The sequence below is a fragment of the Rhizobium cauense genome (assembly GCF_019511525.1).
Taxonomy (GTDB): domain Bacteria; phylum Pseudomonadota; class Alphaproteobacteria; order Rhizobiales; family Rhizobiaceae; genus Rhizobium; species Rhizobium cauense.
Genome location: NZ_JAEUAT010000016.1, coordinates 111,823 through 160,659, shown reverse-complemented (window position 1 = coordinate 160,659; position 48,837 = coordinate 111,823). Strand labels below are relative to the sequence as shown.

The window sequence follows — 48,837 nt, the reverse complement described above, 5'->3', positions numbered from 1 at the left end:
CCTTGAAGGCCGGGCTATGGTTCCGGCGCGGTCGTCTCGTCATGGTATCTCCTGTTCCCGGCATCTAAGCCGAAGTCAGGCAGAAATTCCACTTATCCGTCCTGTCCAAATTTCCCGAGCCAGCTCTCTCCATTCCTTCAGCATGTCGCAGCGCTTCGCACTCCGCTTCCGTGAAGGTCCAAGAAATCGCTCCGCCGTGGGTCGACGGGATCTCATCAAGAGGGGCGGCGATCCGCGTGCAATGCCTCCGGACGTTTTGTGAAGGAGGCTATGGACAAGCTCTAGCCGACAACGAAGACATCTACGTTGATGCCATTCAGATGTTGCGCGACAATCCAGGCTTGAAAGAGCACGAGGCGATGGTCAAGGAACGATCCCGGTCTGAGCTCGATTGGCGGCGGCCGTTCAACGGCCGCCGCATATGCTGGCCCAACGGCTCAAACACAAGACCCTCGAAGCGCGGCGTTTCCCAGAGGACATACGATGAGCTACGGACTACTGCGGGCACTATCGATCCAAGAGCGCAAGCGCCATTTCAACGTCCGCTATCGGGTCGCTGCAGACAAATTTCGCGAGTACAGATTCGAGCTTGCGTCGGGCCGCGAGCACATCGTTCGGCGGAGCGAGTCTGAAAAGGCATAGGGCGCACCTGAGCTCCCAAAAGATCGCTCCCATCGAGCGGGCAAGCTGCAATCCCTCGTTGAGAAATTGAAGCGCCGTGACGCGATCCTGCTTGATCAACGAAACCGCCTTTAGTCTAAGCAATTCGGGTCTACACCAGCCAGCGTTGCCAGAAAGTGCTCGGTCCAATGCGGCCGGAGACGCCCTGCACCCCGCAAGTATTGTCATGTATTCCAGCCTCATCCCGACCCCCTCGAGAAGAGCCCGCTGTAGCTGCGATTGAACCTCATCGGTTTGAGTTTCTTGGGGGATGATCAGTTCATACCCGTCAACCCATTCCCGCCAACGGACCAACATATCCTTGGTCGCGATCCGCCTAACATCGTTCAGCCTCGATCTGGCAGCCGTAGTGTCACCTGCGAGATATGCAATCGGTACAGCACTCAGCGTGAGCATCAGGCAGGTCGAAATCGAATGCCCGAGGATCTCTGAATCCGCGAGCAGGCCCCGGATGCCCTCGAGGCTCCGATCGATCTTTCCTTCGAGGAAGTCGATCATGGAGACAACGGATCGCGCTATCGTGCCTTGGTCGTAACCCGTGCCGTAGTTTTGAGTCGTCCTGACTGCGCGACTGGCTTCCATTATCGAAATCTCTGCCTGCTGGCGGGAAGCAGAAAGATCTCCGTGAAAAAGATAATTGTGCTCGAGCAGCCTGCTGAAGCTCAGTGCACCTGGAAATCTCGCCTGTAGATCTTTTGCGATGGCGATAGAGTCATGGTAACGACCGTTTGAACTCGCTACGGATGCTTTGCCTCCGAATGCTCTCATTATTCGTGCCGGGTTACCGAGACGTTCAGCAAGAGCAATAGCCCGTTCGAATTCCGCGATGGCCTCGTCGTCGCTTTTGAAGCCGCGGGTGTGGTACAGCGCGCTACCTCTTGCGATGCGCAACTGGACCTCGATATCGGTACCGACATGCCCGGTTGATGGGAGAAGCTTGAGCGCTCTTTCTATTGCGATAGACTGCTCGCTCATCGCTCCCGATTGAACCCAGATCACGTTGGAAATGGCGACAAGCTCGACGGCGAGGTCAAAGTCGCCGTCGGACGAGCGCGCCCATTCGGCAGCCGCACGAAGATCGTTTATCAGGGATCCATAGCGGCGCATCCAGTCGCCCGTCGTAAGCGACCTCCAGTCGTACTCTGCTCTCAAGAGTTCGTCGCGGCAGTAGTGCGCGTGCGACAGGCGATAGTTCTTGTCCAAAGTGCTATCGGCTAGCTTCTCGGCTGCATACCCTTTTGTGGTATCCAGCAGACGATACCTACCGTCGGCACTCGATACGGCAATCAGTGATTTGAGGAGCAATCCATCGAAGGCGCGGTCGAAACGCTCGCCAGAAAGCCATACGTCCGCGATGGTTTCTGCGCCTTGATCCGAAAAGGTTCCGGGAAACACCGCGATCATCGCGAAAAGTTCCTTCTCGTCATCGCTTAGACTGTTGTAACTCCAGTCGAGGGTTGCCCTCAATGTTTGCTGTCTGGGAGGTGCGGTTCGTCGTCCTCTGCGTAGGATGGACAACGGGTCGTCCAAAGAGCCGAGAACGCTTTTCAGGCCGAGGCTGCTGACACGCGACGCAGCCAGCTCTATCGCCAGAGGGATGCCGTCCAAGCTTCGAACGATCGCCGCTGCCGCCCGAAGGCTTTCCTCGTCGGCGAAGTCTTCGATGTCCGAAGCCAGCTTCACCGCTTCCACGAACAGTTCAACGGATGGAATGGAAAGAAGATCCTGGCACGAGATCTCCAGATCGGGGACGGGGAGGGACGGCAACTGCCTCACCTTCTCGCCAGCGACCAAAAGGGGTTCGCGACTGGTAGTTAGGATCGATACGCTCGCGGTTGCCCTGAGTATCTGATCTACCTCCAGCGCGACAGCATCGATCAGATGCTCGCAGTTGTCGAACAGAAGGAGGATGTCGTTTCCTTCAAGAGAATTGAGAACAGCCTGTCGGTAATCACTGGTGTACAAAACCAGGCCAAGGGATGATGCCAAAGTAGGCATCAAGAGATTACCGTCGTTCAAGACCGCTAGATCGAGGAAGATCACCCTCTTCGATGACTGAATCCTCATCGCGGTCTCAAGGGCGACGGCGGTTTTCCCGATCCCGCCAGCACCCACGATCGTCAGAAGCCTGGTAGACGCTAACGCGGCCAAAGTCGTCTGGATGAAGTCCTCGCGTCCAATGAGTCGGCTCGCGAACCGCGGGAGGTTCGTGTCGAGAGCAGCGTTGCTCATCGGCGTAATCGAAGCTGAGAGCGATAGCTCCGTAGGCGCGACGAACATATATCCACGCCCAGGGATGTTTTCGATGTAGCGCTGATCACTGTGTTCCCCTAGCGCCTTCCTGAGCGTTACGAGATGAACACGTAGCGCGCCTTCGTCGACAGTAGTTGTGGGCCACCCAGCACGGAGCAACTCGTCCTTTGAAACAATTTCTCCAGCTTTACTTACTAATGCTATCAGTAACTCCAACGCCTTCTTGCCGAGTTGGTATGGTCGACCTGTTTCGGTCAGCTTCTTGTTGAGAATATCGAGCTCAAAGGTGCCGAACTTGATAACAGCCATCGCTAAACCGCTGATTCCGCCAGAATTAATCTTCCAAACGGATATCACATCTGTGTGGATTTAAGGCAACGGCAAATAGGTTCCGACTGTTCGGCTATCCGGATTTCAGTGTGTCGTCAGCACTTGCGGCCGATGAGTTCTCGTTCCATCATTTTATCAGATAGGGCATCAAAACTCGCTCTGCCATTCCGTAGATGTCACCGTGCCAGCCCCTGTGGATATTGTCGGACAGTGTCGCGGAGACTTGAAGCGGCGGTTCGAGGCTCGATCGTGGAGGCACGTGTAGTGTCTGTGCTTTTGGGGCGAGGAACGCTCCGATCCTGGCTCACGAAGGGGACGGCGACGGGCGACCGGGCCACGGCATACTGGCGAAGGGAGGACGTTTCACCCGGATGGCACCTTCGTCGCAACGCCAGAGCTGGCCTTGTGCCTGAAGCGAACGCTTTCGAAAATGCAGCGGGCACAAGCGGTTCCAACCGTTGTGACGAATAGCCGAGTTAGACTAATTCAAACTGCCGGGAAGGCTTCGATAAACTGAAGTGTTGAGTTGGGAATAGAGAATTCCGCAACAGCTCCTCCGTCCACCCTGTTATTTAGTCTAAGGCTCCCACCAAAGCCTTCGACTACGCTTTGGCACACGGTGAGACCAAACCCGAGTCGGTTAGGCTTGGTCGAAAAGAATGGATCAAAGACGAGGGCTAGGTGCTCCTGCTTCACTCCGGCGCCACGGTCCGCAATCTTACTCTGATATCCGCCGATCGCGTGGGGCGCGAAATCTCTATCGACACAGGAGTTGCTTCGTCCCGCGAGGACACTGACTCCAGTGCGTTCTGTAAGAGCGCGCAAATGACTTGCTTCAAGGCCACGGGATCACCCACGATCAACGGCAAGTCGCCATCGACCGCAATTGATACCGTCATTTCGCTACTTAGCGGATCAATCAGGAGATCGCGGCATCGAGCTACTAATTCCGGGAGATCTATCGGCTCTCGATTGTGTAGGTCGGGTCTCAGGTTATCGCGGGTTCGTGTTCCGATATCGGTAAGACGCTGTGTATTCCAGCGAAGTCGCTCCATCACCCTTGCGAGTGCGTCAGTATCGGTCGGGCCCATTGCGGCAAGACGCGTCGCCGTGGCTAAGTCAAGAGAGATCGCGGTGATCGGCTGGCTGATCTCATGAACGAGGGAGGCGGAAAGCGCCGTCGCGGATGCAATCCTGTTCGCCTTGGCCAGTTGCTGCCGCGCGGCTCCGAACCTTTCAGTCTGCTGGGCGGTTTCGGTTGCATCAAAGAAGGCAGCTTTAGCGACACCGTTGTCCGTAATCCATAGCGAGAAAGGATAGCACCGCGTCTTGCCTTCGGCGTCCCATAGTTCAGCGATGCCACACGAGGTTGGCGTGTGGTTGTTGAGCGCGGTAAGAATGGCAATCTCGACATCGAGGATGGGAGCGCCGGCGATCCCCGTCCATCCAGAGATCATTTCCGAAACGTCAGCGTACCCAAGCGCCGCTATTGTTAGGTCACTGGCACGGGAGATCGATATAAAAACGTCTTAATTCATGAGCGGTTGAGGGGTGCTTCTCAAGGTACTCTCGAATGTCGGTCGCGGCATGGGCGTTCAAGGCGTCTGATGTTGGTGAGTCCAGTCCAATTTTATACTCGATCCAACCAATTTCTCCAGCCTTGAAGGTCGCCCGAAGTCGTTCATCAGCGCGACCGAGCGCCATTTCACACTCGTCGGCGATAGTTTGTACTTCGAACTGCAGCCGGGCGATAGCCTCCTGCGACTCGACCTGGCTCTGAACGTCGACAAGGCTGCCAAACCATTTGACCACCTCGCCGCTCTGGGGTGACCTGACTGATTGGCCACGAGATTCCATCCAACGGTATGAGCCATCGTTCATGCGCACGCGTGCGCGAGCCGAATAGGACGAGCTACCATTCTCCACCGCACCTCGCCAAGCTTGGTACATCTTGGGACGATCGGCGGGATGAATGGGGTCGCCCCAGCTTTGGTCCCGGATTGCTTGGAGTCGTGGGATTCCGAACATCTCCGTATAACGCTCGTTGAGAAATGCGCACCGCCCGTCAGCGGTCGTTCCCCATAGTACATGGGGCAGGGCGTCAGCAAACTCTTGGCGTTCGTTGGCTCGCGAAGATGACTGACCCGGGAGCCTGTTCCCGCCTCTGCGGCAAGCGAAAACGCCGACCGCAGTTACGACAGCCGTCAGCGCGATCAGATCGTAGGCGCCGATCCGCCCGGCGCTCAAAACGGCCGATATCGATCCGTTCGACTCGATAAGACACGAGCAGCCTACCGCCCAACACGCTATGGCGAGAGGTCGCGCCCTAACAGACCCGAGCATGTCGATATACAACCCCCACCATCACCAGAGTTATTCCGCTCGGCAGCCAGCCCGTATCCGGCCGCACTTCCAAGTGCATAACCGTCCAAAAGACAAACCAACCATTCGTCGCAAAGGCCATTCCTCGTGTGGCAACCTCGCGTCGTCTTACCCAAGATTTTAATATTCATGGAGCTAACACCGTTACTTTCGCGTCCGATACCTATCTATTGTGGTAGGTCATTTCGGAGCTCTCCAGCTGGCTTGGCGCGGAACAGCCGCCTCGAGCGGTAAGAGCGGCTTTTCGTCACAATCGTGATGAGTTCTCGGTCCATCATTTTATCGAATAGGGCATCAAAACTCGCTCTGCCATTCCGTAGATGTCACCCTGCCAGCGCCTGTGGATATGTAGGGCAGTGTCGCGGAGACGCGGCGGTTCGAGGCTCGATCGTGGAGGCACTTGTAGTGGCTGTACTGTCGGACGAGGAACGCCCCGATCCTACGGCGACGGGAGACCGGGCCACGGCATACTGGCGAAGGGAGGACGTTTCAGGGATGCCAACCCAGTCGCAACGCCAAGGCTGGCAATGTGCCTGAAGCGACAGCATTTCGAGAATGCAATCGGCGCAGGCGATTTCCACCGTTTGTGACGAATAGCCAGGAGCCAACTAGGCGCTGTAACCGCCATCTACGTTCAATGTACTACCCGTGATGAACGTAGCGCCAGGACCAACCAGAAAGATGATCGCTTCGGCCACCTCGGATGGCGTCCCAAGCCTCTTTAGGACATTTGCCTCACGCTCGGCAGCAAGTGTTTCCCTGGAAATGCTTTGATCGGCCCTGGACGCAATCGCTCCGATCTGTACGACATTCACCGTGATGCCCCGGGGGCCGAGATCGTGTGCAGCCCCCTTGCAGAAGGCAGCGATCGCGGCGCGCGCCGCAGCGAAGTCGGCAAGGCCAGGAGTGCCTATGCGGTCTGCCACGCTGGACCCCAGTGCGACCACTCGCCCACCACTCTCCATGACTTTGGAAACTGCCTTGATCAGAGCAATGACACTTCGCGTGTCCATGTCCAATTGCACGTCGAGTGCGTCGTCGTCGACATCCTCGTCGTCGATCTGACCTTCGACGCGATGAACCGTATTCGCCACAAGCACATCGAGACGACCGAAAGCCGTGACAACGGCGCGTGCGAGCTGTGAAGCCTGAATGCCAGTCGTGGGCTGATCCATCGGGAACCACACGACTCGGCCGCCATAGGATCGCAGAGACTCCATAAAATGAGGGTCAGGTTCTGTCGCCGTCGCTAGGGCCAAATCTGCTCCAGCCCGAGCGAGGGCTTGAACGGTGGCTACACCAATCTCGCTAGCCGCGTGTGTGATCAGAGCCACCTGCGGGCTGACGGTGCGGTCCGAGTTCTGTCCCACCATGCTCAATGGATGCCTCAAAGAGTTTGCAACAATCGATGGGCCGCGCGAACGACAGGCGCCACATTAAGCGGTTATCGAGCCATCTTCAGCGAATATTGTAAAATTCGGTTCCCGCGGTTGTTAAGGACGAGGCCTTAACGCCATAACATTTTTTCACAACCTATAACTCGATTTCACACGTCCCAACACGGCACCCTCCCTGCATCGAAATAGCGAGGATATCGCGATGGAAACGTCCCTTTCTTTTAGAGCCACCTTGAATGGTGGCAGCGCCTCACAGATCTCGCACGCTGAAATGGACTACGCAACGATCGATGGCTGGCTTGATCGGCAAAGCCTTGTGGACCGGAAGATTCCGGCGGCTGCGGTAGCTAAGGAAAAGGTTCCCTCCGGACTCAGCGAATGGCAGAGGAAGAAGATCATCCGCTATGTCGATGAGAACTTCGACACTAAGCTCCGGGTCAGCGACCTAAGCGAACAGGTCCGGCTGAGCGTTAGTAGATTTTCCAAAGGCTTTAACGTCACGTTCGGGCGGCCGCCGTATGACTACGTCCTGTCGAGGCGCATTGAAGCGGCAAAATATCTGATAGCCTCGACAGACGAGCCACTCAGCCAGATTGCCCATGCTTGCGGCCTTAGTGATCAGGCGCACCTTTCCAAGGTTTTCAAACGTCTCGTGGGAACCACACCGCTCAAATGGCGTAGAAACGCCCCGGTTTCGGCAACCAGACGGTGGGACTGTCTTCGCGACATCCACACGTCTCTCGCCTACTGAAAGCGTGGTTCGAATATTGGACTTGGAGGCGAAGACGACCACAGAGCGACGGACGACGCATCGCTGGTGCAGGATCGTTCAATTTTCGAGCCTCGAAAGCTGTCACCATGATCGACGACGATTTGAGCGACCGTGCCTAGCCGAAACGCGGCATGCAGGCCGGGTAGGTACGGAGAAGAGGCGACGATGAGAAAGCTGACCATCAATGGCATGGTCCACGAGGTAGATGTGCCGGACGACATGCCACTCCTATGGGTGCTGCGCGACGTGCTCGGGATGACGGGCACGAAATACGGGTGCGGAATCGCTCAGTGCGGAGCGTGTACAGTTCATCTGGGTGGTGTCGCGGTGCGATCCTGTCAGACGACGTTGGACTCCATCGAGGACATGCCGATCACGACTATCGAAGGCGTCGGCGACACTCCGGTCGGCGCGAAGGTCCAAGCGGCATGGCTGGAAAGAGAAGTCGTGCAATGCGGATACTGTCAGTCCGGGCAAATCATGTCCGCGACGGCTCTCCTAACAGACAATCCCCGCCCAACGGACGCGGACATTGACGACGCCATGTCGGGAAACATCTGTCGTTGCGGGACCTACGTGAGGATCCGTGAAGCCATCCACTCAATTAACGTGTGAGGGCCGCAATATGATCGAGAACCTCGTATCCCGCAGGAGTTTCCTTAAAGGAACCGCGCTCGCTACCGTCGGCCTGGTATTGGCGGTTCAGCTTCCTGGAAACGCCCGTCGAGCAGCCGCCGCGATGGGCGAGCGGCCTCAGTTCATACCTAACGCCTTCGTCAAAATTGACTCCGACGGGATCACCTTGATCATGCCTCATACGGAAGTGGGGCAGGGTATCTACACGTCGAGTGCCATGCTTATGGCGGAGGAACTAGAAGTCGATCTTGATCAGGTTCATGTAGAGGCCGCGCCGCCTGACCTCAAGAAATACATGGACCCAATTCTCTTCGACCAAGCGACAGGTGGCTCGACTTCCACTCAGTCCGACTGGGTACGTTTGCGAGAGGCAGGCGCGTCCGCGCGCATCATGCTGGTCGGTGCCGCCGCGGAACGTTGGGGAGTTGCCGCTGCTGAATGCACGGTTGAGAGAGGCATCATACACCACGGACCTTCCGGACGTTCGGTAAGCTATCTTGAGGTCGCGCCGGAGGCGGCTGCCCAGGAGGTGCCCAAGCAGGTGGCGCTCAAGGATCCGTCACAATTCAGGCTTATCGGTACGAAGGCGAAACGCCTCGACACGCCCGCGAAAGTCAACGGTTCTCTAGTTTACGGGATCGACATCAGGCTTCCGGGCATGGCGTTCGCCACCTTGGCGGTCGCGCCTGTAAAAGGTGGCAGGATCGCCACCATGAACGAGGACGCCGCTCGTGCGGTCAAGGGCGTACGTGACATCGTCCGCACCGAAGACGCAGTAGCGGTTATCGGCGAACACATGTGGGCAGCCAAACTAGGTGTGGAGGCCCTCGAGCTTTCTTGGGAGAGCGGGCCGAACGGTTCTGTCTCGACGGAATCCATTGTCAACGACATGCATGAAGCTTCCATGAAGCAGGGTGTAGTCGTACGTGACGACAACGGTGCGGCCGAAGCAATCCAGAGGGCAAAGACAAAGCTCGATGCGGTGTACCGTTCGCCCTTCCTCTCTCATTCGCCTCTCGAGCCTATGAACTGCACGCTGCACATTGAGGACGACCGCGCCGAACTGTGGGTCGGGACACAGGTTCCCGTCCGGGCGCAAAAGGCCGTGGCGGATGCGACAGGGCTCGCTCCCGAGAAGGTAATAGTGAGAAATCAGCTGATGGGAGGCGCTTTCGGGCGGCGGCTCGATATCGACACGATCGAGCAGGCGGCCAAGCTCCTGCGTGACATAAGATATCCGGTTAAACTGGTCTGGACGCGGGAGCAGGACCTGACTCACGATTTCTTCCGTCCGTACTATTACGACAGAGTGTCTGCCGGGCTGGACGAAGCCGGCCGCCTTGTCGGACGGACTCATAGAGTGACGGGCTCTTCTGTCATGGCACGCTGGGCACCTCCGGCTTTCGTCAACGGGATCGATCCTGACTCTCTCGATTGCGCGGCGGAAACGCCGTACGATGAAGCCGCGGTATTCGCAGACTATGTCCGGCATGAGCCGGAAGGATTGACGACAGCCTGGTGGAGGGGGGTTGGTGCGACCCACAATCTTTTCGTCATAGAAAGCTTCGTGGACGAAATGGCTCATGCGACCGGGCAGGATCCTGTAGACTTCAGGAGAAGGATGCTGACCAAGAACCCGCGGGCGCTGGCAGTACTGGAACTCGCGGCCGCAAAAGCCGGGTGGAAGGAACCGTTACCCAAAGGCCGCGGGCGCGGGGTCAACCTGCAATTCGCCTTCAACACTTACCTCGCGCATTTCCTCGAGGTCGAGGTGGTGCCCGGCAAACAGGTGAAGCTGCTGCGTTCGGTGTTGGCAGTCGATTGCGGGATCGTGATCAACCCGGACACGGTCCGGGCTCAGATGGAAGGGGGGGTCTTGTTCGGGCTCGGTACTGCGATGTTCAACGAAGTGACCTTCAGCGATGGCGCCGTTGACCAGAGCAATTTCGACACCTATCGGATTCTGCGGATCAACGAGGCACCCAGGGTCGAAGTGTATCAGGTGAAAAGCAACGAGAACCCCGGCGGGGTCGGTGAGGCCGGAACTGCCGCCGCTGCTGGCGCGTTGGCAAACGCGATATTCTCGGCAACGGGAAAGCGCATAAGATCGCTCCCCTTGTCGCAAGTCGCCGTTTAGTGCTGCGACCTAATAGCGACGTAATCCGAGGGGGGTAAATGATATCGCTACGGGTATTCGTCGCAAACGGTTGAAACGCGAGCTTTCGACCGTTCGACGGTTCCCATTTCAGGAAAATCCTCCTGGCAAGTGACCAACCCCTGGGTCACGTGACTGAAGCGGCATCCGGAACGTCCCACCTCCGCCGAAAGACCATGAAGCGGATGCCGCTTCGCCCGTGCGGCGTCTTAGGTCGCCATCCGGATCGGGATTTCCCCGACGATCTTCGCGTTTCAAGCGCCTTCTTGTGGTACTCCTTGTTCAGCTCATTCCACTCTGTCCATACATGCCTCGCGTCGACGTTGTTGCCAACGGTGCCATCGGAGGAACGGGGCAGTCTCTCGAAGAATCCCTCGCCCGCCGGGATCGGCGACAAGTTCTTAGCTAGGAAAATCTTCAGCGAGTTGCGGAAGCGCTTTCAACCGTTTGTGACTTACCCCGTTACCGTAGGTCGTCAAGGATCTCTACAATGCGAGCAAGCAGGCCATCGGTTCCCCCGACAGCCGTGTGTACCAGAGTGAGAGCACCGTCGAACGTTGCGGCCGCCACGACGTCTTGGCCAGGAACGGAGCGCAGTGCGGGCGCCCAAATCTTCTCAATCACGAGATCACCATAGCGTTCTTGCAAGCGCAATACGCCAAGGTTTGTCATCACGGTATCGAAGGGTATGTGCTTGACCACGCGCTCCCGGGTCGCCTCGTAGCTCGGGTCTTCGATAAACCGCTTCGCGAGATCGGCGACCATCCAGAGAGCCATTTTTCTTTCGCGGAACTTCGCGATCTGGGCTTGTACTCGGCGAGCGTCGTCCAGGAATGCTAGCCCCTTCCTCTCGAACGGAGTAATCGCGATGGACAGCGATAGGCCAACATGTTCCGGGATCGCGAATTCTGGCTTAAGGTCGATCGGCGACATCACCCGCAACGGCTGAGCTGACCAGCGGTCATTGAGGTCGAGCAGCGCCCTTCCGTGTGCTGCGGTCAGGATCGAGTTCAGCGTCAACCCTCGTGATTTCGCATTTAGATATAGCCTTGCGAGATGGTCTCTGTCGAGTTCGAGTGCATCGACCGACGCAGTTCCGAGCAAACCCGAGGCTTGAGCGGGCTTGCTATCGACGAAAGCTTCGGAGCGGGCGCGCCGCCTGAAGAAGGGAACCTCCAATGCCATGCGATCCTCTAACCTTGAATCCGCGATCGGACGGGAAAGTTCGCCACCGCTCAACGCGAGGAGTATTTCGCGCAGCACGAAGACGGCGGCGAGACCATCCACCACGGAGTGGTTGAAAGTCAGCACCAGGATACTCGAATGGGTGTCGGGGGCGATGATCGCGCGAACAAGTGGTGCCTCTGCGGAAACGAGTGGCTTGTTCATCTCGTCTTCTGCAATCCGATGCCATGTAGTCGTCGATCCTGCAATCACCGAAACGGGAATCGGACGTTCCGAAGGCACGAAGCAGTGGGCGTCACGCTCGTCCCAAGACAATGACACCCTGAGGAGAGGGTGCCGTTCTTGCACCTTGGCGAGTGCCGATATGACATCCGGTTCTGCCAGCGTTCCGGAGACACGCGCCGCGATGGTGAAGTTCATCGTGCCGTCTTCGCCGTAGGCCGCGAACAGGTGTTCGAATGCGCCCAAATGTCTTGCTCCTGCGGATGTCGCGATTGTCATGCCATACCCTGTCGTCGATGTTGTCATGACTTGGCATTATCTGAGGCGGCTGCCACGCGATTGGCGAATCCGGTCGTGGGCGAAGTGAAAAAAGCGGAGCGAACTTCGGCCACCCCGGGGATGAATCGTCCTATTCCGCTCGGGGGCGAGGGAATAGCCATGTTGCTATCCACAGCCCATGCGGCGACCCGTGAAGAATTGGTGCCGAAGATGCCTCAGCCCTATCCCATTCTCGTAGAAGCGCTTGCCCAGATCGCGGCTTCCAACGACAGTAGTCAGATCTCGGAAATCGCCCGTGAGGCAGCACGAAGGATTCTATCTGCAGACGCCATAGCCCTTATCGGGTCGCAAGGTCTGGAGGTAGTAGCGTCACAATCAACGCCCCTGGTGGCAGTTTCCGCCATTCCTTTTGTTTCCGACACGGACAATCTGACGAGCTTAACGGTGATAGCCGAGGGGAATCATCCGGCAGTTTGCGGGCGGTCAGGGGTAGTCGCAAACACCCAAGAGTTTTCGCGATCCCTGCTATCAAGCGTCGAGGAACTTCGAACGGAGCAGGGCGATGGCGATGTTGCAAGAGTGATCGCCGAGATAATTGCCGCGCAAACACTCGCTCGTGCCGCTTCGGCAGCGATTTCCAGATGCAGCCTCTTCGCTGAACTGGTGACCGCGAGCACCCGTCTCAAACTGGAGTGTGACGAGGTGCGGCACCGCCTGAAAAACGTATACGCGTCGGCGATCGGGCTAGCCAATCTGTCGCTACCGAGAGAGCATTCTACGGACTTCGCGTATCGCTTGAGAGCGTTGGCGAAGGTACATCATTTCCTCGACGACGATGGCGAGAGAAGGCTAAATGTCCCTCTGCACGAACTCCTGGCCGCCGTACTATTACCATACCAAGATCCCGGTGCTTCGAGGATTGTCGTTGAAGGACCCGGTATCGAGGTCGCCACCAATATTGCGGCCGCATTGGGTTTACTTATTAATGAACTCGCGACCAACGCTCTCAAGCACGGAGCGCTTTCGGTTGGCTCCGGTCAGATTATGGTCCAATGGACCTGTTGCGATGGTGAGATGGGACTCTGGTGGCGAGAGATTGGGGGGCCGAAACCGGATGGCTCAACAGAACCCAATGAAGGGTCGAAGCTGATGCGATTGATAGTCGAACGTCAGTTGCGTGGGAAGATGGTACATAGCCTTACAGGATCAGGGCTCCACTTCGCCGTTCTGTTTCCTGTGGCGTGACCAGAGTGCAGTGCGTATGATCCGAAAAATCAGGCCGATATGGGTGACGGGCACGATTCTACAATCACTTGCGAACGCCAGCTGATTTTCTTCAACGGGATAACAAACCCAAAGGAGAGACGACAATGGCTCAAGTAGAATCCTATGACATACTGGTCTTCGGAGGTGGCAAGGCGGGTAAGACACTCGCCATGGAGCAGGCAAAAGCAGGCAAACGCGTAGCTGTGGTGGAAGCTGGCCTCATCGGTGGGTCGTGCATCAACATAGCCTGTATTCCCAGCAAGGCGCTGATCCGCAGCGCCGAAGTGGCCTATGCGACCCGCAAGGCCTCAGAATACGGCACAGAGGCAGATAATGTTCGCACCAGCCTCGATCTCGTGCGCAACCGTACCGCCAGTGTTGTTGCGGAAATGGTCGCTTTCAATCAGTCTATTTTCGATGCGAGCGGCTTTGAGCTAGTGATTGGCTGGGGACGTTTTGTATCGCCTAAGACGCTCTCCGTTGAAACCGGAAATGGCGTCAGAACCTTGACTGGCGACAAGGTCTACATAAATCTCGGGACAACTGCCACTATACCAGACGTTCCCGGGCTTGTGGCTGCCGACCCTATCACTCACGTCGAGGCACTTCAGCTTGGCGACATGCCGACGCACCTGCTTGTTCTCGGCGGCGGCTACATCGGTATGGAACTCGGCCAGGCCTTTCGCCGTCTCGGCGCGGAGGTCACAATTCTCGAAAGGGGCGCCCGTCTTGCGCCTAGAGAAGACGAGGACGTCGGTAACGCGCTGCTCGAAGTGCTTCAAGGGGAAGGTGTCAATGTCGCGTTGAACTGCAGCGCCACCACAGTGACTGGAAAGTCTGGACAGTCGGTAAGCATCACAGCTGCCGACGGGCGCGTTTTCAAGGGTTCGCATCTCCTTGTCGCCGCAGGCCGACGTCCGCGAACGGACCGGATCGGCCTTGATCTTGCAGGTGTGGAATTGGACGCACGCGGATTCGTGGAGGTCGATGACAAGCTTAGAACGACAGCGGAAGGCGTCTGGGCAATGGGGGAGGTTGCGGGCACGCCGATGTTCACCCATGCGTCTCTCGACGACTACCGGGTCGTATCGAGCCAGCTCAAGGGCGGCGAGCGGACTACAGACGGGCGACTGATCCCATACTGCGTTTTCGTCGATCCAGAATACGCCCGGGTCGGCTTGAACGAAAGCGAAGCCCGCTCTAAAGGCGTGGAATACCGTATTGCCCGTCTCCCGATGGATGTTGTACCCCGCGCTCGCACGCTCTCCCAGCGAAAGGGCTTCATGAAAGCGCTGGTGGAGAAGGATACCGATCAGATCCTTGGCTTCAGCATGTTGGGGGTTAATGCAGGAGAAGTCATGAGTGTCGTGCAGATGGCGATGCTCGGAAAACTGCCGTTCACCGCACTCCGGGACGGAATCTTTGCCCATCCGACAATCACCGAGGGGCTGAATATGCTTTTTGGCAACGTGAAGTGATCTGATTTGGGGCGCCGAACTGCTGGCGCCCCCGACAGCAACTCGGTCTCCCTCGGTATTTCGAAGAGCTTGAGGACCTCAGCAGAAGGATAACGCCACTGGTGCATCGCGTGCGCTTCAACCAGCCTATCGTGACCGAGGCGGCTTGGCCTGGGTCGCCGTAGTGAGGAAGACAGCAGGAGCCAATCAACGGAAAGGCCGACCGCATCGCGGACGTCCGTTGGTCGGCAAACTGTGCCACTGTTTGGAGGAGAGTGTTCTAAGAAACCGCTGCGATGGCAGCTTATTTGGTTTCAAAGTCGGTGGAAGGGGAGGACGCTACGGTCTGCTCGACTGGGAAAGGAAGATCGAAGCTGAAGCATGCCCCGCCCTCGGCCAGATTTGTAGCCGTCAACTGGCCACCCATCGCCGCCACGGCAGAGCGGCAGATTTCCAGCCCCATACCTATTCCAGTAGACTTGGTCGTGAAGAACGGCTCGAATAGCTTCTGGATATGCTCTTCGGGTATGCCGGGCCCCGTGTCAGAGACCCGAACACCCACAGACATTTCCCTGGCGATCAATTCTATTGTGATGCGACGCGATTCCGCTTGGCCACGCATCGCGTCGATCGCGTTACTGACGAGGTTCACGAAGACCTGTTGCAGTTCAATCGGGTCGGCCTTGATTCCGGGCACAGGCGTAGCGCAGATGACGTCAAGTTGGACATGCGATCTTTGGAGATCGTGCTGGATGAGATAGCGTGTTTCGATGGCGAGACTATAGAGGTCGATCCATCCGAGCTCCCTTCGTCTGCCGACGAGGTTTTCACGTGTCCGCTGGACAATGCCCGCCACGCGCAGCGCATTCTTTTCCATTCGCTGCAATATGCGATCGATTCCCTCCATGTCGGGCTTCTCGCGGGACATCATACGAATGCCCGTTTTGGCGTCGAACACCATCGAGGTTATGGGCTGATTAAGTTCATGCGCGATCGAAGCCGAGAACGCGCCGACCGTCGCGATCCGGTTCGCGCGGGCCATTTCCGCCTGGGCTGCCTGCCGCATCTCCTCTATACGAGCGCGCTCGGAGAGATCGACATGGCTCGATAGATGAAGACCGTCTGCAAGGCGCGTGACGGTGAAGTATACCGGAATCCGCCTCCCTCCTTTGCCGACCAATACGGTATGCCCATCGATGTGATTGACGCCGTAGAAGTGCATTTCAAGTTGGCGCAGAAGAACTTCAGGACCGTCGTCAGCGTTCTGTGCGGGAGGATTGGATATGAGATCGGCGACACTATCGTATCCCATGAGCCGCGCCAGCGCTTCATTGACCCTGGTCGTCCGGATAGCGCCCAGCGTGCGCGCCAGTTCATCCGGGTGAGCCGACATATACGCTCGCAGATCGGTGACCCCCGCTTCCTTGATCGCGTCCAGTATCTCGTCTGCGGCGCTGAAGTCCATTTCCGCGAAGGTCATATTGCTTACGTCGAATAGGCCCGCGTAGCGTTGCTCTGTACGCATAAGCTCGGAAGTCCGTTCGGCGACCCGATGCTCGAGGGTTTCGTTGAGTTCCTTGACCTTCTGATGCGATGCGACCTCGTCATGAATGTCGGAGATGCCCCCGTAGTACCTGACTTCCTCCGATCCTTCTCCGAACTGAACCGGCCGTCCAACTAACGACATCCATCGGTAATCGCCATTCGCATGACGCAGCCGGAAGGTGGCGCGCACCTCGGTATGGTTTAAGACGTCAGCCTCAAAGAGAAGCTCGAACTGCTCTCGGTCATCCGGGTGGATGTCGTCCGCATGGTTCTGTTGCTCTATAGTCGCCTGGACATCTCTGCCAGTGATCTCGGTATAGCGGCGATTAAAGAAGTCAATGTCACCTCGTGAATCGGCGCGCCACAGGATTTGTGGAACCGAGTCCGTGAAGTTTACGAGTTCAGCCCTGCTGATCTCCAGCTCGTCCCGGACCTGCTGAAGCTCCTGCTTCGCGACCACCTCGTCGTGGACGTCGGATAGACCGCCGAAGCGTTCGACTTGGTCAGTTAGGGGAGAGTAGGCGGGGTTGTCATAGATTTGCATCCAGCGGTATGACCCATCGGCCTGTCGGATTCTTACCTTGAGGTTCGTAACGGTCCTGTTCGCGACGGCGGCGGAGACCGTCTCACTGAGTATTGGGATGTCGTCGGGATGAACGACGTCATTATACCGTTGGCCTTCCAGCACCGTCCATCGATCCAAACCAGTTACGGCGGTCCAACTAGCGTTTAGATACTCGATCTCGCCACGCGGATTGGACCTCCAAAGGACATAGGGGACTGAATTTGCAAACAGATCGACTTCTGCGCGGCTTCGTTCCAAATCCTGTTTGGTCGCCTCGAGCCGTTTTCTGCTAATGAGCAAAGCGGCCGTCACACCGATGGCAATGCATGCAAACAAGCAACGCAGCACGCTCGATGCAGTCGGTTCCTGCACATGGACGATGATCCATGACAAAAAGGTCAACCCAGCACATGCCTGCGCCGCGCGCGCGACCTCTTTTGCATTGCCTACGGCTGACACGAGTACAAGTGCGGCAAGGTATAGTATTGCCACCGAGGACTCGTACTCCGCTATGCTGTCGACCCAGAACACCGCGGCCGACAAGCCAATGGCTAAGCTCAGAAACAGGGGTCTTCGCAGCCGCTCAGTCATACACACGTGCCCTCGTCCAGTCAGCCTCCCAAACGGCCGCCCCCTGCAATGTCGGATACATCTTTATCCATTCTTTGTCGCTCATCATCAAGATGTCCGAAGAGCGGCTTAAGCACGCTGTTGGCGAGGCCATTTTGACGCAGGCTTGACTAGGGCTCCACCGACAGAAAGGCGCGATTGTCCAATAACTAGAGCTCTCCGACCTGCACACTCCACCGGTCCTGAATAGGTCGCGCTACCGCGCGTCTTTATCACGCAGCACCCAATGGAGAACACTATGGACCAAGCGCTTCACAAAGCTTCCTTGAAGACCCCGACCGACCTCGGTGAGAACGCACGATCAGATATCGCTGGAGCGCTCACTGCCTTGCTTGCAGACGTGTTCGCGCTATACCTCAAGACGAAGAATTTCCATTGGCATCTCTCTGGCCCGCATTTCCGGGAATACCACTTGATGCTCGATGAACAGGCGGGACAGTTGATGGCAATGACCGACACGATTGCCGAGCGCGCTAGGAAGATCGGTGGTACGACGCTCCGTTCCGTTGGCCACGCGACACGCCTTCAGCGGCTGCTCGACAACGATGCCGATTTTGTCACCGCCGATGACATGCTCGCCGAACTCAAAAGCGACAACGAGCAGCTCATCGGTATTATGCGAGAAGTCCACGATCTCACCTCCGAGCACCGGGATGTCGCCACGACGAGCCTGCTTGAAGGTTGGGTGGACGAGGCCGAGGGCCGCGTATGGTTCCTGTTCGAAGCAAATCGGAAGGGATGACGCTGCAAGGGCCGTGGTCAGAGCACGGATCTGGCGTCCGCCACGTCGGCGACGTCCTCTCGATATTCCACGGCCTCTATGACAGCCTCGTAAGCTTTCCGGTGGCTGTGGGGGGTCTCTCAAGGCAATATGCCGAATGCGCTTGCCTGCAGGACATTGAAAACGATGATTCATCAAGTTTCTCGCGGGCGTAGTCGCGTGTCGTCAACAGCAGCCGGAAACTTCCTCCCCGCTGTGTTGCCACTAGGAAAGACTTAAGGAAAAGTCCATCGAAAGCGTCGTGGAAAGAATCGACCCGGTCCGTGCTTTCCCAAACGGACAGGGCTGCATCCGTTGTAAATGTGCCCGCGAAGATAGATAGCCTTAAAAGCAATTCCTTTTCGTCACCTGAGAGTGTGGAATAGCTCCAGTCGAGGGTGGCCCGCATTGTTTGCTGACGTGGCGGAGCCGTTCGTCGCCCGCGTCTCAGAAAGGCTATAGGGTCGGCCACCGAACGGTGAAGCGTGGGCAGGTCCATCTCGAACACGCGGGCCGCGGCCAGTTCTATCGCCAAGGGGATGCCGTCAAGGCTGCCAACTATGTCGCCAACAATTTGGAGGTCTTGCCGTCGGGAGATGTCCACCCCGTCGCCTGCCAAGGCTGCCAGGGATAGGAAAAGCTCAACCGCCGGGTAAGCTTCGATATCGGAGCAGTTTTCTGTGTCGGAAGGAAACTCCAAAGGTGGAATTTGCCTCACCTTTTCCATCGGAGTTCTCAGCAGCTCGCGCGTGGTCGTCACGATCTGGGTCGTCGTCGATTCCCGTAAGATCGTCTCCGCCGCGTGCGCGGCAGCGTCCACAACCCTTTCGCAACCATCGAGGAACAACACTGTATCCGTTCGCGAGAGCTCGGCGAGAACCCCGGGGAGGACGACATCGCCGAAGGTGTTGAGCCCAAGGTGTGTGGCGAGCGAAGAAAGAAGAGCGTCTCCATCGGCTAGTGTTGCCAAGTCCAAGAACACGACGCGTTTGCTTTCGGCGAGGACGTTGGCACAGACCACGGCCACGGCGGTTTTGCCGACACCTCCAGGTCCCACCAGAGTCAGGAGGCGGGCGCTCTCCAGCAGTTCGAGAGTAGATCGGACGCATTCTTCTCTACCGACTAGCCTCTTCGGAATTCTTGGTAGATTGCCAGCAAGAGGAGAGGATGCGAGTTGTGGCATTACAACGATGTCATTTTCTCTCGGGATCTGCCGAACATCCCCAGCGAACAGGTAGCCGCGACCCGGGATTGTTTCGACATAACGTCTAGCACGGTCCCCCAGCGTTTTCCTAAGAGCGACGAGGTGAACACGTAGAGATCCTTCATCAACGATGGTTGTCGGCCAGACGTGACTGATCAGCTCCTCTTTCGTCACGACTTCCCCCGCTCTCGAGACAAGGGTCGACAGGATGTCAAAGGCCCGACCGCCAAGTCGCAACGGTTGCCCATGCTCGGTCAGTCGGCGTTGTTCGATGTCAATTTCGTAATTGTCGAACTGCAGCAGCGACATAGCGGATGCCTTTCGGATTAGTCGCAAGATAGATGCATTCTGACCGCAGCGATTATTTTAGCCGGGTCCACACACTTTCCGGCGTCGCCCCAACGCGATCCATCTGATGTTAGCGCGGCTGTCCATCAGGTGCGTCGCCGGAAAATGCGGCGCTACGCGTGAGCGTTTGAAACCATTTAGGCGCGAAACGCGGCCGATTGGCTCACAGTCAGACAGGACGGGGAAAACAGTCCGAGCCTCGCTGCAACGATAAGCCGCAATCTTCCGACGATCACAGAGTGGACCGACCAATGTCGTACCCGAGCGTCGGCGCGGGCGCGTTGAGGCAGGCGCTTTGTCCAGGCCATGACGCCGCAGTACTGTGCATTCTCGATGTTGAGTGCCTGTGTCTTCGTGCCGAGGCAGAAAGAGCGGATTTGGATTCATTATTGCCTCATCTCGCCATACGATACGATAAATGCCAAAAATTATATGACTGCCATCATAAGGCTTCGGTTTTGCGCAAGTTATGTCATCCGCCTTTCCACCAGCTTCTGATAGCTCGGTCGGCGAGCGGTGCGAGCGGAGGGCGGACACCCGGGCGCAGCCTTTTCCCACCTTCACCGAAAATGTGAGCTAGAGCATGTGAAATGTTGTTAAGTTTGAGTTTCCTGGAAGTTATTCGGAGCCAGATCAGTGGTGCCGCGGAGCGCCCCTGATACCGGCGCATAGGAGCATTATTCCGAAGCAATTCCAACGCATGAAAGCGCGTTACTGAATTGCAACGGCGAACGTCCCGAGCTAAATCTTAGTGCACACGGTTCAAGTTTCGGCGAAGTCCGTATAGGGCTAAGCGAACCAATGAGGGTCAAGGGTCTCGCAGTGCAAGAGAAGTCGTTATCATCCCCGCTTATTCGTATCGTCGATGACGACAATTCCGTACGTGTGTCCCTCATCGACCTATTCAGCTCAATGGATTTGAACGCTGTAGCATACGATTCGCCCAAAGCGCTGCTTGAAGCCGACAATCTCGATACGCCGGGCTGCATCGTGCTCGACGTACGTTTCTCTGGAGCAAGTGGTCTCGATTTCCAGTCCGACCTGCAGAAGGCTGGAAATAGGATGCCCATAGTAGTCGTGACGGGGCATGGGGACATTCCCATGACGGTCAGGGCAATGAAAGCCGGGGCAATCGACTTCCTCACCAAACCCTTCAGAGAGCAGGATTTGATTGACGCGGTAACAGGCGCGATCAAACGCGACGAGACGATAAGGGCGCAGTCGCAATCGCGAGCGAACATCGAAAAGCTTTGGGAGAGCCTCACTCCAAGGGAGGTCGAGGTAATGAACGCCGTCGTCAACGGTTACATGAACAAGCAGATTGCGGGTCAGCTTGGGATTAGCATGGTGACCGTAAAGCTCCACCGCTCGAACCTGATGAAGAAGATGCGAGCGCGGTCGGTCGCTGATTTGGTCAAGAAGGCGGAGCTGCTTGCTCAGCAGCCCGTAAATCAATTGAAAAATTAGGCGGCCTGGCCAACTAGCTGGAGTGCGAGAAGGTTGGATTGCGGCGCGATATTTCGAGCCGGATAGGGAGGACGATATGCGGATTCCGCAGCCACGTGCTCCATCTTCTCCGCGGGGTAGCCGACAGCACTCATCCGCTGCTTTTCCAACGCGTATTCCCTGATCAACCTAGGGAGTGAATAGCTGCCGCCCCGCTGTTGAGAATCGACGAGCGATTTGACGACAAGGCCATCAAATGCCTCTTCGAAGTCGGACGGTCCGAAGTAACATCCGTATCGTTCGCGTGCGAGTTCCCTGGTGAACTCGCCCCCGAAGCTGGAAAGTAGGCCTAGAAGCGCCTGCATCTTACTGTCGAGCAAGTCATAGCTCCAGTCGATGCTTGCCCGGAGAGTTTGTTGGCGTGGATGGGCTGTCCGGTTGCCCCGCCGTAGCGTTCTGAGAGGACGATCAAGCGAAGCGACCAGATATTCTAGGCCGAGGTCCGCGACGCGGGAGGCGGCGAGCTCGATAGCCAGTGGATTGCCATCGGTCATGCGCACCACGTCCGCAGCGAGCTTAATGTTACCGGGACCGTCGATAGCGAACTCTTCCGCAACCATGGAAACACGTTCGGCGAAGAGCTGAATTCCACTGAATGCCGCCAGATCGTCGATTTCCTGTTCCGCTTCCGGAACGGCAAGGCCAGGGAGGTAAAGAACGTTTTCGCCGATGATTCCAAGAGGCTCCCGGCTAGTGGCAAGAATTGCGGCGTCGGAGTTCCTGTCGGCGATGGACTCGGCAATCAAAGCGACGCGATCGATCGACCAGTCGCATCCATCGATAATGAGGAGTACGGATTCCCCGCTAAAGCTTTCTATGGCTTGGCTGAGCATACCGGAGGTCAGGGTACGCGCTTTCAATGCCAAAGCCAGTGGGCACGGCGAGTCATTTGCCCGATCGGCGACGTCTACAAATTGGACTCTCTCGTACGCATTTTGGACGCAGCGCGCGATCTGGATCGCCATGGAGGTCTTTCCAATCCCTCCTTGTCCAACGATGGTCGTAATGCCAGCACCAATGTTATCCGACCACCTCGCGATCAAGTCCTCCCGTCCGACGAGGCGAGCGCAAGCGTTTGGCAGCACGTCGGGCTGATGCATACGAGAGGCGGAACCGAGGTTTTCGTGGCCATCTAGTTTTGTAACAGGCGGAGTGAATGTGTAGCCGCGCCCGGCGACATTCTCGATCATGCTACCAGGATTGACGCCATCCAACACTTTGCGAAGGGCGACGATGTTGACGCGAAGGGAGCTCTCTTCAACATGCGTGTCGGGCCACGCGGCCTCCATCAACTCGGCCTTGGAAAGGATCTGCCCCTGTTTCGAGGTCAGAGCTGTCAAGATATCGAAAGCTCGCGATCCGATGCGAACTTCTCTATCCCGACGCTTGAGGCTTCGGCTTTGAGTATCCATTTCGAAATCGTCAAACAGCAAGATCGTCATTGTCCACCTGTGCCCACTTTCGCATCGATCCGGGATTTTGTCCGATCGATCCTTGGGTAGAAGCCTGAAACAGCGCTGTTCTACGCTGCCTCATGCAATCGATATACGACTGCGGGCGGGGAACAATTGTACTGTGGTTTGGCACGACCTATTCCTAGAGACAGGTTAGGCATGCGGAGGAAGATGTTCTTTATGGGTGGAGCGACTTAGGAGAGACTGAGCGAGTTACTGAACCCGTGCCGGGATAGACAAATCGAGATAACGTTGAGCCGGGTAGCCGTTAGACACTTTGCGCGTTTCAGCGGTGTTCGCAGCATTCTTTGCGGTGAGGCGCTCCGCCTGTCTTCGGGCGGCTGCCTCAAGAAACTCGGCGAAGCAGCGCCTATCAATCCCGTCGGCGGCGTTGACAAGCCCAATCATGTTGTCGGCGATGGCCTCTTGGAGCGTGAAACTCTCGGTCATAGGTAAACTCCGGTGTGTCTGTTGATCCCGCTCACCGCCGCAGTTGCCGGGTATCGGCGATGCCGTTGACGAGAAACACCGGGCGCGGTGAGTTACCGCCGCCCGGTGACGCTTGTCTCAAGAAAGCTGGATGTCGTGAAGGTCGATAGAAACCACGAGCGGCTCGGCCATTGACTGGCCGTCCGGCTGTCTCGGAAAAATGCGACGGCTCGTCGGAATCTTGATGCCCTGAACTTCCGTGTAGGCGTCGATGTAGTGAGCCCCTGGGGTATTGCCAGCGATCTCGACGTCGTAGTCGTGACGCTTCAGGAGGCCGTCGTCACCGAAGTAGATCGTCTGGACAGTGCTGTGCGTCGCGATGTCGTCCGGAAACGTGATCTTGAGTCTGTGCCAGATTTCGCCCTTCTCGGACCAATCCGGCAGCTCTTCGACCACCACGCCGTCGCGGACAAGCAGAAACGGCATATTGAGATACGTCCACATCGCGATGCCCGCAAAATAGGCGAGCTGGAGCTCGCTCCACGGCGTCTCCAGGGTATGCCCCGCGAAAGACAAACGTGGATCGCGAAGTTCTTCGAGAATTTTGCCTTGAGCGTTGCTCAGAGCAACCCTGCCGGGCTCGAAACTCGACGCCTTTGCCTCGGCCCCAAAGGGCGAATGGGACGCCCACTCTCTAACCAGGTCAACGGTGACGCTGGTCTCGGAAAGAGTCGTCGGCTGCCCCTTTAGGGTCCACAGTGCGCCGCCCTGTACAAGGCGAGCCTTGAGAAAGGAGAACTTTTTCCATTGTTCGAGGCCGCCATGGGCGTCGAGGATGTTGCTTACAAGCGAGTTCATTGCATTGTCCTTTTAGTTTCTGTGTTAGAGTTCGAGGAAGGTTTTGACATGCGCCACGAATGTTTCTGGTTGCTGGAAAAGCGCGCCATGTCCTGAATCCGGATAGAGAACCAGCGTCGCGTCCGGTATGTTTTTGAACATCGCGTAGGCGTTGTCCGACGGGAACATTGTGTCGTCGCTACCATGCACAATGAGCGTGGGGGTCTTGATGGCCTTCATTGCTTGGTGGTCAGGATCCGGTTGGGCGCACCAGCTGATGATTGCCTTTGCTTGTGGGACACTAACAGAATCTCCCTTGTCAGGATCGCGGTCATGCGTGCGTGCCAGCGCTCTCTCAACAAAGGCTTTGCCCGCAGATTGGCTCCTGTCCGATGGTGTAAAAAACAATGGTAAGCGAACGTCGGAAGCCTTCCTCTCGAAGGCTTCAGCCACGACCTTGAGGAGGTGCTCCTCGCCTCCCATTGGCGCACTGCCTGCTACCACCATCCTGCCGATCGCGACGTGTCGCCGAGCCGCCATCACTTGCGCGAGGAAACCTCCCAGGGAGAAACCCAGAAGATCGACCTCACCTAAGCCGAGCGCGGTAATGAAACCTTCCGCAAATCCTGCCATGTCCTCGACGTTGTCGGGCGTGGTGCCGCCGGAAGCGCCGACCCCAGCATTGTCTAACACGAACACTTCGCTAACCTCTGCGAGAGCGTTGACAACGGCGGGATCCCAGTCGTCAATGGTTCCGGTAAAATGCTGCAGAAGTACCAGTTTTCTTGCGTATCGATGCCCGATCCGGCGGTAAGCAAGCCTGGCACCTTGCACGTCCACAAATTCGGTTACTGCGGTTTCGAGAGTGGCGGTCATTTCAGGTCCTCATAGTTTTTTACAGGGCGGCAGCGCGGGGAGACGGTTTCAGGCAACGGTGAGCCCGCAGCAGAACGAAGGGAGTTTGTGTGAGACGGCCGCGTCGTTCACGGCCAGCAGCTTGAACGCTACGCTTCCTTCAGCGGACGCTTTGGTCCAGTTCCCGGAATTCGTCGTCGGAAAGCTGGAGACGGGCCGCTGCCACGTTCTGCTCGAGGTGGTCGACCTTTGAGGTTCCTGGGATCGGTAGCATGACCGGGCTGCGCTTGAGCATCCATGCAAGCGCGATCTGACCCGGTGTCGCGAAATGTTGCTTCGCGAGCGCATCGAGAACGCCCCCCGGGCGAACGAGATCGCCCGCGGCAAGGGGAAACCAGGGAATGAAGCCGATACCATTGCTTTCGCAGTAGCTGAGAACGTCCTTGCTTCCGCGGTCGACGAGATTGTAGCGGTTCTGGACCGTGGCGACCTTGAAGTAGCGTGAGGCGATCTCGATCTCGGAGACCGAAACCTCGCTTAGACCCGCGATGGCAATCACGCCTTCGTTGAGGAGCTGTTGGATGGCGCCGAATTGATCCTGCATGGGGACGCGCGGATCGATCCGGTGCAGCTGCCACAGTCCGATCTGTTCGACCCGGAGCTTCTTGAGACTGCTCTTTGCACGCTCGACAAGATATTCGGGCCGACCGTGCGGCATCCACTGATCGGGGCCCGGCCGCCGAAGTCCTGCCTTGGTAGCAACCAGGATATCGCGGCGACCTGCCAGAGCTTCTCCGATCAGTTCTTCCGCGACGTCCGGACCATACGAATCCGCGGTGTCTATGAAGTTCACGCCTAGTTCAGGCGCTCGGCGAAGGGTAGCCAGCGCCTGTTGACGGTCTGCCGGAGGACCCCAGACCCCGCGACCTGTGAGGCGCATGGAACCAAACCCCAGCCTGTTTACAACAAACTCGCCGATTTTGAAGCTCCCAGAGAAGCTCCCGATTGTCTTGGTATCATCCATTTTTCATGCTCCCATTTCCGGCGGCCCTATTGGCGCGGGCTTTCGGTCGTTTCTTGGTCATGCCAATTGGCTCGATGGAAGCAGAGTACGACGCCGACGCCGATCTTTATTGTACCATCGCGCACGTCGGATTTTCCTCTCTCCTCTCTCCTCTCTCCTCTCTCCTCTCTCGTCGTCTCTCGTCTCTCCTCTCTCCTCTCTCCTCTATACCTAGAGCTAGGTGGACTGGGATATCGGTTCTGATAGAATAGCCCGAACAATCGGGTCAGGCGGATGGAACTCGTGTGGGTTGAGTTCCAGAAATCGGGTCCGTGCGTTCACCTCTAAGCTCGTAGGCTCCAAAGCATTATGTGTCAGGTTCGACCGCCGTTATCTTGGGTAGTTTTAGTTGAACGGCTGAGCCCGGACTGCGCTGCGCTATAACAATGCCGGAAAGCCTTTGCGGCTTTTCCTAGAAGGGCTATCGGAGCCAAATGAATTGCTGACGATCGCCATAGTTGAGGACGATGACGGAATCCGGATCGCGTATGCGGACTTGATGTCGTCCTATGGATACGAGGTCAGGGCTTTCGCTTCTGCCGAGGAGTTCATCGCCTCAAACTGCCAGAGCGAAGTCGAGTGTCTTATTCTCGACCAACGGCTTCCGGGATTGAGCGGCCTGGAGCTTCAGGCACTGCTCAAGCGAGAAAAGTGTACTCTGCCGATTATTTTCGTGACCTCGCATGACGATGATGTCACGAGAGCCAGAGCGCTTGAGAATGGAGCAGTGCATTTCCTCAATAAGCCAATTGATCCGGACGAACTCGTGAGGTGTGTGGCGGAAGTGCCTGGTCGCGATCAGACATAGCGATATGGAATGCGGCGGAGCCTCGGATTTGCGCTGGTCGACGCTCGCTTCATCATCCCCTCATTCTTGCCTAAACCACGTGGTCCTATCCTGTTCCGGGGCAAGGTGAAGGCGGGCGAGGCGATCACTGATGGAAAAGGTTTCCGCGCCGTAGTCGCTGTGGGCAGCGTTGGCTGGCTACTGGCCATCTGTGCCGCGAGCGTCTTGGTTCTCGGTGTCGCCGCATTGGCGTTTAGGTGGCGCTGGCGGGGATGACGGACTGATTTGCTTCCCGGTTGCTACGAGCATTTTCCTCTTAGGATCAAACAAGCACGGTTCCCAATCGCAAGCATCGGTGCCAAAACAATATCAGCTTCGGCTTGAAAGTATGGTCATAGAGCGAACGGATGTCATCCCAAGTCAAAATTTCCAGTCAACCGGGCGATCGTAATGCGGTTACCACCGACGCCAAAGGTCATGGGAGCTTTTACACGGCGTTGAACGCGGCTAAACGCCGCCTGGCTGCCGCTGATCTCACGGCATCCGAGCGACATATTCTGCGTGCGTCGGCATTGGCCGAGACAAAGGTTGAAAAGGCCGAGATTTGCTGTCTGAAGATAGATTGGCATCTTCGTAGATCGGAGGTTCCCGAAAGTGTCGCCGCAGGTCTGACGTGCTTGAAAGAGTTAGGCCTCGACATCCCGCTCCGGCCAGACCAAATCGATCTTGAGACCGCCACCATCAGCGTGTGGGAGCGACTATATGGAAGGCCTGTAGAAGAACTCGTCTATCTCCCTAAGATGGAAAACCCAGAGGTGGAGGCGGTGATCAGTGTCCTCTCTGCCATGACGAATTCCGCGCAGTTGACAGACGAAAGGCTGCTGGGCGTCACGCTCAGCCATATGGTCAACCTGACCCTCGACCACGGCATCACAAAAGCGGCCGTACTCGCTTTCGGTCTGTTCGGTTTTTTTCTCAGCAATCACTTCGGTCGCTATCAAGACGGTCTGAAGTTCTGCGAGGCCGCGCGAAACCTGGTGAACGTTCACAGCTTCTGGGAGCACGAAGTCAAGGCAATTAGCTACGTCGAACTTGTCGCAGTATGGGCCCGTCCCCTGCGAGCGGTCATAGAGCTGACAAGATCGTGCATAGCGGCTGCCGCTGTTAGCGAAGACATCCCCTACGCCTGTTACGCACGGGTACGCATCGTCACCTACAGATTGGCTCAAGGCGACAGCCTTGTCGACGTTTCGGCAGAGCTCGACAGTTCCGAAGGATTCGTGGAAAAAGCGAGCTTTTCAGCTCCGCTGATGGCTTTACACTCGCAGAGAGCCTTCGTGGCGACGATGATGACCGGACCCGGAGCCGAAGACATATTCAACCGCGATGGCTTCGACGCCCGCGCTTTCGAAGCCAAATTCGTGCCAGAGCAGACGCCGACCTACATCTGTTTCTACTGGATCCTGAAGGCTCACACGTCCTTTATCTACTGCGATTTCGATAAGGCCGCGGACGCGGTAGGGCGAATTTCCGGCCTTGTTTGGGCATGCACCGGACACCTCCAGCTAGCTAGTTATCACTTACTCGCAGCGCTGGCACTCGCTGCGGTGTTCAAGAATGGCGCCGAGACAAGAGCCGTGATCGTCGGCCACGTGGATTGGCTTGCCCGGTGGGCGGAAACATGCCCCGAGACATTCCAGAGCAAGCGCTTACTCGCTCTTGCCGAGCTCGCCCGGATTGACGGCGACTCGAAGCGAGCCGAGCGTCTTTACGAGCAGGCGATCGATGCCGCGGCGCGGTTCGGCCTGCTTGCCGACGAGGCGATGGCATGCGAGGTCGCCGGGCGGTTCTATCGGGCATCCGGTATGGAACAGTCGGCGAAATCCCATCTCATGAGGTCAAGAGATTGCTATCTCCGGTGGGAAGCTAGGGGCAAAGTCGCGCAGCTCGAAAGCACCTATTCCGAGCTCTTGGCGAGCGAGGTCCAGAGGCGGTCGCCGATAGTCGGCGAACGCGGTCACTTGGAAACCGTTCTTGAGGTTTCGCAGAGCATGTCTGCCACCATCGGCTACGGTCCACTCGTCGAGGTCATCCTCAAAACGGCGATGGATATATCCGGAGCGGAAAAGGCGACGCTGATCGAAGTGGACAACCACGAAGTCTTGACCACCGCTACCGGAGCCCGCCAAGGCGCCGAAGTAAACCTTGTTGTCGAGCGCAAGCTGGATACAGAAGAAGCGTTTTTCAGACCCGCTATCCTTGAGGTAACAAGGACGCTGGAACCCCTGTCGGCAAAAGGTGGCGCAACCTTCGGATCTGGTGTCGAGGGTGAAGGGCTTTCCCGCCATGGTGGTCACTTTTTCCCACTCGTGAAGAAGTCGCGACTAATCGGCATTCTTCATCTTTCGAGCATTCGGGAGGAGGGGCAATCCGGACAAGACGCTCTCTCTATGCTGATGGCAATCGCGCCGCATGCTGCAATCGCGCTCGACAACGCAAAGCTGTTTGCAGAACTGGAGATGGAGAAAGCCGATCTCGCCGAACGCGAGCACGAGCTCCGGATGGCGAACGATACCATGCCCTCGATGACTTGGAGTGCCGATGCCAACGGGGCAAACGAATGGTTCAACAAGGAATGGTACAAATACACCGGGCTGACTCCCGAGCAAGCGTGTAACGGCGGCTGGAAGTATGTCTTTCATCCCGACGACCGGGCGGAGTCGGCAGCCACATGGCACCGCATCGTCACCAAGCGCGAGATGAGCGGGCTTGAGGCCCGAAAGCGGCGGCACGATGGCGAGTATCGATGGTTCATCGTCAGAGCGAAGCCCCACTGCGACGCCACAGGACGGATCGTGAGATGTTATGGCGCCGAGAGTGACATCGACGACCTCAAGAGAGCTGAAATCCTTCTGGCGGGGGAGAAGCGGTCTTTCGAGATGATGACAACCGAACAGCCGCTTTCGACAATTCTGGATTCCCTCTGCCAGACGCTGCTTGTGCTCACGGATGCTTCGTTTGTAACCGTCATGCTTCAAGACGAAGAGGGACGTACGCTGCAACCGGGCGGTGGGCATAAGATGCCGGAAGGTTTCAGCGAGGCAGTGTGTGGAATTCCCGTCGGGCCCGAGTTCGGGTCTTGCGGAACAGCTGCTTTCCGGCAAGAGCCAGTGTGGGTCGACAACGTCGATATTGACCCCCGTTGGGATTGCGCGCGCGATCTTATTGATCGTTTCGGTTTCAAGGCTTGCTGGTCAACTCCAATAATGTCTGGTCGCGGGTCGGTATTAGGCACGGTCGCCGTCTATTCAAACACGCCCCGCTCCGTAGGAGATCGCGAACGGCAGGCCATCGACCGCTTCACCCAGCTCGCGAGCTTCGTCCTAGAACGCAAACTCTCCGAGGACGCGCTCAAGAAAAGCGAGGCCATGCTGGCGGAAGGACAGCGCATTTCGCACACGGGTAGCTGGGCCTGGAACGTGTCGACAGACAAGCTTGAATGGTCCGAGGAGCACGGCAACATCTTCGGCTACCACGTCTCCGAGGTCGGAGGAACGGTGGCTGACATGCTTGCGAGAATGCTTCCTGAAGAGGCCGCCATCGTGAAGAATTCCATGCGGGAAGCGGTTGCCGAGAAAAGGGATTTCCAGTTCGAATACCAAGCGACACTTCCGGACGGAAACGTCATCCAGCTGCTGTCCACCGGGCGTGCCGTGACCGGGGTGTCAGGCGACGTGACGGGTTATGTCGGAACGACGATGGACATCACCGAGCGCAAGCGGGTCGAGACCGAACTCTTGAGAAGCGCGGCACACTTGAGAGAGGTCCAAGCGGAACTCGAGCATGTCACCCGCGCGACGACGATGGGCGAGCTTGCCGCCTCGATAGCACACGAAGTTAACCAGCCGTTGACGGGGATCGTCGCAAGCGGCGGAGCCGCCCTGCGCTGGCTGTCGAAGGCGACGCCCGATGTGGTCAAGGCGAGAGAAAGCCTGAAGAACGTCATAGACGATAGCAGACGTGCCAGCGAGATATTCACCAGAATTCGCAAGATGTTCAGGAAGGAGATGGGCTTGGTCGAGCCGATCGCCATGGCCGAGCTGGTAGGCGATGTCATTTCCCTGACGCGTGGAGAACTCCAGAAGAACAAGGTCGTGCTCAAGCTTGAAATTCCCGACGGAATTCCGGCGATACCAGTGGACCGCGTCCAGCTGCAACAGGTCTTCGTAAATCTCATTCTCAACGCCATCGAGGCGATGAGAGAAACGCCGGACAGGGACAGAACTCTCACCATTGACGTTGCGTTGAATGATGAATTCATGACCATCGGGTTGAACGACAACGGGCCTGGCGTTTCTTTAGACCGTGCCGAGAACATTTTCCGGCCGTTCGAAACTACTAAGATCAACGGCATGGGTATGGGGCTTTCGATCTGCCGCACCATCGTCGAGAGCCACGGTGGTCAAATGCGTCTGGCGCAGGCAGGAGTGCCGGGTTGCCGCTTCGAATTCACCCTGCCCATCAGGGTTGCCTAGATGTGTAGCGACGCATCTTGCTCGAAGCGTTTGAGCATCCACTGAAGGGAACGTCAGTTCAGTTGTAGCTTACGGGCACCGCATGACACGTTAGAGCCACTCCCAACTGACTAATGACACCGAAGCGTCGTCTGCCCGCCGGTAGCGCACTGGGGACAGCAACGGTGGCGTCATGTAAACTAAATCCAAACCAATCGGACGAGCCCCACGCTCAGGACGACTAGAACGATCACTAATCTCCTCAAAGGCCGAATCTTACTATTTTCTTGTGAAGGCCCTCGCTACTTAGTGCTGGCGCGACGCTGGCAGCGCTGCGCAGGGTAGCGGTTGATTGCGGTGACACCAAAAGGGGTCGGAATGATGGTAGATCATCATTTCCAAAAGAGTGGGCAACCCGTCATCGGGGTAGCGGGAGCGACTGGTCGAATCGGACGCCATCTGGGGAAGTGGCTTCTCGTCAAACCAGTGCACGTGAAGGAGCTTACGTGCGACTCAAACTCGGAGCGGCTGCCGAGGGGCTTGGATCGAGTCTTGGTGGATTTCGATGATCCGGAGACGCTTGCGAAGGCACCTGAAGCCACGGACCGTCTGCAGGGAGCTTCTCCGCATCAGGCGCGAAATGAGGTTGCCCTCATCGATGCCGCCGTCTCCGCTAGTGTTTCGCATTTCGTCAAGGTATCGGCGATGCGGCCTCCAACGCGTCTTCATGCGTTTGATAGGCACATGCAAATCGAAGCTCACTTGGTGACCAATGATATCGGGTACACCGTCCTGCGAGCCATTCTCGCCAGGGTAGCCACTTGGCTGCGTTCCGCAGCTAGCAGACGTTCAGCCGATGCAACCCTTTAACACCTTACTCGAACGGAGCTGGTACATGACCGATGCCCATAACCAATCTGAGCTTCAGTGGGAACTGTTCATTCGGAAGCGGGCCAGTGCGACACAGGGTGTCCCGCCAGGCAAGGAAGAACTGACTTGGGTGGCCAATACCGTTACGTTAATTTCAGGAAAGCATGAAGCCGTGCTAGTGGATACGTTCCTCAGCGATGTCCACAATGCAGAGCTTGCCGACTGGATCGACTCCAAAGGTAAGACCTTGCGAATGATCTATTGCACCCACGCGCATCCTGACCATTTTTTCGGGCTGACAATGCTGCTCAGTCGCTTCCCTGATGCAGAAGCCAAAGCTATGCCTAATGTCGTAGCAGCCATGCGCGCGACGTCTTCCCCTGAAGAACTTGAGCGCAACTGGAAGCGTCGCTTTCCGGGACTGGTGCCCGAACATCTCACCGTGGCGCAGAGCATGACGGGTCATGCGTTCGAGCTAGAGGGACATGAACTCCAGGTCGTCGACATGGGACACACGGACACGGACGACACCACAGGCCTCTATATCCCTTCGCTCGACCTCCTCATCGCCGGAGACGTTGTTTACAACGAGACCCATGCTTTTCTAGTGGAAACGGATAGAGCAGGCCGCCAAGCTTGGCTCGCGGCTCTTGAGAAGGCGGCATCGCTTAACCCTAAAACCGTCATTGTGGGGCATGGTCCGCTCGAACCTGACAACAGTCCGGCACATATTGAAGCCACACGGCGCTACATCCTCGACTTCGACAGACTTGACCGGGAGACAGAGACAGCGGAGGAACTTTACGACAAGATGCTGGCGATCTACCCTGACCGGGTCAACCCAGGTTCCCTCTGGGGCAGTGCACATGCCGCGAAGAAGATTGCTTGATCCACGGACTTCAAACTGATCGACGAGATCGACTCTACCGGGGACAGAGGCGCCTTTTCCGGTCACAACGCTAAATACAACATTGAAGTGGTCAACGCGCTGCTTGAGCTCCTCGAAGGATCCGCGGGCCGGATTGGCGTCGCCGTTATAGGGGCTACGAACTATCCCGACAAAGTCGATCCGGCGCTTCGAAGGCCGGGTCGACTAGATCGCCATTGTGCATTGGAGCTTCCGGATCTCGAAACAAGGGCGGCGCAAATTGCACGGCTTCACTTGGGTGATGAGCCTATCGCAACGGAGGATCTTCGCACGGTCGCGATTTCCAGGGTCGGGCGCTCTGGCGCCGCCCTTACGCAGTATGTATAGCCGACGCCAGGCGTAAGGCCAGACGTCTGGGCAGACCGGTGGAGGCGACTGACATCCTCGCGCTTGTGCCACCCGTCCGGTTGCTCGCCAACATGAATCCTGCTCGTGACGGCGCAAGGACCTCTGAAAATCGCGTCATAGTGGTTCATATCTAAACCCGGTCCAGGATAGGATGTTTCCATTCCGTCAGATCCACGTCCGGCGTTTGCATCGATGGTGTCGAGACAGTCATTCTCTTCGGAGCGGACGTCGAATTGCTGCGATATAACGGAGCTCGCATAACCACATCGATATCGAAGTCGATATCCTCAAGCGCGGAATAAAGAGCCAATCCGACTGCCTGCGCCGCGCGGGGAGGGAACGCATTCGCAATTTGCTGATCCCGATGGCCTAAGGAGCCCTCGAACAACCACTCGTCGGGGAAGCCTTGGATCCTTGCGCGCATACGCTCGGTTAGGCCGGGCATGAAACCTGGCGCCGCCGCTTCGGTTGCTGTCGGAGCCTTTTGCGGCCTACGGCCGGCGTCGATTTCGATCGTCTTCCAGGCGTTCGAGAAGTTGCGGGGCGCGTTGCTCCTGTAGCCAACCAGGGTGGGCGTTACCACACCGCGGTCGATGGCTCCGTCGCGCAGCACGTTCGTCGATCGACGCCGTTCTGCCCAGCCCTTGGCGCCGACCCAACCGTTTGCTCCCATCAAATCAAGCAAGGCATCGCCGATGTTCAAGCGAAAATCCGGCGAATGCTCGGGGAGCCGGAACGTTCGAATCTCTTCACTCTTGCGTATCCCGACGACGATGATCCTCTCACGTCTCTGCGGGACTCCCCAATCCTGCGCGTCGAGCTTTACGATCTGAACGTCATAGCCCGCGCGCCCGAAAAGTCGGATCAAAACGTTTCGGTAGCGGGCATGGGTCACCTGCGCGAAGCCCGATACGTTTTGGAACGCGAACATCCTTGGCATCATCTCGCGGACTGCGCGGACACCGGAAAGGAACAACTCGCGGTCGTCGTCCTCGCCCTTCCTAGCTCCGAGGATCGAATAGGGTTGGCAGGGCAGACCTCCGACAACGACGTCCACGCCACGATATTGGGTGAAGTCGACATTGCGGATATCGGCTTCGAGCACATTGAGCGAGGGCATATTGCGGCGAAGCGTGGCGGCGGCCTTCGGATTCATCTCTACGGCTGCGAGATGGTCGAAACCGGAAGCGTGCATGCCGAGAAGCATCCCGCCAGCGCCCGCGCAGAGTTCGACGGCGGTCAGGCGGCGTGGCGCGGATATCCGAAGCTTTCTGTTGCTATTGCGGGGTCGTGTATGAAGAGGGAGACGGCCAATCACGCCGGACAGCACTGAAAGCGCGTTGACCAATTCATGCCGCTCTCCGTCGCCTTCTTCGCCGAAGGCCGTGTGGCCTCGACCGAACTGGCCGCGCGCAAGGTACTGCAGCGCGTGGCGGGCGCGGCCAAAACGACGAGCGGGATCGTCTTCATCCAGGTTGATCCAATCGGCGGCAGCGAGTTGATCGCTGCCAAACAGCCGATCGAAGTCTGCCAGTATCCCATTCGCAGACTTCATGCGAACGCGTTTCAGGCGTTCGTAATCTTCAAGGCTCCGTTCGGGGTGCAGATCATAGAGTCCCCTCATCAGTTTAGCGACGCGCTCATCGAGCGCTTCAACGGCCACCAACGCCTTTGCGGAGACTGCGCGGGCAACCATCCGCGAGCGCTTCGTCTCCCACTGGGCGTGTAATGAAGTACGATCCCGGCGAAGGCGGTTACGGATCTTGGAGACGTCAGCTGACGTAACTACCGATCCCGCGGCAATCGTCGCAAACGCGATTTCACGCGTTTCGGCACTGGCCGCTGCAAGTGAGCGCATCGAGGAAAGCGAAAGGCGCTTGCGGGCGTTCTTCGAAAGACGTCCGTCGAGCTTGGCGCGCAGCCCGGCAAAGAACCTGATGTCGGAAGGAGCCAGACCGCACTCGACGCGAAGCTGCTCGCGAACCTCCTTGAGAGGTGCTGCTTTCTCGAGATCGTCGAAGGCGTCGGACATCCGCATTGCCAGGCCAATCATGTCCCGCTGCAACGACATGATTTTGTTTTTCGCTGCCCCGAATGCTTCCAGATCCATTCCCGCTACTCCATATGCGTGCATGTCTGTCCCATATCGGCACGGCCATTAAGGTCCAGGGAAAGGATTCGATAAAATCCGACCGATCATTGACTTTAAGGATTCGTCGGCGCCTAACCCGGTTGAAACCGCGGCTGACCAATATCGCTGAGTGAGGCAATTCGAGAAACAGTCCCCACCACTCGGCGGCGTCCTCGTTCAGCCATCCTGAGTGCAGAGCCATCATCTATTCTTCGAATGTGCATGGTCCGACAGGGCGCACCAACAAGTGGCTATCAGCAAACCGCGGCCTCAGTCGGATGTCATCGAGGTCGTCAACGATGCGCTGAAGGATACAACTTGGTCACCAAGGACGGTGATGACATGGGGTCAGCTCGCTGAAGGGGGGAATGAGCCCGCCATCACGAGGCGACAGCTTGCTCTTCCCGTGCCCCCGGGGTACAAACGCCTTAGGAAATCGCGATCACCGGGTCGGCCTAGGTCGGACGGCCGCGACAGCGCCCAGGACGGCCGGACATGCATGAGATACTGCACCTCCGGCCGTTTCGTCCTTCTTGGGATCAGCGCTCATGCCTTGAATCCTGTGCTCGACCAGCTGCGGACGAGAAGCGTCGAATACGATGGACTGCGCCGTAACGTCGTCTGGTCGCGGTCGACACTGATCGCGGAAATCGAATATTGCTATTGGACGCATGTTAGCATGTTGATGCGTGCTGCTTACAAAGGCTTCCGTGACGTTCAGGACAACGCTGACGTCTTCGAGATTGCTAGATAAGCTTGATGCCTATCTGGATTTCGCCGACGGCAACAATTCCTTGCTTGATAAGAAAGGCGGAATAGCTGCAACGACGCGGGCGATGGCTGCAGTGGTTCACTCTCGGCAGCACAAGCTGCGGCTTCTCGGTCCATATTTAAGAAATCAGCTTCATTCATCGATCTCCCTCCCCGTGAGATATCTTCTTTCGGGTGAGTGACCTTCGCAGCCGGCGCAACAAGCCGCACCTACCTGAAGGCCAGCACCACCGTGATCGATTTTGCCAGCAGAGAGGGCGAAGAAGCTACGCTGCCGAAATCCAGACCGCCTTCAGGGCGCCGTCCAGGTTGCGGGGCTGGGGACAGGGGCCACGATGGTTGCGGCAACACGGTCCGGCGTAGGATAATTCGCCGAATCGACGAGGCACTGAGAGGTTACCGGTAGCGTCGTCGCTTGGGTCTGCCTAGGCGATGCGGTCGTCGTCAGGGTTGTGCCCCGTTCAGCGAAAAAGCTGTTGAACCCGCGGTGCACATCCGTCCGCTTTCATTTGGGGACGGTCGCTCTTATAAGAGCCGACTGACATCCGTCTACTCAAACATTGGCGGGTGATCATGTGTCACCAGTTATAAGGCTCATCAGAAGCTCTCCCGCCTCGGTTCCCGGCACTCCCAGGTCGCGGACGGAGTTCATATGATTACGACCAGCTATGATTTTGGATGATACCGAGAGGCCTTGGGCTGCAAGGCGGTTATCGAAAGCATTCGCTTGCTCATGAAAGGGAAGCGTTTCGTCTTCACCGACAGCCAGGACGACGTTACAATTCCCATCATGGCGCCGGAGAAGGGGTGTGAAGCGAGACACCTCGTCCTCGGTCAGCGCTATCTCACTTTGCAAAAAGGATTGTTGCAGCGGCGCAAGATCATAAAGGCCGCCGAGCAAAAGAGCACCCTGAACAGAAGAAGCTTTTTCGCTTTCTTCGAACATGAATGTCGCCAGATGTGCGCCGGCGGAGTGCCCGCTGACAGAAAGACATGACGGGTTGCCTCCATAATCTGCGATACACTCGATCACCCATCGCTTAGCACGGACGACCTGATCGACAATCACGTTCATCCGCTGTCCCGGCATGAGCGAATAGTCGACGATCACGGCGATTGCGCCGGCCAAAGTGACGGTGTTGGCGATGCAAGAGTAGTCTCGCTTCGAGAACATTCGCCAATAGCCGCCGTGGATAAACAGGTGGACAGGAAGGTTCTCACGCGGCCCCTTTGGAAAGAAGATGTCCACCGTTTCATCAGGTCCATCGCCATATGCGACGTCCGCAATCATAGGCAAGGTTTCGCGCGACCTCGCACTGGCCGCGACGATTTCATCGACAATCGCATCGAAATCCGCGACATGGTCGCGGATCCGGAATGGGTCGGTTTCCATAAAAGCCCCCCGCTTCAGAAACTCGTAGCGATATATTTGGCTTCCATGAATTCGGCAATGCCATGGTGCTGTCCGCCCTCGCGCCCCAGCCCGCTCTGCTTTACGCCGCCGAACGGCGCTGCCGGATCGGAGACCAGACCTCGATTGAGGGCGATCATACCTGCTTCGATGGCGGAAGAAACGCGCAGGCCGCGTGCAAGGTCACGGGTGTACACATAGGCCGCAAGCCCATATTCCGTATCGTTGGCCCGCGCTACGGCTTCCTCCTCGTCTTGGAAACGGTAAAGCGGTGCAACGGGACCGAAAATCTCCTCCGACATCATCTCGGAGTTTACCGGGACGTCGGCAAGGACAGTCGGCGGGTAGAAGAAACCAGACCCGGACGGCGTTTCACCGCCGCATAGAACGCGCGCGCCCTTGGCTTTCGAATCGTCAACCAGGCGGCTGATCTTTTCGACTGCCTTGCGAGTAATCATCGGGCCGCAGTCGGTCTCGGCGTTGATGCCCGGACCGACGTTCAATGCCGCCATACGCCTGGTCAATCCTTCGGCGAATGCTTCATAGATGCCCGACTGCACGTAGAAGCGGTTTGCCGCCGTACATGCTTCGCCCGCATTGCGCATCTTGGCGATCATTGCCCCGTTGAGCGCGGCATCGAGATCGGCATCATCGAAAACCACGAAGGGCGCATTGCCGCCGAGTTCCATTGAGCACGAGATGACATGCTTCGCTGCCTCTGCGAGCAGTTGTTTGCCGACGCCTGTCGATCCCGTGAAGGAGAGCTTCCGGACACGCGGATCGGCCAGGACATGTGCCGTCATCGATCCAGGATTAGTAGTTGTCAGAACGTTGACGACACCCTTCGGCACGCCAGCCTCTTCGTAGATTGCCGCAAGCGCGTAGGCCGTGAGAGGCGTTTCGCTGGCAGGCTTGAGGATGACCGTACAGCCCGCCGCCAGGGCAGGGGCGATCTTGCGGGTTGCCATTGCTGCCGGGAAGTTCCAGGGCGTGATCATCAGGCAGATCCCGATCGGCTGATAATCCACGATGATGCGGTTCGTGCCGGACGGTGCAATACCGAACTCTCCGGTGATGCGTACTGCCTCTTCGGCGTTCCAGCGGAAGAATTCGGCTGCGTAGGCGACTTCGCCGCGCGCGTCCCGCAACGCCTTGCCGTTCTCCATCGAGATCAGGGTCGCCAGCATCTCCGAGCGTTCGACCATGAGTTCAAAGCAGCGTCGCAGGACCTCGGATCGCTTGCGGGGTGGGGTGGCACGCCAGGCAGGCGCGGACGCCGCTGCCGCATCGATGCATGCCTGGGCATCGTCGATTGTCGCATCAGGCACAGCTGCGAGAACGACACCAGTCGACGGGTCGACGACATCTATTTGCCGACCGGACTGCGACGGTCGCCATGACCCGTCGATGTAAAGCCCGCGTGCGGCTGCGTCGATGTCCGGCATCTCGCGGTGGGTTGCATGGATCTGCTGGGCAATGGTCATGAGTTTTTCCTCGATGTTCAAATTGCGGAGGCGGCGAGGTCGCCGTCGTAAGCTGCTCTTACAAGACGCTTCATCGCGTCGAGATCGAACGGCCTGGGATTGTTCTTGATGAGCCTGTCGATGCCGAAGGCCTGCTCTGCCGTCCAATCGAGCTTGTCGGCGGCCAGCCCGAGATCGGCAAGGGTGGGGGTGATACCGATCGCTGCAAACAGCCTGCGAATTTCCTCTATCGCGGCGACGGCAAGCTGCTTTGGATCGCCATCCATGCTGTGAAGGCCAAGCGCTCCGGCAATCTCGGCCATTTCGGCGGTTGAAACCGACCTGTTGTAGTTCATCACGTACGGCATCATGGTTGCGACACCGAGGCCGTGGGCGGTGTGGGTCAGCGCTCCGGCCGGGTACTGGATGGCGTGGGCCGCTGCTGTTCCTGCTGTCCCGAAGGCACAACCCGCTGCCAAGGCTCCCATCATGACATCGGCCCGGGCCTCTTCGTCAGATCCATCCGTGCAAGCCTTTTCGAGACTGCGGCCCAGAAGCTTGATTGCCAAAAGTGCAAAATGATCGGTGAGGGCGCTCTTTCCGATGAAGACGTGTTCTTGCGCCAAGGCAGGGTCGGCGCCTCTGCGAGCGGCAGTGAAAGCCTCGATAGCGTGGGTCAGGGCGTCAGCTCCGGCGATTGCGGTCAGTCCAGGAGGGCAGGTCATCGTCAGTTCCGGATCGCAGATCGCCACGGCCGCGATGAGATAGGGGCTGGATATCCCGACCTTCAGCGTGCGGTCTGTATCGGAGATGACAGCAACGGGAGTGACTTCGGATCCCGTTCCTGCCGTTGTGGGTACGGCAATGACGGGGATCGTGGGACCTGGGACCTTGTACTCGCCATAGTAATCCTTCAACGCGCCGCCGTGGGTGAGCAGCAGGGCCGCACACTTCGCCATATCAAGGCAACTCCCTCCGCCAATCCCGATCACCAGATCGGGATCAAAGCTGCGTGCGTCCTCCACGCATACCGAAACGGTAGCGACCGGAACGTCAGGCTGGACACCATCATGAATCAGCACTGCAATGTTCGCAGCCTCCAGCGACTTAATGATCTCGGCGAAGACGGTCGTGCCTGCGAACCGTTCGTCCGTGCAGATCAGCGCGCGACTGCCTAGTTTGGCCGCAACCGAGGGGAGGGCATGGCGCTGCCCCTTGCCGAAGAGAATTTCACGGGGAAGACGGATCGCGGCGAAAAGGGTCATTGTCCATGTCCTCTGACAGGTGGATTGTTCGAATAAGAAAGGGCGTTGAGCTCGTCCCAGAGTTTGGGGCTGATCTCGATTCCGTCCTTGTGCGCCTGTTCACGCCGCGACGATGCGCCGTCGCCGGGAACTGTCACGGGGCGCAAAGGATCAGCGGGGATGGAAGTTCGGATGCGCTCGAGATAGTCACTGAACACCGTAAGAAGGTCTGGCTCGGTGCGGGCGTCGATTACGATCAGCACATCACCTTTGTTACAGACGTTGTCCGCGTCGAGCGTACCGCGTACGTCAGGTGCCAGGGCCGAACGTGCTATCGAGGCAACGAGCAGCTCGAGAGCCGTTGCGAGCGCGTAGCCCTTTGCATCGCCGAATGGCCCGATCGAGCCCTTTGTCGCGGCTGCTGCATCCGTGGTCGGCGTCCCGCTCGCGTCTCGTGCCCAGCCTTCAGGAATGGGGACGCCATTTGCGGCATGGTGGTGAATTTTGCCCATTGAAACGACACCAGTCGCAAGGTCTACGATGAGTGGCCTTCCCGATGTGGGAACAGCGATCGCGAGCGGGTTGGTTCCGAGCAGCGCGCGCGTCCCTCCATAGGGGTGAACAAGCGCTTCGCTCGAGGACATGACGATGCCGATCTGGCCCCGGCGAGCGACGCATTCGACGTAGTGTGCAAGCATGCCGAGATGGTTGGAGTTGCGGATCCCGGCGATTGCGATGCCAGTTTCACGAGCCCTTTCTGCGATCCGGTCGAGCGCGGCATGGGCGACAACTGGTCCCAGTCCTTTCTGGCCATCAACATCAAGGAACGAGGACGAGCGCCAGTTTTGCATTCCCGCGGTCGATGCGTCGATAAGGTCGCGCTCAATCCGGGACAAGATACGCGGCAGCCGCTGCAGTCCATGGGACGGATGGCCTTTCAGTTCCCCTTCCACCAGTACGCGTGCCTGCATTGCAGCGTGGGCCGCAGGCGTCCCGCGGTCCGCAAGGAGGCGTGTTGCTAACGCCATGGCGCCGTCTTCATCTACCCTCACGATATCTCCGATATAAAATCCTATAGGATATGGGATTGCATATCGCGGAGCATCATGTTAGCGATGGGTTGTGTCAAGAGGCAAAAAATAATGCACGACCGGAATACGACGATGTTGAACGAAGCGCCCGACCCAAGTGGATTCATTCAGCGGAGCAACAGCCTCGCAGGCAGCGTCTATGACGCGATCTTCGCCCAGCTGATGTCCTTGAAGATCGCGCCAGGCGCGAGGATTACTGTCGATAACCTCGTCCGTGAACTCAACGTCTCACAGACCCCAATCCGCGAGGCGCTTGGTCGCCTTGAGGGAGAAGGGCTTGTCGTCAAGACCCATCTCATCGGTTACAGCGCAGCGCCTCAGATCGCTCGCAGGCGTTTTGATGAACTCTATCAGCTCCGTCTGCTGCTTGAGCCTGCGAGCGCAGCCAAGGCTGCATCTGTCATGGACGAGCACAAGCTCTCCGCACTTAAAGAGGCCGCAGGTGTGATGGGTCGGCGCGACGGCGGCGACGAACGACTGCGCTATTCGACCTTCGCTCGCCAGGACGCGCTCTTCCACGACAAGATTCTGGAAATTGCTGGAAACGAGCTCATTCGCGAGACGCTGAGCCATCAACACACGCACTTTCACATTTTCCGTTTGATGTTTCACTCCCGGGTTACCGAGGAAGCTCTGGATGAACATGAGGCCCTGATCACCGCGTTCGCTGCGGGCGATGCTTCCGCAGCCGAAGCGGCAATGCGTGTCCATCTCGAGCACTCGCGTGACCGACTGCTCCCCGCGTTCGATTAAGAGGCCGCCGATGCCGAGCGTTGTGAGCATGGAACGAAACGGAGGGGCGTCGGCAACGGAGACCCAAAGCGTTGCGCGCGCTCCCGTTCTGCGCGCCGAGGGTATCTCCAAGCAGTACGGACCAGTTACGGTTCTATCTGATATCTCGCTCGATATCTTCCCGGGTGAGATCCACGCGGTCATTGGCGAAAACGGCGCTGGCAAGTCGACCTTCATGCGCCTCTTGTCGGGCTACGCCGAACCGAGCTCCGGATCGCTTTCCATGGGCGAGGGTGCGGTCCGGTTCTCCAGGCCGGAGCAGGCTCAACAGGCTGGTATCGTTCTCGTCCACCAGGAGATCCTGCTCGCCGACGCGCTTACTGTTGCAGAAAACCTCTTCCTCGGTCGTGAACTGATGCGTAACGGGGTCGTCGACGACAAGACCATGCGACGTATCGCCAGGGAGAAGCTCTCCGAACTCGGCTGTGATGTGTCACCCAACGCGCTGGTGCGCAACATATCGCTCGCTGATCGACAGCTCGTTCAAATCGCCCGCGCGCTTCTCGACGATTACAAGCTTGCGATCTTCGACGAGCCGACTGCAGTCCTCACCGGGGAAGAGGTCGAGCGTCTGCTTTCGATCATCATGCGACTGAAAGAACAAAGCACCGCAATTCTATACATCAGCCACCGGCTCGATGAGGTGCAGCGCCTGGCGGACAAGGTAACGGTGCTGCGCGACGGCAAGATGGTTGGCAGCTATCCCGGACACACCCTAAGCCAGACGGACATGGCTCGCCTGATGGTCGGCCGCGATCTCGCCGCGCTCTATCCGCCCAAGCGGGTAAACGCGTTGAGCGGCGTCGAACTGACGGTTCGAGACCTCTCAGTACCAGGTTTCGTCAGGGGCGTGTCCTTCCAGGTGCGCAAGTCCGAGATACTGGGCTTTGCCGGGATGATCGGTGCCGGCAGGACGGAACTGTTCGAAGGCATCATGGGATTGCGCCCGGCAAAAGGTGTGGTTGAGTTGCTGGGCAAGCCCATCGACATCCATTCGCCGCGGGCCGCACTCGATGCGGGGATCGGGTATTTGACCGAGGACCGAAAGGGAAAAGGTCTTCTTCTACGGGAAGGATTGGCACCTAACCTAACGTTATCAGCTCTCGGTCGTTTTCACCCCGGGCTCCTGATGCATCGTCGCCGCGAGCGGGCCGCGCTCGCTGACGCAATCGAGCAATACGATATTCGCCTCAAGAGTACGAGGGTCCAGGCGGGCCAGCTCTCAGGCGGTAACCAGCAAAAGCTGCTGCTCGCCAAGGTGCTGCTGACTGCACCGTCGATCGTCGTGATCGATGAGCCGACGCGCGGCATCGACATCGCCAACAAGGCGCAGATCTACGCCTTCATTCAGCTGCTAGTCTCGCAGGGCAAGACCTGCATCGTCATCTCGTCGGAGATGCAGGAACTGATCGGCATCTGCGACAGGATCCTTGTGATGCGTGAGGGGCGCATCGCAGGCGAGGTCTCCGGCGAAGAGATGACAGAACACAATGTCGCGCTCTTGGCGACAAGCGATACCGCTGAACGTGTTCAGGGAGGAACAAGATGACCGTATTAACAGGCTCCACTTCGGTCGGACCGGAACGGGAATGGAATATCGGCTGGGCCGACGTCGGACCCTTTGTCGCCTTGGCTGCGCTGATGGTGATCGGCTTTGCGATCAATCCGGACTTTCTGTCCGCGACCAACCTCGGCAATGTCATCACGAGAAGCGCCTTCATCGCCATCATCGCCGTGGGCGCCACCTTCGTGATTTCCTCGGGCGGGCTCGATCTATCCGTCGGATCAATGGCTGCGTTCATCACCGGCATCACCATCATGTTCATGAACCGGATGGCCCCGGAGTGGGGAGTAACGGCAATCCCGGCTGGCATGGTGGTCGCTGTCGCGGTGGGGCTGTTCTGCGGCCTGATGAATGGTCTGATCGTTACTGTCGGGAAGATCGAACCATTCATTGCCACGCTCGGCACGATGGGCATTTTCAGGGCGTTGATTACCTACATGTCGGACGGGGGAACCATCCCGATCGACCGCACCCTGCGCGACGCGTACCGACCGGTGTATTTCGGGACGCTCGCGGGTATCCCACTGCCTATCGTGATCTCGATCGCCGTTGCCGCGATCGCATCCTTCATCCTCTACAAGATGAAGTACGGGCGCAAATGCGCGGCCGTCGGCGCCAATGAGGACGTCGCGCGCTACTCCGGCATCTCGATCATCAAGACCCGCACCATCGCCTACGCGATCCAGGGTGCCTGCGTTGCAATCGCCGCCATCTGCTACGTGCCGAGACTAGGAGCAGCTACCCCGACGACAGGTGTTCTTTGGGAGCTGCAGGTCATCACTGCGGTGGTGATTGGGGGAACCGCACTTCGGGGCGGCAAGGGACACATCTGGGGAACGGTCGCGGGCGCGGTCATTCTCGAACTCATCGCGAACCTGATGGTGCTTTCCGACTTCGTCTCGGAATACCTCGTAGCAGGTGTTCAGGGCGTCATCATCATCATCGCCATGCTCATTCAAAGGTTTTCGAAATAATCCGTGTCAGGACCACACGGGTTCACGGTCTTAGGTCCAAATTTGGGAGGAATGGAATGTCTACTACGAAATGGATAGCGGCAGCGGCCGTGAGTACTTTGTTCATCGCAGGTCACGGATTTGCCACCGACAAGAAGGTCGTCGCGGTTTCGATCCCCGCAGCCGATCACGGATGGACGGCAGGTATCGTTTATCACGCGCAGGCGGCAGCCAAGGAAATCAACGCTTCATTTCCCAACGTCGAGGTCGTCGTCAAGACCTCGCCCTCGGCAACAGCACAGGTTAGTGCGCTCGAAGATCTCTCGGCAGGCCGCAAGCTCGATGCGCTGGTCATTCTGCCCTACACGTCCGAGGAACTGACCACCCCTGTGAAAGCCGTCAAGGATTCGGGGACGTTCATCACGGTCGTCGATCGGGGCCTTAACGACCCGACCATCCAGGACCTTTATCTCGCGGGCGACAACATCGCTGTGGGCCGCAATACGGCAAAGTTCATGATCGACAAGCTCGGCGGCAAGGGCAATCTCGTCGTGCTGCGCGGCATTCCGACCGTGATCGACGATGAACGTATCCAGGGTTTCCAGGACGCCATCAAGGGGACCGATCTCAAGGTTCTGGATATCCAGTACGCGAACTGGAACAGTGATGACGCCTTCAAACTCATGCAGGACTATCTTGCCAAGTACCCGCAGATCGATGCTGTATGGGCAAACGATGACGACATGCTGCTGGGCGTACTGGAGGCCGTCAAGGAGTCAGGTCGCAAGGACATCAAGCTGGCGCTTGGTGGTAACGGAATGAAGGACATCGTCAAGAAGGTCATCGACGGTGACGCAATGACCCCGGTCGAGACGCCTTACCCGCCTGCCATGATCAAGACTGCGATCTACATGACGGTTGCCAACCTCGTCGGGCAGGCGCCTGTGCGAGGAGCGGTCAAGCTGGATGCGCCACTTATCACCCAGGAGAACGCCAAGGAATACTACTTCCCGGACTCTCCGTTCTGATTATCTACGTCAACCGGGGCGGCCAGCGCCGCCCCACCGCATGACCAAAGAGGAGTAAAATCATGCCAGGCAAGAAGATACTGATGCTGACGGGCGAGTTCACCGAGGAGTACGAGATCTTCGTCTACCAGCAGGCGATGGAAGCGGTCGGCCATACGGTGCATGTCGTCTGCCCGGACAAGAAGGCAGGGGATCTGATCAAGACGTCGCTGCACGACTTCGAAGGCGACCAGACCTACACCGAGAAGCTCGGACATTTTTTCACGATTAACAAGACGTTTTCGGAAGCAGAGGCGCAGCTTGATCAGTATCACGCAGTCTACGCAGCAGGCGGGCGCGGTCCAGAATACATCCGCACCGACAAGCGCGTCCAGGCGATGGTTCGGCATTTCCACGAGACCCGGAAGCCGATTTTCACGATCTGCCATGGCGTCCAGATCCTGATTGCCGTCGACGGGGTCGTGCGCGGGAAGCGTGTTGGTGCTCTTGGAGCTTGCGAGCCTGAAGTTACGCTCGCGGGTGGCACTTACGTCGATCTGTCGCCGACAGAAGCACTCGTTGATGGAAATATGGTTTCGGCGAAGGGATGGACAGCACTTGCAGCATTTATCCGGGAGTGCCTAAAGGTCCTGGGGACCGAGATTCATCATCGTGACGACCTGGCTCAGGCCGCAGAGTGACCAGCCGCTCGGGTGGCCTATAGCTTTGAGTTCAAGGCCGTATCGGTGACGGCCTTGAAACCTCAAAACAGCGGGATGTGGCCGCGCCCATGGCAGTGGACGTGGCGCAAGCGCCATCGTGCAGTTGCCGCCTATACCCGCGGCTGGGCCCGCGATCTCGGCCCGCGAAACATCACCGTCAATGTTGTCCAGCCCGGTGCCATCAACACCGACATGAACCCACAGGACGGGCCGTTCGCCGAGACGCTGAAGAACCTTGCCGCTCTTGGACGCTACGGCCAGCCGGAAGACATCGCAGCCGCTGTCGCCTTTCTCGTGGGTCCAGACGCCGGCTACATCACCGGCGCCACACTCAATGTCGACGGCGGCCAGTCGGCCTGAGGTTCTCACTCAACACCGAAAATAGTAGGAGAAAGACAATGACAAGTATCGGGATCATTGGCGCAGGCAATATCGGCGCAGCCTTCGCACGAGCGTTGGCGCGCAATGGCATTGCAGCGACGATCGCAAACAGCCGTGGCCCGGAAACGCTGTCCGCCCTCGTCGGCGAACTGAGCCCGTTTATTTCGGCGGGTTCGATCAACGAGGCCGCCAAGGCAGATATCGTGCTGATTGCCATTCCTTGGTCGAGGCTACCCGCGGCCCTTTCTGGACTGCCCAACTGGGCGGGCAGGATCGTGGTCGATGCGAACAATCCAATCGAAGCGCCCCTATTCAAGCCAGCGGAGCTGAGTGGTCGCCTGTCGACTGAGATCGTTGCCAACCTCGTTCCAGGGGCACGGGTTGTGAAGGCATTCAACCATCTGTCAGCAGCTCTTGTCGCAACTGACCCCCATGCCGAGGGCGGCGAGCGGGTTCTCTTCTATTCCGGCGATGATGCGCCGGCGAAGGCAGAGGTCGCAGCGCTGATTTCCAGGCTCGGCTTCGCTGGCATCGATCTTGGCCCGATCTCGATCGGCGGCAAGCTCACGCAGTTCCCTGGCGGTGCCCTGCCGGCCATCAACTTCGTCAAATTTGCCTGACCCGCCACGCTGGAGATAAAACCATGACGAACGATCCAATGTTTGTCGCGCAGACGTTTTTCAACCACTGGACGGCCAACCGCATCGATGAGGCATTGGCAATGCTTGCCGACGATGTTCTCTACGACAACGTGCCGTTCCCCGATATTTTCGGCCGGGAAAATGTTCGTAATTTTCATCGTGACTTCGGTATCGGCACGACCTTTACCGTCGACTGGACGGTCACCCATATCGCAGTCGCAGGCAATGTGGTGCTGAACGAACGGATCGACATCTTCAACCATGAGAAGGGGGGCAAGATCACGTTGCCGGTCATGGGCACCCTCACGATCGAAAACGGACTCATCACAATCTGGCGCGACTATTTCGATCCGGCTGACTTTGACAGGCAGTTATCCAAGCTGAAAGAATAGGGGCATGGCCCACACCGGCGTCCACGTTTGGGGTGGGTATGTTGCTGGAAGAATGTTCGTAGGTTGAGGGTTCGAATCTCTTCAAGAGCTAATGGGAAACCGCGTTGCGTCTTGGCATCGCTTTGGTGGGACGCGTTGCCCGTTAGCCAATAAGTGTGGACTCATCCGCTATCGCTTCACCGCGACGCATTTCACCTCGGCAAGCAAGCCCGGATGTGCGAGCTCGGAAACGCCGATGCGGGTCCATGCGTAGGTGCCTTTCGGAAAGACTTCGTTCTTCGCCGTCCGGAAGACATCCATGTGCTTCGACATCGCCACATGATAGCTGGTCATCTCCACCACGTCGTCGAAGGTGCAGTTTGCGGCCTCAAGGACGATGCGGAGGTTTTCCCACATGGCGCGAAACTGCTCTTGCGGGTCGTCGACCACCTGGAGATCTTTGGTCCGTCCGACTTGCCCAACGACATAAATCGTGTCCCCGACCTTAACTGCCGGGTTACGCAAGCCACGACGTTAGCACTCTTTCGGGCGGCGAAGCGCAACGTGTCTCGTTTGCCAGAACATTGGCAAACAAGCCGCGGATCCTCCTATTAGACGAGCCTACGTCCGCTCTCGA

General features: G+C 57.8%; 40 protein-coding genes and 1 pseudogene (1 of these 41 only partly in view). 22 read left to right on the top strand and 19 right to left on the bottom strand.

Annotated features, from left to right (window positions below; all coding sequences use genetic code 11):
- Positions 1–507: 507 nt before the first annotated feature.
- The 5 genes from JNB88_RS25145 to JNB88_RS25125 form a co-directional block, all read right to left on the bottom strand.
- Positions 508–3,243: a winged helix-turn-helix domain-containing protein gene (locus tag JNB88_RS25145; protein WP_220357818.1), complete on the bottom strand. Its 2,736-nt coding sequence runs from the start codon at positions 3,241–3,243 to the stop codon at positions 508–510.
- A 507-nt stretch (positions 3,244–3,750) separates the two neighbouring features.
- Positions 3,751–3,960 (bottom strand): ATP-binding protein, encoded by a 210-nt coding sequence (locus tag JNB88_RS34690; protein ID WP_220357817.1) that lies wholly within the window; start codon positions 3,958–3,960, stop codon positions 3,751–3,753.
- Positions 3,957–4,721 carry a sensor histidine kinase gene (locus tag JNB88_RS25135; protein WP_220357816.1) on the bottom strand — a complete coding sequence of 255 codons (765 nt, stop codon included), beginning with the start codon at positions 4,719–4,721 and terminating at the stop codon, positions 3,957–3,959. Before JNB88_RS25135 ends, JNB88_RS34690 begins: the two co-directional genes overlap by 4 nt.
- 40 nt (positions 4,722–4,761) lie before the next feature.
- Positions 4,762–5,607 (bottom strand): PAS domain-containing protein, encoded by an 846-nt coding sequence (locus JNB88_RS25130; protein ID WP_223217325.1) that lies wholly within the window; start codon positions 5,605–5,607, stop codon positions 4,762–4,764.
- Between the two features lie 647 nt (positions 5,608–6,254).
- On the bottom strand, positions 6,255–7,019 hold the full coding sequence (locus JNB88_RS25125; protein WP_220357831.1) for an SDR family NAD(P)-dependent oxidoreductase: 765 nt from the start codon (positions 7,017–7,019) through the stop codon (positions 6,255–6,257).
- Positions 7,020–7,245: 226 nt separating this feature from the next.
- On the opposite strand from JNB88_RS25125, the gene JNB88_RS25120 reads away from it, so the two are divergent.
- The 3 genes from JNB88_RS25120 to JNB88_RS25110 all read left to right on the top strand — a co-directional run bounded on the left by JNB88_RS25120 (position 7,246) and on the right by JNB88_RS25110 (position 10,588).
- Positions 7,246–7,794 (top strand): helix-turn-helix domain-containing protein, encoded by a 549-nt coding sequence (locus JNB88_RS25120; RefSeq protein WP_223217318.1) that lies wholly within the window; start codon positions 7,246–7,248, stop codon positions 7,792–7,794.
- 186 nt (positions 7,795–7,980) lie between these two features.
- Positions 7,981–8,430, top strand: coding sequence for a (2Fe-2S)-binding protein (locus tag JNB88_RS25115; RefSeq protein ID WP_220357814.1), 450 nt, complete (start codon positions 7,981–7,983; stop codon positions 8,428–8,430).
- A gap of 10 nt (positions 8,431–8,440) precedes the next feature.
- Positions 8,441–10,588: a molybdopterin cofactor-binding domain-containing protein gene (locus JNB88_RS25110; protein WP_220357813.1), complete on the top strand. Its 2,148-nt coding sequence runs from the start codon at positions 8,441–8,443 to the stop codon at positions 10,586–10,588.
- 480 nt (positions 10,589–11,068) lie between these two features.
- Here the strand turns inward: JNB88_RS25110 and JNB88_RS25105 are convergent, their stop codons facing one another.
- Complete coding sequence (locus JNB88_RS25105; RefSeq protein WP_220357812.1) at positions 11,069–12,292, bottom strand: hypothetical protein; 1,224 nt, start codon at positions 12,290–12,292, stop codon at positions 11,069–11,071.
- A gap of 75 nt (positions 12,293–12,367) precedes the next feature.
- On the opposite strand from JNB88_RS25105, the gene JNB88_RS25100 reads away from it, so the two are divergent.
- Entirely contained in the window at positions 12,368–13,537 is a 1,170-nt protein-coding gene (locus JNB88_RS25100; protein ID WP_220357811.1) for an HWE histidine kinase domain-containing protein, read from the top strand.
- A 125-nt stretch (positions 13,538–13,662) separates the two neighbouring features.
- A complete protein-coding gene (locus tag JNB88_RS25095) occupies positions 13,663–15,036 on the top strand; it encodes a dihydrolipoyl dehydrogenase family protein (RefSeq protein WP_220357810.1) in 1,374 nt (457 codons plus the stop codon).
- A 283-nt stretch (positions 15,037–15,319) separates the two neighbouring features.
- On the opposite strand, the gene JNB88_RS25090 is transcribed toward JNB88_RS25095, so the two are convergent.
- Positions 15,320–17,617 carry a PAS domain-containing sensor histidine kinase gene (locus tag JNB88_RS25090; RefSeq protein ID WP_220357809.1) on the bottom strand — a complete coding sequence of 766 codons (2,298 nt, stop codon included), beginning with the start codon at positions 17,615–17,617 and terminating at the stop codon, positions 15,320–15,322.
- Positions 17,618–17,993: 376 nt separating this feature from the next.
- Here JNB88_RS25090 and JNB88_RS25085 point away from each other — a divergent pair, with 376 nt between their 5' ends.
- The gene (locus tag JNB88_RS25085) at positions 17,994–18,497 is read left to right on the top strand and encodes a Dps family protein (protein ID WP_223217316.1); all 504 of its coding nucleotides are present in this window, start codon (positions 17,994–17,996) and stop codon (positions 18,495–18,497) included.
- Between the two features lie 76 nt (positions 18,498–18,573).
- Here JNB88_RS25085 and JNB88_RS25080 read toward each other — a convergent pair whose 3' ends face one another.
- Positions 18,574–20,028 carry an ATP-binding protein gene (locus JNB88_RS25080; RefSeq protein WP_220357807.1) on the bottom strand — a complete coding sequence of 485 codons (1,455 nt, stop codon included), beginning with the start codon at positions 20,026–20,028 and terminating at the stop codon, positions 18,574–18,576.
- An 840-nt stretch (positions 20,029–20,868) separates the two neighbouring features.
- On the opposite strand from JNB88_RS25080, the gene JNB88_RS25075 reads away from it, so the two are divergent.
- Positions 20,869–21,534 (top strand): response regulator transcription factor, encoded by a 666-nt coding sequence (locus tag JNB88_RS25075; RefSeq protein WP_220357806.1) that lies wholly within the window; start codon positions 20,869–20,871, stop codon positions 21,532–21,534.
- Here the strand turns inward: JNB88_RS25075 and JNB88_RS25070 are convergent.
- The 5 genes from JNB88_RS25070 to JNB88_RS25050 form a co-directional block, all read right to left on the bottom strand.
- Positions 21,531–23,015, bottom strand: a complete 1,485-nt coding sequence (locus tag JNB88_RS25070) for an ATP-binding protein (RefSeq protein ID WP_220357805.1) — start codon at positions 23,013–23,015, stop codon at positions 21,531–21,533. The two genes, JNB88_RS25075 and JNB88_RS25070, sit on opposite strands and share 4 nt — an antisense overlap.
- Before the next feature lie 225 nt (positions 23,016–23,240).
- The gene (locus JNB88_RS25065; protein ID WP_220357804.1) at positions 23,241–23,477 is read right to left on the bottom strand and encodes a hypothetical protein; all 237 of its coding nucleotides are present in this window, start codon (positions 23,475–23,477) and stop codon (positions 23,241–23,243) included.
- Between the two features lie 117 nt (positions 23,478–23,594).
- Positions 23,595–24,314 carry a hypothetical protein gene (locus JNB88_RS25060; RefSeq protein WP_220357803.1) on the bottom strand — a complete coding sequence of 240 codons (720 nt, stop codon included), beginning with the start codon at positions 24,312–24,314 and terminating at the stop codon, positions 23,595–23,597.
- Positions 24,315–24,338: 24 nt separating this feature from the next.
- A complete protein-coding gene (locus tag JNB88_RS25055; RefSeq protein ID WP_220357802.1) occupies positions 24,339–25,169 on the bottom strand; it encodes an alpha/beta fold hydrolase in 831 nt (276 codons plus the stop codon).
- 139 nt (positions 25,170–25,308) lie between these two features.
- Positions 25,309–26,172, bottom strand: coding sequence for an aldo/keto reductase (locus JNB88_RS25050; RefSeq protein ID WP_220357801.1), 864 nt, complete (start codon positions 26,170–26,172; stop codon positions 25,309–25,311).
- Positions 26,173–26,650: 478 nt separating this feature from the next.
- On the opposite strand from JNB88_RS25050, the gene JNB88_RS25045 reads away from it, so the two are divergent.
- The 5 genes from JNB88_RS25045 (at position 26,651) to JNB88_RS25025 (ending at position 33,637) form a co-directional block, all read left to right on the top strand.
- Positions 26,651–27,019 carry a response regulator transcription factor gene (locus JNB88_RS25045; protein WP_223217315.1) on the top strand — a complete coding sequence of 123 codons (369 nt, stop codon included), beginning with the start codon at positions 26,651–26,653 and terminating at the stop codon, positions 27,017–27,019.
- 656 nt (positions 27,020–27,675) lie between these two features.
- A complete protein-coding gene (locus JNB88_RS25040) occupies positions 27,676–31,533 on the top strand; it encodes a GAF domain-containing sensor histidine kinase (RefSeq protein ID WP_220357799.1) in 3,858 nt (1,285 codons plus the stop codon).
- A 357-nt stretch (positions 31,534–31,890) separates the two neighbouring features.
- Positions 31,891–32,382: an NAD(P)H-binding protein gene (locus tag JNB88_RS34685; protein ID WP_220357798.1), complete on the top strand. Its 492-nt coding sequence runs from the start codon at positions 31,891–31,893 to the stop codon at positions 32,380–32,382.
- A gap of 25 nt (positions 32,383–32,407) precedes the next feature.
- Entirely contained in the window at positions 32,408–33,271 is an 864-nt protein-coding gene (locus tag JNB88_RS25030) for an MBL fold metallo-hydrolase (RefSeq protein ID WP_220357797.1), read from the top strand.
- A 15-nt stretch (positions 33,272–33,286) separates the two neighbouring features.
- Complete coding sequence (locus JNB88_RS25025) at positions 33,287–33,637, top strand: AAA family ATPase (RefSeq protein WP_223217322.1); 351 nt, start codon at positions 33,287–33,289, stop codon at positions 33,635–33,637.
- A 151-nt stretch (positions 33,638–33,788) separates the two neighbouring features.
- Here JNB88_RS25025 and JNB88_RS25020 read toward each other — a convergent pair whose 3' ends face one another.
- Positions 33,789–35,768: a DNA cytosine methyltransferase gene (locus JNB88_RS25020; protein WP_220357796.1), complete on the bottom strand. Its 1,980-nt coding sequence runs from the start codon at positions 35,766–35,768 to the stop codon at positions 33,789–33,791.
- A 520-nt stretch (positions 35,769–36,288) separates the two neighbouring features.
- Here JNB88_RS25020 and JNB88_RS25015 point away from each other — a divergent pair.
- Positions 36,289–36,543: a DNA ligase-like domain-containing protein gene (locus tag JNB88_RS25015; RefSeq protein ID WP_220357795.1), complete on the top strand. Its 255-nt coding sequence runs from the start codon at positions 36,289–36,291 to the stop codon at positions 36,541–36,543.
- 588 nt (positions 36,544–37,131) lie between these two features.
- On the opposite strand, the gene JNB88_RS25010 is transcribed toward JNB88_RS25015, so the two are convergent.
- From JNB88_RS25010 to JNB88_RS24995, 4 genes are read right to left on the bottom strand one after another with little or no spacing between them, the layout of a single operon-like run.
- Positions 37,132–37,953: an alpha/beta hydrolase gene (locus tag JNB88_RS25010; RefSeq protein ID WP_220357794.1), complete on the bottom strand. Its 822-nt coding sequence runs from the start codon at positions 37,951–37,953 to the stop codon at positions 37,132–37,134.
- A gap of 14 nt (positions 37,954–37,967) precedes the next feature.
- Positions 37,968–39,416 carry an NAD-dependent succinate-semialdehyde dehydrogenase gene (locus JNB88_RS25005; RefSeq protein ID WP_420832217.1) on the bottom strand — a complete coding sequence of 483 codons (1,449 nt, stop codon included), beginning with the start codon at positions 39,414–39,416 and terminating at the stop codon, positions 37,968–37,970.
- Between the two features lie 56 nt (positions 39,417–39,472).
- A complete protein-coding gene (locus JNB88_RS25000; protein ID WP_220357792.1) occupies positions 39,473–40,699 on the bottom strand; it encodes an iron-containing alcohol dehydrogenase in 1,227 nt (408 codons plus the stop codon).
- Positions 40,696–41,730 carry an Ldh family oxidoreductase gene (locus tag JNB88_RS24995; protein ID WP_220357791.1) on the bottom strand — a complete coding sequence of 345 codons (1,035 nt, stop codon included), beginning with the start codon at positions 41,728–41,730 and terminating at the stop codon, positions 40,696–40,698. Before JNB88_RS24995 ends, JNB88_RS25000 begins: the two co-directional genes overlap by 4 nt.
- 111 nt (positions 41,731–41,841) lie before the next feature.
- Here JNB88_RS24995 and JNB88_RS24990 point away from each other — a divergent pair, with 111 nt between their 5' ends.
- The 8 genes and pseudogenes from JNB88_RS24990 (at position 41,842) to JNB88_RS24955 (ending at position 48,221) form a co-directional block, all read left to right on the top strand.
- Entirely contained in the window at positions 41,842–42,522 is a 681-nt protein-coding gene (locus tag JNB88_RS24990; protein WP_220357790.1) for a GntR family transcriptional regulator, read from the top strand.
- 28 nt (positions 42,523–42,550) lie between these two features.
- Positions 42,551–44,110, top strand: a complete 1,560-nt coding sequence (locus JNB88_RS24985; RefSeq protein WP_220357829.1) for a sugar ABC transporter ATP-binding protein — start codon at positions 42,551–42,553, stop codon at positions 44,108–44,110.
- Positions 44,107–45,099, top strand: coding sequence for an ABC transporter permease (locus JNB88_RS24980; protein WP_220357789.1), 993 nt, complete (start codon positions 44,107–44,109; stop codon positions 45,097–45,099). The genes JNB88_RS24985 and JNB88_RS24980 overlap by 4 nt, the downstream gene beginning before the upstream one ends.
- Before the next feature lie 56 nt (positions 45,100–45,155).
- The gene (locus tag JNB88_RS24975) at positions 45,156–46,106 is read left to right on the top strand and encodes a substrate-binding domain-containing protein (protein WP_220357788.1); all 951 of its coding nucleotides are present in this window, start codon (positions 45,156–45,158) and stop codon (positions 46,104–46,106) included.
- Between the two features lie 62 nt (positions 46,107–46,168).
- Positions 46,169–46,786 (top strand): DJ-1/PfpI family protein, encoded by a 618-nt coding sequence (locus tag JNB88_RS24970; protein ID WP_220357787.1) that lies wholly within the window; start codon positions 46,169–46,171, stop codon positions 46,784–46,786.
- A gap of 120 nt (positions 46,787–46,906) precedes the next feature.
- Positions 46,907–47,167: pseudogene (locus JNB88_RS24965) on the top strand (SDR family oxidoreductase); the annotation flags it as partial.
- Positions 47,164–47,808 carry an NADPH-dependent F420 reductase gene (locus JNB88_RS24960; protein WP_223217321.1) on the top strand — a complete coding sequence of 215 codons (645 nt, stop codon included), beginning with the start codon at positions 47,164–47,166 and terminating at the stop codon, positions 47,806–47,808. The pseudogene JNB88_RS24965 and the gene JNB88_RS24960, both read left to right, overlap by 4 nt.
- A gap of 23 nt (positions 47,809–47,831) precedes the next feature.
- Positions 47,832–48,221, top strand: coding sequence for a limonene-1,2-epoxide hydrolase family protein (locus JNB88_RS24955; RefSeq protein WP_220357785.1), 390 nt, complete (start codon positions 47,832–47,834; stop codon positions 48,219–48,221).
- Between the two features lie 168 nt (positions 48,222–48,389).
- Here the strand turns inward: JNB88_RS24955 and JNB88_RS24950 are convergent, their stop codons facing one another.
- Positions 48,390–48,725 (bottom strand): RidA family protein, encoded by a 336-nt coding sequence (locus tag JNB88_RS24950; RefSeq protein ID WP_220357784.1) that lies wholly within the window; start codon positions 48,723–48,725, stop codon positions 48,390–48,392.
- On the opposite strand from JNB88_RS24950, the gene JNB88_RS34680 reads away from it, so the two are divergent.
- Positions 48,710–48,837: the start of an ATP-binding cassette domain-containing protein gene (locus JNB88_RS34680; RefSeq protein WP_220357828.1), read on the top strand. The gene runs 193 nt beyond the window's last position; 128 of the gene's 321 nt are visible here — the first part of the coding sequence; the start codon lies at positions 48,710–48,712; the stop codon falls past the right edge of the window. The genes JNB88_RS24950 and JNB88_RS34680 overlap by 16 nt on opposite strands.

Bases quoted from the DNA above. Each gene is read 5' to 3' on its own strand.
- JNB88_RS25145 (WP_220357818.1), bottom strand. From the start codon at position 3,243: ATGGCTGTTATCAAGTTCGGCACCTTTGAGCTCGATATTCTCAACAAG.
- JNB88_RS25135 (WP_220357816.1), bottom strand. From the start codon at position 4,721: ATGATCTCTGGATGGACGGGGATCGCCGGCGCTCCCATCCTCGATGTC.
- JNB88_RS25130 (WP_223217325.1), bottom strand. From the start codon at position 5,607: ATGCTCGGGTCTGTTAGGGCGCGACCTCTCGCCATAGCGTGTTGGGCG.
- JNB88_RS25125 (WP_220357831.1), bottom strand. From the start codon at position 7,019: ATGGTGGGACAGAACTCGGACCGCACCGTCAGCCCGCAGGTGGCTCTG.
- JNB88_RS25120 (WP_223217318.1), top strand. From the start codon at position 7,246: ATGGAAACGTCCCTTTCTTTTAGAGCCACCTTGAATGGTGGCAGCGCC.
- JNB88_RS25115 (WP_220357814.1), top strand. From the start codon at position 7,981: ATGAGAAAGCTGACCATCAATGGCATGGTCCACGAGGTAGATGTGCCG.
- JNB88_RS25110 (WP_220357813.1), top strand. From the start codon at position 8,441: ATGATCGAGAACCTCGTATCCCGCAGGAGTTTCCTTAAAGGAACCGCG.
- JNB88_RS25105 (WP_220357812.1), bottom strand. From the start codon at position 12,292: ATGACAATCGCGACATCCGCAGGAGCAAGACATTTGGGCGCATTCGAA.
- JNB88_RS25095 (WP_220357810.1), top strand. From the start codon at position 13,663: ATGGCTCAAGTAGAATCCTATGACATACTGGTCTTCGGAGGTGGCAAG.
- JNB88_RS25085 (WP_223217316.1), top strand. From the start codon at position 17,994: ATGGACCAAGCGCTTCACAAAGCTTCCTTGAAGACCCCGACCGACCTC.
- JNB88_RS25080 (WP_220357807.1), bottom strand. From the start codon at position 20,028: ATGTCGCTGCTGCAGTTCGACAATTACGAAATTGACATCGAACAACGC.
- JNB88_RS25075 (WP_220357806.1), top strand. From the start codon at position 20,869: ATGAGGGTCAAGGGTCTCGCAGTGCAAGAGAAGTCGTTATCATCCCCG.
- JNB88_RS25070 (WP_220357805.1), bottom strand. From the start codon at position 23,015: ATGACGATCTTGCTGTTTGACGATTTCGAAATGGATACTCAAAGCCGA.
- JNB88_RS25065 (WP_220357804.1), bottom strand. From the start codon at position 23,477: ATGACCGAGAGTTTCACGCTCCAAGAGGCCATCGCCGACAACATGATT.
- JNB88_RS25060 (WP_220357803.1), bottom strand. From the start codon at position 24,314: ATGAACTCGCTTGTAAGCAACATCCTCGACGCCCATGGCGGCCTCGAA.
- JNB88_RS25055 (WP_220357802.1), bottom strand. From the start codon at position 25,169: ATGACCGCCACTCTCGAAACCGCAGTAACCGAATTTGTGGACGTGCAA.
- JNB88_RS25050 (WP_220357801.1), bottom strand. From the start codon at position 26,172: ATGGATGATACCAAGACAATCGGGAGCTTCTCTGGGAGCTTCAAAATC.
- JNB88_RS34685 (WP_220357798.1), top strand. From the start codon at position 31,891: ATGATGGTAGATCATCATTTCCAAAAGAGTGGGCAACCCGTCATCGGG.
- JNB88_RS25030 (WP_220357797.1), top strand. From the start codon at position 32,408: ATGACCGATGCCCATAACCAATCTGAGCTTCAGTGGGAACTGTTCATT.
- JNB88_RS25020 (WP_220357796.1), bottom strand. From the start codon at position 35,768: ATGGATCTGGAAGCATTCGGGGCAGCGAAAAACAAAATCATGTCGTTG.
- JNB88_RS25015 (WP_220357795.1), top strand. From the start codon at position 36,289: ATGAGATACTGCACCTCCGGCCGTTTCGTCCTTCTTGGGATCAGCGCT.
- JNB88_RS25010 (WP_220357794.1), bottom strand. From the start codon at position 37,953: ATGGAAACCGACCCATTCCGGATCCGCGACCATGTCGCGGATTTCGAT.
- JNB88_RS25005 (WP_420832217.1), bottom strand. From the start codon at position 39,416: ATGCCGGACATCGACGCAGCCGCACGCGGGCTTTACATCGACGGGTCA.
- JNB88_RS25000 (WP_220357792.1), bottom strand. From the start codon at position 40,699: ATGACCCTTTTCGCCGCGATCCGTCTTCCCCGTGAAATTCTCTTCGGC.
- JNB88_RS24990 (WP_220357790.1), top strand. From the start codon at position 41,842: ATGTTGAACGAAGCGCCCGACCCAAGTGGATTCATTCAGCGGAGCAAC.
- JNB88_RS24985 (WP_220357829.1), top strand. From the start codon at position 42,551: ATGGAACGAAACGGAGGGGCGTCGGCAACGGAGACCCAAAGCGTTGCG.
- JNB88_RS24980 (WP_220357789.1), top strand. From the start codon at position 44,107: ATGACCGTATTAACAGGCTCCACTTCGGTCGGACCGGAACGGGAATGG.
- JNB88_RS24975 (WP_220357788.1), top strand. From the start codon at position 45,156: ATGTCTACTACGAAATGGATAGCGGCAGCGGCCGTGAGTACTTTGTTC.
- JNB88_RS24970 (WP_220357787.1), top strand. From the start codon at position 46,169: ATGCCAGGCAAGAAGATACTGATGCTGACGGGCGAGTTCACCGAGGAG.
- JNB88_RS24955 (WP_220357785.1), top strand. From the start codon at position 47,832: ATGACGAACGATCCAATGTTTGTCGCGCAGACGTTTTTCAACCACTGG.